61 protein-coding genes, 1 tRNA gene and 1 pseudogene (1 of these 63 only partly in view) are annotated in these 55449 nt (G+C 68.7%); 33 read left to right on the top strand and 30 right to left on the bottom strand.

Going from position 1 to position 55449, the window contains the following annotated elements:
* Window positions 1-262: 262 nt before the first annotated feature.
* The 5 genes from MKK69_RS01625 to MKK69_RS01645 form a co-directional block, all read right to left on the bottom strand.
* Window positions 263-619, bottom strand: a complete 357-nt coding sequence (locus tag MKK69_RS01625; RefSeq protein ID WP_243964941.1) for a hypothetical protein — start codon at window positions 617-619, stop codon at window positions 263-265.
* Window positions 612-773: a hypothetical protein gene (locus tag MKK69_RS01630; protein ID WP_243964942.1), complete on the bottom strand. Its 162-nt coding sequence runs from the start codon at window positions 771-773 to the stop codon at window positions 612-614. The genes MKK69_RS01625 and MKK69_RS01630 overlap by 8 nt, the downstream gene beginning before the upstream one ends.
* A gap of 102 nt (window positions 774-875) precedes the next feature.
* The gene (locus tag MKK69_RS01635) at window positions 876-1148 is read right to left on the bottom strand and encodes a hypothetical protein (protein ID WP_243964943.1); all 273 of its coding nucleotides are present in this window, start codon (window positions 1146-1148) and stop codon (window positions 876-878) included.
* 15 nt (window positions 1149-1163) lie between these two features.
* Window positions 1164-1466, bottom strand: coding sequence for a hypothetical protein (locus MKK69_RS01640; protein ID WP_243964944.1), 303 nt, complete (start codon window positions 1464-1466; stop codon window positions 1164-1166).
* Between the two features lie 152 nt (window positions 1467-1618).
* A complete protein-coding gene (locus tag MKK69_RS01645) occupies window positions 1619-1906 on the bottom strand; it encodes a hypothetical protein (RefSeq protein ID WP_243964945.1) in 288 nt (95 codons plus the stop codon).
* A gap of 796 nt (window positions 1907-2702) precedes the next feature.
* Between MKK69_RS01645 and MKK69_RS01650 the strand changes: the two genes are divergently transcribed.
* The 5 genes from MKK69_RS01650 to MKK69_RS01670 all read left to right on the top strand — a co-directional run bounded on the left by MKK69_RS01650 (window position 2703) and on the right by MKK69_RS01670 (window position 6359).
* Window positions 2703-3470, top strand: a complete 768-nt coding sequence (locus MKK69_RS01650) for a hypothetical protein (protein ID WP_243964946.1) — start codon at window positions 2703-2705, stop codon at window positions 3468-3470.
* 220 nt (window positions 3471-3690) lie between these two features.
* Complete coding sequence (locus MKK69_RS01655) at window positions 3691-4536, top strand: hypothetical protein (protein ID WP_243964948.1); 846 nt, start codon at window positions 3691-3693, stop codon at window positions 4534-4536.
* 63 nt (window positions 4537-4599) lie between these two features.
* Complete coding sequence (locus MKK69_RS01660; RefSeq protein WP_243964949.1) at window positions 4600-4809, top strand: hypothetical protein; 210 nt, start codon at window positions 4600-4602, stop codon at window positions 4807-4809.
* A 20-nt stretch (window positions 4810-4829) separates the two neighbouring features.
* Window positions 4830-5579: an endonuclease/exonuclease/phosphatase family protein gene (locus MKK69_RS01665; protein ID WP_243964951.1), complete on the top strand. Its 750-nt coding sequence runs from the start codon at window positions 4830-4832 to the stop codon at window positions 5577-5579.
* Between the two features lie 495 nt (window positions 5580-6074).
* The gene (locus tag MKK69_RS01670) at window positions 6075-6359 is read left to right on the top strand and encodes a hypothetical protein (protein ID WP_243964953.1); all 285 of its coding nucleotides are present in this window, start codon (window positions 6075-6077) and stop codon (window positions 6357-6359) included.
* Here the strand turns inward: MKK69_RS01670 and MKK69_RS01675 are convergent.
* Window positions 6353-6853, bottom strand: a complete 501-nt coding sequence (locus MKK69_RS01675) for a hypothetical protein (RefSeq protein WP_243964955.1) — start codon at window positions 6851-6853, stop codon at window positions 6353-6355. The genes MKK69_RS01670 and MKK69_RS01675 overlap by 7 nt on opposite strands.
* A gap of 272 nt (window positions 6854-7125) precedes the next feature.
* Here MKK69_RS01675 and MKK69_RS01680 point away from each other — a divergent pair, with 272 nt between their 5' ends.
* On the top strand, window positions 7126-7563 hold the full coding sequence (locus tag MKK69_RS01680) for a hypothetical protein (protein ID WP_243964957.1): 438 nt from the start codon (window positions 7126-7128) through the stop codon (window positions 7561-7563).
* Window positions 7564-7628: 65 nt separating this feature from the next.
* Here the strand turns inward: MKK69_RS01680 and MKK69_RS01685 are convergent, their stop codons facing one another.
* The 3 genes from MKK69_RS01685 to MKK69_RS01695 form a co-directional block, all read right to left on the bottom strand.
* The gene (locus MKK69_RS01685) at window positions 7629-7958 is read right to left on the bottom strand and encodes a hypothetical protein (RefSeq protein ID WP_243964958.1); all 330 of its coding nucleotides are present in this window, start codon (window positions 7956-7958) and stop codon (window positions 7629-7631) included.
* Between the two features lie 35 nt (window positions 7959-7993).
* The gene (locus MKK69_RS01690) at window positions 7994-8374 is read right to left on the bottom strand and encodes a hypothetical protein (protein WP_243964960.1); all 381 of its coding nucleotides are present in this window, start codon (window positions 8372-8374) and stop codon (window positions 7994-7996) included.
* A 282-nt stretch (window positions 8375-8656) separates the two neighbouring features.
* Window positions 8657-9277: a hypothetical protein gene (locus MKK69_RS01695; RefSeq protein WP_243964962.1), complete on the bottom strand. Its 621-nt coding sequence runs from the start codon at window positions 9275-9277 to the stop codon at window positions 8657-8659.
* Between the two features lie 152 nt (window positions 9278-9429).
* Here MKK69_RS01695 and MKK69_RS01700 point away from each other — a divergent pair.
* The 5 genes and pseudogenes from MKK69_RS01700 to MKK69_RS01720 form a co-directional block, all read left to right on the top strand.
* A pseudogene (locus MKK69_RS01700) lies at window positions 9430-9567 on the top strand (ATP-binding protein); the annotation flags it as partial.
* Window positions 9568-10174: 607 nt separating this feature from the next.
* The gene (rpsT, locus tag MKK69_RS01705; protein WP_243964963.1) at window positions 10175-10441 is read left to right on the top strand and encodes a 30S ribosomal protein S20; all 267 of its coding nucleotides are present in this window, start codon (window positions 10175-10177) and stop codon (window positions 10439-10441) included.
* A gap of 487 nt (window positions 10442-10928) precedes the next feature.
* A complete protein-coding gene (gene dnaA, locus MKK69_RS01710; RefSeq protein WP_243965054.1) occupies window positions 10929-12416 on the top strand; it encodes a chromosomal replication initiator protein DnaA in 1488 nt (495 codons plus the stop codon).
* A gap of 271 nt (window positions 12417-12687) precedes the next feature.
* Window positions 12688-13896, top strand: a complete 1209-nt coding sequence (locus MKK69_RS01715; protein WP_243964965.1) for an acetyl-CoA C-acetyltransferase — start codon at window positions 12688-12690, stop codon at window positions 13894-13896.
* A gap of 120 nt (window positions 13897-14016) precedes the next feature.
* On the top strand, window positions 14017-14523 hold the full coding sequence (locus tag MKK69_RS01720) for a hypothetical protein (RefSeq protein WP_243964966.1): 507 nt from the start codon (window positions 14017-14019) through the stop codon (window positions 14521-14523).
* Window positions 14524-14553: 30 nt separating this feature from the next.
* On the opposite strand, the gene MKK69_RS01725 is transcribed toward MKK69_RS01720, so the two are convergent.
* Complete coding sequence (locus MKK69_RS01725) at window positions 14554-15333, bottom strand: EAL domain-containing protein (RefSeq protein WP_243964968.1); 780 nt, start codon at window positions 15331-15333, stop codon at window positions 14554-14556.
* A 113-nt stretch (window positions 15334-15446) separates the two neighbouring features.
* On the opposite strand from MKK69_RS01725, the gene MKK69_RS01730 reads away from it, so the two are divergent.
* Window positions 15447-17648, top strand: coding sequence for a 3-hydroxyacyl-CoA dehydrogenase NAD-binding domain-containing protein (locus tag MKK69_RS01730; RefSeq protein WP_243965055.1), 2202 nt, complete (start codon window positions 15447-15449; stop codon window positions 17646-17648).
* Window positions 17649-17650: 2 nt separating this feature from the next.
* Here MKK69_RS01730 and MKK69_RS01735 read toward each other — a convergent pair whose 3' ends face one another.
* Window positions 17651-18595: a LysR substrate-binding domain-containing protein gene (locus MKK69_RS01735; RefSeq protein ID WP_243964969.1), complete on the bottom strand. Its 945-nt coding sequence runs from the start codon at window positions 18593-18595 to the stop codon at window positions 17651-17653.
* Window positions 18596-18744: 149 nt separating this feature from the next.
* Between MKK69_RS01735 and MKK69_RS01740 the strand changes: the two genes are divergently transcribed.
* Window positions 18745-19653, top strand: coding sequence for an amino acid ABC transporter substrate-binding protein (locus tag MKK69_RS01740; RefSeq protein WP_243964970.1), 909 nt, complete (start codon window positions 18745-18747; stop codon window positions 19651-19653).
* Window positions 19654-19669: 16 nt separating this feature from the next.
* Window positions 19670-20731, top strand: coding sequence for a threonine aldolase family protein (locus MKK69_RS01745; protein WP_243964971.1), 1062 nt, complete (start codon window positions 19670-19672; stop codon window positions 20729-20731).
* Between the two features lie 37 nt (window positions 20732-20768).
* Here MKK69_RS01745 and MKK69_RS01750 read toward each other — a convergent pair whose 3' ends face one another.
* The 3 genes from MKK69_RS01750 to MKK69_RS01760 form a co-directional block, all read right to left on the bottom strand.
* Window positions 20769-21629, bottom strand: a complete 861-nt coding sequence (locus tag MKK69_RS01750; protein ID WP_243964972.1) for a 3'-5' exonuclease — start codon at window positions 21627-21629, stop codon at window positions 20769-20771.
* A 72-nt stretch (window positions 21630-21701) separates the two neighbouring features.
* A complete protein-coding gene (ligA, locus tag MKK69_RS01755) occupies window positions 21702-24134 on the bottom strand; it encodes an NAD-dependent DNA ligase LigA (protein WP_243964973.1) in 2433 nt (810 codons plus the stop codon).
* 65 nt (window positions 24135-24199) lie between these two features.
* The gene (locus MKK69_RS01760) at window positions 24200-25495 is read right to left on the bottom strand and encodes an MFS transporter (RefSeq protein ID WP_243964974.1); all 1296 of its coding nucleotides are present in this window, start codon (window positions 25493-25495) and stop codon (window positions 24200-24202) included.
* Between the two features lie 127 nt (window positions 25496-25622).
* On the opposite strand from MKK69_RS01760, the gene MKK69_RS01765 reads away from it, so the two are divergent.
* The 9 genes from MKK69_RS01765 to MKK69_RS01805 all read left to right on the top strand — a co-directional run bounded on the left by MKK69_RS01765 (window position 25623) and on the right by MKK69_RS01805 (window position 30671).
* On the top strand, window positions 25623-26315 hold the full coding sequence (locus MKK69_RS01765; protein ID WP_243964975.1) for a 4'-phosphopantetheinyl transferase family protein: 693 nt from the start codon (window positions 25623-25625) through the stop codon (window positions 26313-26315).
* An 84-nt stretch (window positions 26316-26399) separates the two neighbouring features.
* A tRNA-Pro gene (locus MKK69_RS01770) sits at window positions 26400-26476 on the top strand.
* Between the two features lie 710 nt (window positions 26477-27186).
* Window positions 27187-27993, top strand: coding sequence for an FkbM family methyltransferase (locus tag MKK69_RS01775; protein WP_243964977.1), 807 nt, complete (start codon window positions 27187-27189; stop codon window positions 27991-27993).
* Window positions 27994-28122: 129 nt separating this feature from the next.
* The gene (locus MKK69_RS01780; RefSeq protein WP_243964978.1) at window positions 28123-28491 is read left to right on the top strand and encodes a hypothetical protein; all 369 of its coding nucleotides are present in this window, start codon (window positions 28123-28125) and stop codon (window positions 28489-28491) included.
* A gap of 424 nt (window positions 28492-28915) precedes the next feature.
* Window positions 28916-29125 carry a cold-shock protein gene (locus tag MKK69_RS01785; RefSeq protein ID WP_243964979.1) on the top strand — a complete coding sequence of 70 codons (210 nt, stop codon included), beginning with the start codon at window positions 28916-28918 and terminating at the stop codon, window positions 29123-29125.
* A 104-nt stretch (window positions 29126-29229) separates the two neighbouring features.
* Window positions 29230-29592 (top strand): DUF6481 family protein, encoded by a 363-nt coding sequence (locus MKK69_RS01790; RefSeq protein ID WP_243964980.1) that lies wholly within the window; start codon window positions 29230-29232, stop codon window positions 29590-29592.
* A 41-nt stretch (window positions 29593-29633) separates the two neighbouring features.
* Window positions 29634-29831, top strand: a complete 198-nt coding sequence (locus MKK69_RS01795) for a hypothetical protein (protein WP_243964981.1) — start codon at window positions 29634-29636, stop codon at window positions 29829-29831.
* A 312-nt stretch (window positions 29832-30143) separates the two neighbouring features.
* Window positions 30144-30389, top strand: a complete 246-nt coding sequence (locus MKK69_RS01800) for a hypothetical protein (RefSeq protein ID WP_243965058.1) — start codon at window positions 30144-30146, stop codon at window positions 30387-30389.
* A gap of 9 nt (window positions 30390-30398) precedes the next feature.
* Window positions 30399-30671, top strand: a complete 273-nt coding sequence (locus tag MKK69_RS01805) for a hypothetical protein (protein WP_243964982.1) — start codon at window positions 30399-30401, stop codon at window positions 30669-30671.
* A gap of 121 nt (window positions 30672-30792) precedes the next feature.
* On the opposite strand, the gene MKK69_RS30900 is transcribed toward MKK69_RS01805, so the two are convergent.
* The 3 genes from MKK69_RS30900 to MKK69_RS01815 all read right to left on the bottom strand — a co-directional run bounded on the left by MKK69_RS30900 (window position 30793) and on the right by MKK69_RS01815 (window position 31824).
* Window positions 30793-30924, bottom strand: a complete 132-nt coding sequence (locus tag MKK69_RS30900) for a hypothetical protein (RefSeq protein ID WP_279598123.1) — start codon at window positions 30922-30924, stop codon at window positions 30793-30795.
* Between the two features lie 46 nt (window positions 30925-30970).
* Complete coding sequence (locus MKK69_RS01810; protein ID WP_243964983.1) at window positions 30971-31249, bottom strand: hypothetical protein; 279 nt, start codon at window positions 31247-31249, stop codon at window positions 30971-30973.
* A gap of 161 nt (window positions 31250-31410) precedes the next feature.
* Window positions 31411-31824 (bottom strand): response regulator, encoded by a 414-nt coding sequence (locus MKK69_RS01815; RefSeq protein WP_313900816.1) that lies wholly within the window; start codon window positions 31822-31824, stop codon window positions 31411-31413.
* A 197-nt stretch (window positions 31825-32021) separates the two neighbouring features.
* On the opposite strand from MKK69_RS01815, the gene MKK69_RS01820 reads away from it, so the two are divergent.
* Complete coding sequence (locus tag MKK69_RS01820) at window positions 32022-32885, top strand: transglutaminase family protein (RefSeq protein ID WP_243964984.1); 864 nt, start codon at window positions 32022-32024, stop codon at window positions 32883-32885.
* A 147-nt stretch (window positions 32886-33032) separates the two neighbouring features.
* Complete coding sequence (locus tag MKK69_RS01825) at window positions 33033-34088, top strand: hypothetical protein (RefSeq protein WP_243964985.1); 1056 nt, start codon at window positions 33033-33035, stop codon at window positions 34086-34088.
* Between the two features lie 7 nt (window positions 34089-34095).
* Here the strand turns inward: MKK69_RS01825 and tgt are convergent, their stop codons facing one another.
* Window positions 34096-35232 (bottom strand): tRNA guanosine(34) transglycosylase Tgt, encoded by a 1137-nt coding sequence (tgt, locus tag MKK69_RS01830; RefSeq protein WP_243964986.1) that lies wholly within the window; start codon window positions 35230-35232, stop codon window positions 34096-34098.
* On the bottom strand, window positions 35229-36293 hold the full coding sequence (queA, locus tag MKK69_RS01835) for a tRNA preQ1(34) S-adenosylmethionine ribosyltransferase-isomerase QueA (RefSeq protein ID WP_243964987.1): 1065 nt from the start codon (window positions 36291-36293) through the stop codon (window positions 35229-35231). Before queA ends, tgt begins: the two co-directional genes overlap by 4 nt.
* Window positions 36294-36391: 98 nt before the next feature.
* Here queA and MKK69_RS01840 point away from each other — a divergent pair, with 98 nt between their 5' ends.
* The 3 genes from MKK69_RS01840 (at window position 36392) to MKK69_RS01850 (ending at window position 37978) form a co-directional block, all read left to right on the top strand.
* On the top strand, window positions 36392-36640 hold the full coding sequence (locus MKK69_RS01840) for a hypothetical protein (protein ID WP_243964988.1): 249 nt from the start codon (window positions 36392-36394) through the stop codon (window positions 36638-36640).
* 4 nt (window positions 36641-36644) lie between these two features.
* Window positions 36645-36866, top strand: a complete 222-nt coding sequence (locus tag MKK69_RS01845) for a hypothetical protein (RefSeq protein WP_243964989.1) — start codon at window positions 36645-36647, stop codon at window positions 36864-36866.
* Between the two features lie 224 nt (window positions 36867-37090).
* Window positions 37091-37978 carry a cation diffusion facilitator family transporter gene (locus tag MKK69_RS01850; protein ID WP_243964990.1) on the top strand — a complete coding sequence of 296 codons (888 nt, stop codon included), beginning with the start codon at window positions 37091-37093 and terminating at the stop codon, window positions 37976-37978.
* A gap of 10 nt (window positions 37979-37988) precedes the next feature.
* On the opposite strand, the gene MKK69_RS01855 is transcribed toward MKK69_RS01850, so the two are convergent.
* The 10 genes from MKK69_RS01855 to coxB form a co-directional block, all read right to left on the bottom strand.
* Window positions 37989-39245: an SfnB family sulfur acquisition oxidoreductase gene (locus MKK69_RS01855; RefSeq protein ID WP_243964991.1), complete on the bottom strand. Its 1257-nt coding sequence runs from the start codon at window positions 39243-39245 to the stop codon at window positions 37989-37991.
* A 40-nt stretch (window positions 39246-39285) separates the two neighbouring features.
* A complete protein-coding gene (gene sfnG / locus MKK69_RS01860) occupies window positions 39286-40401 on the bottom strand; it encodes a dimethylsulfone monooxygenase SfnG (RefSeq protein WP_243964992.1) in 1116 nt (371 codons plus the stop codon).
* A gap of 301 nt (window positions 40402-40702) precedes the next feature.
* The gene (locus tag MKK69_RS01865; protein WP_243964994.1) at window positions 40703-41464 is read right to left on the bottom strand and encodes an SURF1 family protein; all 762 of its coding nucleotides are present in this window, start codon (window positions 41462-41464) and stop codon (window positions 40703-40705) included.
* A complete protein-coding gene (locus MKK69_RS01870; protein WP_243964997.1) occupies window positions 41461-41835 on the bottom strand; it encodes a DUF983 domain-containing protein in 375 nt (124 codons plus the stop codon). The genes MKK69_RS01865 and MKK69_RS01870 overlap by 4 nt, the downstream gene beginning before the upstream one ends.
* 145 nt (window positions 41836-41980) lie before the next feature.
* Window positions 41981-42841 carry a cytochrome c oxidase subunit 3 gene (locus tag MKK69_RS01875; protein WP_243964998.1) on the bottom strand — a complete coding sequence of 287 codons (861 nt, stop codon included), beginning with the start codon at window positions 42839-42841 and terminating at the stop codon, window positions 41981-41983.
* Window positions 42842-42995: 154 nt separating this feature from the next.
* Window positions 42996-43607 carry a cytochrome c oxidase assembly protein gene (locus MKK69_RS01880; RefSeq protein ID WP_243964999.1) on the bottom strand — a complete coding sequence of 204 codons (612 nt, stop codon included), beginning with the start codon at window positions 43605-43607 and terminating at the stop codon, window positions 42996-42998.
* 10 nt (window positions 43608-43617) lie between these two features.
* Window positions 43618-43782, bottom strand: a complete 165-nt coding sequence (locus MKK69_RS01885) for a hypothetical protein (RefSeq protein ID WP_243965001.1) — start codon at window positions 43780-43782, stop codon at window positions 43618-43620.
* A 5-nt stretch (window positions 43783-43787) separates the two neighbouring features.
* Window positions 43788-44738, bottom strand: coding sequence for a heme o synthase (locus MKK69_RS01890; RefSeq protein WP_243965004.1), 951 nt, complete (start codon window positions 44736-44738; stop codon window positions 43788-43790).
* 201 nt (window positions 44739-44939) lie between these two features.
* Window positions 44940-46568, bottom strand: a complete 1629-nt coding sequence (ctaD, locus tag MKK69_RS01895; protein ID WP_243965008.1) for a cytochrome c oxidase subunit I — start codon at window positions 46566-46568, stop codon at window positions 44940-44942.
* A gap of 50 nt (window positions 46569-46618) precedes the next feature.
* On the bottom strand, window positions 46619-47458 hold the full coding sequence (coxB, locus tag MKK69_RS01900) for a cytochrome c oxidase subunit II (RefSeq protein WP_243965009.1): 840 nt from the start codon (window positions 47456-47458) through the stop codon (window positions 46619-46621).
* A 248-nt stretch (window positions 47459-47706) separates the two neighbouring features.
* Here coxB and fdhD point away from each other — a divergent pair, with 248 nt between their 5' ends.
* The gene (gene fdhD, locus MKK69_RS01905) at window positions 47707-48546 is read left to right on the top strand and encodes a formate dehydrogenase accessory sulfurtransferase FdhD (RefSeq protein ID WP_409564766.1); all 840 of its coding nucleotides are present in this window, start codon (window positions 47707-47709) and stop codon (window positions 48544-48546) included.
* A 4-nt stretch (window positions 48547-48550) separates the two neighbouring features.
* Here the strand turns inward: fdhD and MKK69_RS01910 are convergent, their stop codons facing one another.
* A complete protein-coding gene (locus MKK69_RS01910) occupies window positions 48551-49393 on the bottom strand; it encodes a hypothetical protein (RefSeq protein WP_243965064.1) in 843 nt (280 codons plus the stop codon).
* A gap of 556 nt (window positions 49394-49949) precedes the next feature.
* Between MKK69_RS01910 and gltB the strand changes: the two genes are divergently transcribed.
* The 4 genes from gltB to MKK69_RS01930 form a co-directional block, all read left to right on the top strand.
* On the top strand, window positions 49950-54665 hold the full coding sequence (gene gltB / locus MKK69_RS01915) for a glutamate synthase large subunit (protein WP_243965011.1): 4716 nt from the start codon (window positions 49950-49952) through the stop codon (window positions 54663-54665).
* Between the two features lie 12 nt (window positions 54666-54677).
* Window positions 54678-54914, top strand: a complete 237-nt coding sequence (locus MKK69_RS01920; RefSeq protein ID WP_243965013.1) for an AbrB/MazE/SpoVT family DNA-binding domain-containing protein — start codon at window positions 54678-54680, stop codon at window positions 54912-54914.
* Window positions 54915-55316: a type II toxin-antitoxin system VapC family toxin gene (locus MKK69_RS01925; RefSeq protein WP_243965015.1), complete on the top strand. Its 402-nt coding sequence runs from the start codon at window positions 54915-54917 to the stop codon at window positions 55314-55316.
* 68 nt (window positions 55317-55384) lie between these two features.
* Window positions 55385-55449 carry the beginning of a glutamate synthase subunit beta gene (locus tag MKK69_RS01930; protein WP_243965017.1) on the top strand. It continues 1369 nt past the right edge of the window, so 65 of the gene's 1434 nt are visible here — the first part of the coding sequence; it begins with the start codon at window positions 55385-55387; the stop codon falls past the right edge of the window.

A 55449-nucleotide genomic window follows, 5' to 3' on the forward strand; every position in this document is an offset into this window, starting at 1 on the left:
GATGGAAAGACGCGCCCTCGGTCACGGCCGCTACAACGCGCTCGCGCAGATCGACTGATAAAGGTGATGGCATTGCCGCCTCCTTAACCGGTCAACGCGGCAACCCCGGCTCCGTCGCAACGCCTCCGGGAACAGCTCTAAACACAAGAGCGTCGTCTGGGACGGCCAGCGTCTGGAGCTCATAGGCCCTGCCGTAAACGGCTGAGACGCCACCCCGCCTTCCGCCGGCAGATCCGCAGGCGGATGGCCGCCAGGTTGCCGATTAGCGCCGCAGAGCCTCAACACAGGCCTTCACCGGATTCACGACGAAGGCCACGTCCGCCGCCCACGTCCGCGCCCAACCACTCATAGGCGCGTCAGCAGCTTCGGGGCGAACTGCCATCAGCGCGACCACGTAGGCGTCCTCGTGCGGCTTGCACTCGTCCAGGGCGTTGCGTTCCCGGCCGGGTCGGCTGCCGCGCTCCGGCTGCCGATCGTACTCGTCGCGCACGCTGCTGTGCCACGTCCGCTCAAGGGCCAGCAGATCGGCCCGCTCGACCGCCAAGGCCGAGACCGGCCCGGCGCCGGTCAGGGACACAAGCAGGGCTAGGCCCCGGACGTGCGCTGCGCGGCTATTCATCCTCGTGCCCACCGGCGGGGTGCGCCGCTACCGCTATCGTGGTGCCGGTGGCCTGCCGAGGTTCGCGCTGGGCCATGCCGTCCGCCAGCATCATGAAGGCGCCCATGAGCACCAAGGCGAGGGCAACGCGGACCAGGATCTGGCGGGTCGGCATGGGCGGCATCCAGAGACAGCCAAGCGTAGCAGGGACCCATGGTCACGGCTGCCGCGGCCAAGGCACAGCGGGCACTGAATGCGAACGACCGCGGCTTGCCTTTCAGGAGCGGAACCGCCCCTTCTCGCACCAGAACCGGGTCCGTGTGCCCGGCTGGCCACCGAACAGATCCGTAGCTGCGGCACAGTTCTCCCGGTTGTAGGCCTCGCCGTCCGCAGCATCGAAGCTGGCGACGTGGATCCGCGCCCCGTCGTTGATGACGGAGTTCCGGTAAAGCGTGTAGGTGCTGGCGTCCGGTCCCTGGCAGGCAGCCAGCACGCTGCACAAGAAGACGATCGCCAGCGGTGCCTTGAAGCGCTTGGGATCAACGGCCACTGGCTTGGCTTGGCTCTATTCGCAGACGCGCACGCGATGGATGTGCTCGACGCCGTAGGGATCGATGAAGCCGCGCCGCTCAACGTGACAGACTTCTTCGACGTAAACCGGCGGCGGGGCGCGGTAGACCGGCTGGCCGGGGTAGTATCCGTTGTTGGCTGAGGCGATCGCAGTGCCGGCGACCACACCGCCGAGAACGCCGAGCGCCGCGGCACCGCCAACCCCGATGCCATCACGCGCCTGCGCAGCTGGCTGGGCACCACACAGGGCAAGGGCAGCCAAGCCGGCCGTTCCGGCAGTCTTCAGGTATCCACGCATCGCTTGATCTCCACGACGTGCAGACGGCCTCGCGCGCAGGTGCTACGCGGGGCCGCGTCCACCGGCGAGGGCCGGTGCGGCCGCTGTTCTGCGGCCAAGGTCAGAGTGGGCTTTCAGCCTTAACGGGACGTTGCTGCACCGGGTGCAGCACATCACTCCAGCGAGAGTGCCAGCCGGCCGCCGAGGCTCGTGTTGTCCTCGCTGTACGGCACGCTGTTAGATCCTACCCAGCGGTCGAGATGGGCCAGCATCCGCTGCTTGGCCTTCCGTCCAGCCTCGGTGTTATGCCGGATTGCGATCGCCGCCTCGATCAGTGCGGCTGCGGCAGCGCCTAAGCAAAGCTCCTCGGCGTTTTCGAGCCAGGGAGTGAGGTGCCCGTTTGCATAGTAGTCGTCGCATTCAACCGCAACGTGGTCAAAGCGTTCGCTCAATGCTAGCAAGCAGCTATCGGCATCATACGAAGCAGTGTCTTGTGGAGATATCATAAACCGGCTCCATGCTAGGCCACCGTTATGACTGCGTATTGCCGTTGAAACAATATGTAGCCGATGTACACGGAGCGTGTGCATTGATTTCTAGAAAGCTATCGGTGCGCAGGGATCAAGATCTCGGCCGTCCGTAAAGCGCTTGTTTTTCAATGGCGGCGTGCGCACAGAGCGTGCGTACACGATAAGTGTACATGCTGCTGATTTTGCTTAAATGCCACACGGTTAGATAGCCGAGAGCACAGCACGGACGAGACGACTTTGCTGGGGCTGGATCTGCCGCCAGCGGAGTGGCGCACGGTGGAATAGCAGCGGACCCAGCCCATGCCGCGGTGATCGGCTGTCGTGCCTTCTCAAGTCGTCTGCGCACGATGGCGCCGGTTGCCCCAATATGTCCTGTCGCGCCGAACATCCTATAGCCGCGTGCCCATCGTGAGCAGAAACTAGCCGAAGCAATCAAGAACAGGGGCACTCGAATACAGCGCTCGGTCTTGCGAGCGGACTCGGCCGACGTTACGCGTGGTGCTCTGCTGATGGAGCAGGAGGTGCAACCGCCGCGCGATAGACCTTGAAAAGCCAACGGGCCCCCGTCGCCAAACGGGAGCCCGTCGAGAACCTGGGCCTCAAGAGGACCGGTCCACCACCTCCTCAAGAGCCATGCGGCACCTCGGGTGTCAAGCCGGAGCGCCAACTCCGGCAACTGGATCGGCTTGCTCGGCCCCTGGAGCGCGGCCCGAAAGGGACCGTGAGGATGGTGTTCGACCATATGCGTGCCGCGATCAACGCGGCGGCGCCGGACAAACTCGCCGTTGTGGCGTCCGCGATGGCCCAGGCGTACGGCGCAGGAGGCTTAACGGATGAGCAGTACGAGCAGCTGGATGGGCTGCTGGGCGCCCGGCGCCGGGTAGGGCAGGCGGTACCGGTCCGCGGCCGCACGCTGGCCGCCGTGTGTGCCCAGGTGCTGCCGGCGCCTGCCATGGATGGTACGGCCCGGCGGCCGCACCACCGCACCGGATCGCGCCCCCGCACGCCTGAGAGCAAGATCCGGCGCCGGCACTGGGCCGCGGGCGGGTACATGCCCCTTAAGCTGGCCGCGGCGTTTACCCCCGGGGAGCAGGCTGTGATGGCCGTGGTGGGCAAGCACATCGCGGCCCGGGGCATCTGCACCCTGGCGGTGGGCGCGATCGCGGCCCTGGCCGGCGTCAGCGAGACCACCGTGCGGCGCGCGATGCGCCAGGCCGCCCTGGTGGGCCTGCTGACCATCGCGGCGCGCCGGATCACCGGCTTCCGCAACGACACCAACGTGCTGCGGATCGCCAGCGCGGAGTGGGCCGCCTGGCTGCGCCTGCGGCTGCCCCGCAGCGCCAGGGCGGATCTGGGCACAGGGTGCCAATCTGTGCTGGGCACGGGGATCGGTAGTAATTTTAAGCCAGCCGCTGCCCGATTTAAGCCGGGGCAGGGGCCCGCTGCACGTGCGAATCGCACCACCTGGCCTACGGCGCGCGATGCAGGCGCCTAGGCCGGCCGCTGCGCTCGCGTAGACGGCGAGTGGCCGGCCCAGGCTTGGGAATACGGTACCGAGATCTGCAGCCTGTGCGGCCAGCGGAACCGATAAGGGCTGCCGGGTGTAGCGGGTACCCCCAGCCGCGCGGTCCGGTGAGAATCGTGCGCGGGTCGTACATCGCCCGGGCCATGTCGTGGCATCATGCCGGCGGCCGGTATGACGAACGAGAGGAGCGATGCGCTACCCCAGCAAGGCCGAGATCATGGCGTCCGAGGCCCGCTGCATCTACTGCGCGGCCCCGCACACGACGGTGGAGCACATGCCGCCCATATCCATGTTTCGGGGGCGGAAACGACCGGATGGGCTGGTGTTCGCGGGGTGCTCGGCCTGCAACAACGGTACTAGTGCCGCGGATCTGGTGGCAGGCTTCGTCGCGCGTCTGAGCCCGCGCTACGACCAGGACGATTGGAAAATTGCGGAGGTGCGGGCGCGCAGCGGCATGCTTGAAGCCCAAGCACCCGGCTTCCTTCACGAATTCCTCGACCAAGCCCAGCGCAGCGTAGAATGGCGCCGCGGTCCTAATGGGATCCACCGGCAGATGGTCGTGTCACGACAGAGGGGGCCACTCCTGCGCGCCTACCTCGATGTGTTCGCCGCCAAGCTCGGGATGGCACTGTATCGCCACCACTGCGGCCACCCCTTGCCCCTGGAGGGGTTCGTGATGTGCGGCGCCTATCTCAACGCCGGGCTGGCGCCGGACACGGCCAAGGCGCTCCTATCGATCATGCCCGACCAGTCGGGGCTGAGACAGGGCCGGCGCAACCACGCGGATGACCAGTTCATCTACCGGTTCAACACGGACGAGCGAACCGTGGTCGCTGCGCTCGCCCAGTTCCACGATGGGCTCTACGTCAGTGCCTTGGCCTTCGGGACCGTCGATCCATACGGCCAGTTGCCACTGTTGCCGCACCACCGGCGTGTGCAGCCCGGCGATCTGCCGGGCATGATGCCCTTTCGGTCCAGGCCGTGGGATGTCCAGAACGCGCTGCTGATCAAACCGGTCGGATCCTCGCCACTCTGATGCGGTTGAGGCCGTAGCCCCGCACAGTTACACGCCTCGCTCTGATGGGGCACCGGGGCCTGGATGAGTGATGAAGTGGCCGCCCTACTCCTCGCCCTGGCCACCGAGAACGCAGAGCTGCGTCAGCAGCTGGCGGCCGCCCAGGACATGCTGATGGAGACAGCGATCGACGCTGGCCATCTGCATGCCCGCATCGAGGCTGTGCAAGGCGAGCGCGATGCCTGGCGTGCCGAGGCCGAGCGGCTAGGCGCACGGCCCCGCGCGGCTGGCTGATCGTCTGTGGAGAGGTAGCCGTGCGGATCGGTACCTGGAACGTCGAATACGCCGCTGGCGCCGACAAGAATTTGCTGCGGCGCGCCGTGCTGCAGGAGCACGACTGCGACGTGTGGGTGTTGACGGAGACGCATGACGAGCTTGTACCCTCGGCCGCCCATGAGCCGATCCACAGCGACCAGCGACGGACAGGGCGCCCCGGTGGCCGCTGGGCTTCAATCTGGACCCGCTACCCGGTCCAGCAGCGGCTTGAAGTGGTTGATCCACGGCGCACCGTAGCCGCGCTCGTCCAGGCGCCCACAGGGCCTCTCATCGTATTCGGCACCGTGATGCCCTGGGGCAGCGATCGGGGCGACGCGGAGCCGGGCACACCAGTGCGTGCATGGTCCGAGCTACACCGTGTGGTCCTCCAGCAGGGACAGGAATGGGCCGTGCTGCAGCGACAGCACCCCGCAGCCGATCTGTGTGTTGCCGGTGATCTGAACATGAACCTCGGCGGCAGGCACTACTCCGGTTCCGCCCTGGGCCGCCGCCTACTACGCGAGGCCATGGCCGTCTGCGCCCTGTTCTGCGCGACGGAGACCGAGTGTGTACCCGCCGGCAAGCTGGCAAACCCACCCATAGACCATGTGCTGCTGCCGGTGGCCTGGAAGCCGCGCGCCAAGGTGGTGGCAGCCTGGGAAGGCAAGACAGGATCGGATCCGCGGCTGAGCGACCATAGTGGGCTGGTGGTCGAGGTAGATCTTACGGCTGGGCCTTCGCCATCCTGATGCCGGACTTCCTGCGGTCGATCCGCAGGCCCTTTGCAGCTGGTATGAGACTGGTTCTAGGGGGCTGACAGAACGCCGCGTCCAACGGGTAGATGTTGCGGCGCACCTTATATTTTCTGCAGCGCACACTGGGCTTGGCCCTATGCTGTACGGAGTACCCCATGTCCACCATGAAAGACCGCCGCGCCGCTGCGCGCGTTTTGCTCGTGCCTGAGGCTGTCGTACCGGGCTACAGGGAAGCGATGGCCCGGCTGCCACGGGTGCAGATTACCAAGCGCCGCCCTATCGCAGACCGTGATCTGCCAGCGGTGAGCTCGTTTAATTGAGGCAAACGGCCTGTCCTTTGAGGGGCAGGTCTACACCACCTTCATTTCGCTATTCGTAGGCCCGCTTCCGCCGGCGGATCCTGAGCCCCGATGCCGCGGCCGGGTGCCAGACCAGCACGTCGCCTCCCATCTGCGGTGCAACGGCAACCCAGCAGATCGGGAGAGCGAGATGAAGGCGTACATGACACGAACCGCGCTAGCTGCGGTGATGATCCTGGGCACGTCCGGCGCGGTGATGGCGCGTGGCGGTGGCGGCGGTGACAGCGGGAGCGGGCTCAACCCCTACTCCGAACTGAGCGGCAACGGCCGAACCGGTGGGGTGAACAGCGGCAACTACTTGCCGCCGGAGTACAACACCTACCTGCAGGCCTACGGACCATACGGACCACAAGGCCGGCCCGTGAGAGAGCGCTACCGGCCGGCACCGCGTCCGTACTACGGCTATCCCTACTGAACGTGACCACCTGCGGCTGGCACCTTCGCCATCCGCAGGCCCGCCTTGCGCCGGCAGATCCGCAGGCCAAGCACTGCTAGCTTCGGCCCCAGAGCAGCCAGGGCCTCGCGCAATGCGACCTCATCCTGCCAGCCACCAGCTGCCACCAGCACCGCTGCAGCATGCCGGCCACCGGCCGCCAGCGGTGTCAGAGTGCGCACCATTCGCTCCGTGCTGCTAATGCCGCCCAAGGGTCCGCGCAGCAGCAGCGCGGCGGTATCTGTGGCGAACAGACGCCCCGCCGGCGGCTGCAGCCCAGGCTGCACCTGCTTGGCCAGCGCCTGGGCGGCCGAAGCGGCCCTGGCGGCCGCCTCGGCCTCGACCTGTCGCCGGGCGATCGTACGGCTCGACGGGGGGCGCCGTACAGGTTCAGCCGGCTGATCGCCTAAGCGGATCCGGCAGGTGACATCACGCGGGTTCGGCGTGCTCAACCGCTTTACGGTGGCGACATCCACGCCTTGGATCACGCACCGTACATTACGCTGTGGGGGCGGCGTCTTCGCTACAGCGGCTCGCACCAGTCGGGCAGACTTCACGTTTTCGTTCATGTCCAAGATGTAATGTATATGGTTCGACCTGATTTGCAGAGCGCTAAAATCCGAATTGCTTGTCCGAAGACTGTAAAACTGAACAGATGCTAACAGGCTTGTTCAGCAAGCGTGCCCCGAATGGCGCGCACCGTTCCCCTACGACCCGCCACACCGGCTGGCCGGACAGGAGACGGATCATGGCATCTCGCACCATCGCCGCGGCCGCAGCCGCCGGCTTCGCCCTGACGCTTACCGCAGCCTCGCCTGCCTTCGCCCACGGGCATGGACATAGCGGCCACCACGGTGGCGGGCATCACCATGGGGGTGGCCACCACGGTGAATGGCACCACGGGGGCCATCATGGCGGTTGGCACCCGTATGGCGGTGGACATCATGCCTGGGGTGGCTCGGGCTGGCACGGCGGTGGCTGGCACGGCGGCCGTACGATCGTGGTGGGTCGGCCCTATCCGGTATGGCGTGGGCCCCGAACCGTGGTGGTCGGGCGTCCGTATCCGGTCTACCGGGCGGCCGTACCAGTCGGTTATGGCCCTGGCTGCCACGTAACCCGCAGCATCGGCCTCACACCCTGGGGCTGGCACAAGATCGTCACCACGAAGACATGCCTGGTGCCGTAAGGTATCGGCCGGGTCCGCCTTGGGGGCGGCCCGGCCTACCGCCGGCCGCCGTGCTGCAGCTGCGGTCACTGCAGCACCACCGGTACCGCTAGCCCATCCTCGTCCAGCAACTGGTCCAACGCGGCCAAGGCCCCTGCAGCCAGCCCGGCTGCCCTTGCCATCACCTGGGCTCGTTCGCGCACGTCAGTGATCTGCAACAGATCACGTTCCTGCAGGCGCTCGTTCAGCTGCTGCAGCCCGGGGCGGGTGCCCGACAGCCGCTTGAGGTTTTGCTCGGTGGCGCCGAGCTTTTTCAGGTCAGCGCCCGATGCGCCCAGCTTCTTTAGCGCCTCGGCGTCGGCCTTGGCCTTGGCCGCCAGCCCATCGTCCTTGAGCTGCAGGGTAAGCGTGCTCATTAGGTTCGACATCGCAATGCCCCTGCTGGTCTACGTCAGGCCGCGGCGGCGCCAGGGCGGGACAGCAGCAGGCTGTCGCCGGCTCGAAACGGGACTTGGCGAGGCGCCCGGGCGAAGGCCGCGTACTGGGCACGCACGAACGGCTGCGGTGCCGGATTTTCGCCCACCACCGTGCCTGCCTCGTCCTGGATGGGGGTCGGCCCCGGCCGCGTCGCTGGGTTAAGGAACGCGCCGAGCGTGGCCAGAACGGTGTCGTCGGACGAGATGAGCAGCGCCAGTTCCTGGCCAGCCGCCGCCGGCGGCACAGCCGGCGTGCACGCCACCGCGGCGTCACCCACCACCAGAGTGGTGGAGGTCAGTTCAGTGTACGGCGCATCCACGGCCGAGCGGCCCAAGATCTTGATCTCGATGTTCATGGGATCCCCGGAGAAGTAGGCCGCCGCCCGAAGGGCAAGAACTGGCGGCGGCCGGCCGACCTGGCGCAACAGCCCAAGATCGGATTCAAGTAAAAGGTGCCGGCTTGTAAACTTCAACGTTGCACACTTTGCAGTGGCGGGGCACGCAGGTTACTTATGGCTGTCGGACTGCCGGCTTCACCCTCAATGTCTGCCCCGCTTTACTGACCAGGCCTCCACAGCCTGGCCAGTAATTCTTGATCTCGGGGTGGTGCCGGGCGCGCTGTCTCGCCCGGTAAACTGTTAGGCCTGTCCGGACAGCAGGCCTGCCAGCGTCGAGGGCCTGCGCTGCTCGTTCTCCGCATCGACCGTGCCGACCAACACCCACTCCACCCGCTCCGCAGGTGTGGGAGGGGAGACGACCACCGGCCGGTCGAGCACCTTCAAGACAGCATGCGGATCGGCTACTCCACGACGGTCGAGCGGCGCGAAGAACGGCCGTTCACCGGCTTGTATGCCCGGCAGGCTGACGGATATCGCGAGCCGATCAGGCGCGTTGCCCGGGTCGAAAGTCGAGTGCCGCCGCTCAATGAACGTGCGCCTGACCAAGTGCTCGACGCCACCCCGGCTGTGGCGCAGCAGCCCACGATCGTCCTTCGTCACCTCCACCAGGTGCTGCGCGATCGCATCCGGGCGCGCGTCCCCGGGGTAGCACCACCGGGTCACCTGCTGCTCGATCAACAACTGCGGGAGTGAGCCTGGACGGTTGCGGACGGATGCCTCCACGCCGGGGATAGGCTCGACACCAGCCGGCAGATCGGCGTTGGCCGCCTCCACCGCGATCTCGGTTTCAGCGAGTGCCCGGAGGACGTCCACGACGGCCTGGGCGGCCGCCGGGTACATTTCCAACAAGACCTCGCGCATCTCCATCGCCTGCCGTGTAGCGGCTTGGTACCGCTGCAGCTTAACGGCTTGGGCCTCCCTCTCGATGGCCACGGCGTGGCGTTCGGCCAGCTTGGTCGCGACCGCATTGGCCTGATCAACGCGGATCTTGGCCTTCCTGCAGGCAGCGTCCAGGCCAGGGCACCGGCCTCGGGCTCGCGATCGTCAGGAGTATCGCGCTCGGCTGGTCGGGCGACCTGCAGCTTCAATCGGAGCCGGAGCGCGGAACCACCGTGACCTTGCTGCTTCCGATCGCTGGACCTCATGGGTGATCGCGCGCATCGCTCTGTCGGCGCAGGTCGTCTCCAAACCCGAGCCGTCAGCGACTGTCGCAGCGGCCGGCCGGGCCGTGTCCGGCTGCATTGCGTCGTTCGGGGGCGCGAATGGTTCGCGGACCTGATTCGCTGCCGGGCTTTCGCGGGAGACCGGGATGCCGTCAGCCGAGTCGGCGGATCAGCCTGGGTGTTCGGTCGCGCCGTGTGGTGTTCCGGTCGATGCCGCCTGGACGCTTGCACCGCGGGGCAGGTTCTGCGCGGCAGCGCCGCGACGATTGCGGCGGCCCGTCAGGCCGTTCAAGCGCGTCGCGGGAGCATGAGCGCCACCGCGGCGCCGCGGGCTCGGCCCGACGACGGACGGGGCGCCGCCCGCTCGAATCGCCGCGCCGCGCCGCATCACCCGGTGGGTGACCGGCGACCCGGCTGCTCTGCCGCGGGAGGTGCGTTGACGCGACACCGCACCGTGTCTATAGAGCGCGCTTCGCCGAGAGGCCGCGCCTTCGCGCGCGCTGCGTCGCGGCCATCGCCAGACAACCTGACGCGACGACCGATTTCCGGCAGAGCCGGCCCGTCGGCATCGCCCGACGAAGAGAACGAGGATTCCATGGCCAACACCGCTTCGGCCAAGAAAATGACCCGCAAGATCGCCAAGCGCACGGCGATCAACCGCTCGCGTCGCTCGCGCATGCGCACCTTCGTCCGCAAGGTCGAGGAGGCGATCGCCTCCGGCAACCAGCAGGACGCGCTCACCGCCCTGCGCGCCGCCGAGCCGGAGATGATGCGCGCTGCCCAGCACGGCATCGTTCACAAGAACAACGTGTCGCGGAAGGTTTCGCGGCTGGCCGCCCGGGTGAAGGCGCTCGCCGCCTAAACCACCCCTAAAATCGAGACGTCCTGAAGCCCGGCTCCCTGAGCCGGGCTTTTTTCTTGCCCGCATCCCCGCCGACCGGACGCCCGGGGGCCCGAGCCGGCCGGAAGCGTTAACCCTATCCAAGAATCGGCGACATTGCAGAGTCAATGCACGGCGTGTAGTTTAACAAAAACTGACACCGTTCAAGCAAAACAGCGCAATTTCGGGACTCAGGCGAATCAATCCGATTCGCCAAGACTCTAGCGCGGCGGGTCAGCACCCGCCGAAACACTTCCGGATGGGAATCCGCGCCGTCCCCGCAAGTCCCACTGTTAAAGGAACCGTAGGTAATTGTTGATAGGCTCTCCCAATCGGCAAAAGTTCCTCGTTATGGGCTTGACTCCGTTCGGGAGACCCTGTCCCGCCCGTTCGTGCGGGACTCTGAGGGCGTAATTCGTGCGTACGCGCCGCCTGCGGGACTCCGGGGGCAGCGTTGGGAGAGCCAATGATGCGTGTCGACGGAACTGTGGCGAGCGACGACGAAGGCGGCCGCAACGGCGGCGGCACCATGGATTACGGATCCGCCTGGGCGCGCGTGAAGCGCCGCCTGCGCGCAGAGCTCGGCGAGGATGTCTTCGCGAGCTGGTTCGCCCGTCTTGAGCTGGAGGCGGTCGCCGGCGGCACGGCGCGTCTGACGGTGCCGACCCGCTTCCTCAAGAGCTGGATCGAGTCGCACTACCTCGACCGCGTGCTCAATACCTTCAAGGCCGAGGTCGAGGAGATCGCGCGGATCGAGGTCGGCGTGCGCGGCACCGGCGCTCCGGTCCGCACCGTCGCCACGGGGGCGCCGAAGGCAAATCCGGCCAGCGGGCCGCTCGCCCGTCTGCACGCGGCCGGTACGCCCGTCTCGGTGCCCGCGATCGCCCCGGAGCCGCGCCCCGCGGAGAGCGGCGATCTCAGCGGCACGCCCCTGGATGCGCGGCTGACCTTCTCGAGCTTCGTGATCGGCCGCTCCAACGCCCTGGCGCACGCCGCCGCCGAGCGGGTCGCCGCCCACCAGGGGGAGGGCGCGCTCTACAACCCGCTCTACCTCCATGCCGGCGTGGGCCTGGGCAAGACCCATCTCCTGCACGGCATCGGCCACGCCGCCCGCGAGGCCGGGCGCCGGGTCATCTACCTGACCGCCGACCGGTTCATGTACGGCTTCGTCAACGCCCTGAAGACGCAGTCGGCGCTGGCCTACAAGGAGCGCCTGCGTGGTATCGATCTCCTGATCCTCGACGACGTGCAGTTCATCCAGGGCAAGTCGATCCAGGCCGAGTTCGGCCACACGATCAACGCGCTGATCGATGCCGGCCGGCAGGTGGTGGTCGCCTCGGACCGCCCCCCGACCGAGCTCGAGGCCCTCGACGAGCGGGTCCGCTCGCGCCTGGGCGGCGGCCTCGTGGTCGAGATCACCGCCCTGGACGAGGCGCTGCGCGTCTCGATCCTGTCGGCGCGCCTCGCCGCCGTGCGGGCCTCGCATCCGGGCTTCGACGTCTCGCCGCAGGTGGCGACCTACGTGGCCCGGGCGATCACCGCCAACGGCCGTGACCTCGAAGGCGCCGTGAACCGCCTGCTCGCGCATGCGACCCTCACCGGCACCGCCGTGACGATGGAGACCGCCGAGAGCGCGATCCGCGATCTCGTGAAGAACCGCGAGCCGAAGCGCATCAAGATCGAGGACATCCAGAAACTGGTCGCCTCGCGCTACAACGTCTCCCGCTCGGACATCCTGTCGGAACGGCGCACCGCCGCCGTGGTCAAGCCGCGCCAGATCGCCATGTACCTCTCGAAGGTGCTGACCCTGCGCTCGCTCCCGGAGATCGGCCGCCGATTCGGCGGGCGCGATCACACCACGGTCCTCCACGCGGTGCGCAAGATCGAGAAGCAGATCGGCGAAGATTCGGTGCTCGGCGACGAAGTCGAGCTGCTGAAGCGGATGCTCCAGGACTAGTTGAAGGCTCGCCTCTGATCCGGAGCCGACCTGCGCATGACTGCGCGGGTCGGCTCCGGCAGGGGAACTGATCCGTGTGCGGCGCCGTCCTGATCCGGGTCCGCCGCAGACAAACGTCTCAGAACACCTGCGCTGTCACGCGCTCTCCGCCGTCTCCGTGCATTCGGGGCTGGCCGAGGGCGCGTGCGCCGTGGCAGACTGGCGTGAGCCGAGACGGCCCTGTAAGGCCGCGTCGCCGCGAGGCGAGAACGGGGACCCCGGGGGAGTGCTGATGACGGACGCCTTCATCTACGACCACGTTCGCACGCCGCGGGGGCGCGGCAAAGCGGACGGCTCCCTCCACGAGGTGACGGCGCTCCGCCTCGCCGAGACGGCCTTGCGCGCCCTCAAGGACCGCAACGGGCTCGACACCCACCTCGTCGACGACGTGATCCTGGGCTGCGTCGACCCCGTGGGCGAGGCGGGCGGCGACATCGCCCGGGCCGCGGCCCTGGTGGCCGATTACGGCGCCCATGTCCCCGGCGTGCAGATCAACCGGTTCTGCGCCTCCGGCCTCGACGCGGTGAACTTCGCCGCCGCGCAGGTCATGAGCGGCCAGCACGCGATGGCGGTGGGTGGCGGCGTCGAAGCGATGAGCCGCATCGGCATCGGAGCCTCGGGCGGCGCGTGGCCGGTCGACCCGGCGATCGCCATCAAGTCCTACTTCATGCCGCAGGGCATCTCGGCCGACCTGATCGCCACCAAGTACGGCTTCAGCCGGGACGATTGCGACGCCTACGCGGTCCGCTCGCAGGCGCGCGCGGCGCGATCCTGGGCCGAGGGGCTGTTCGACCGGTCCGTGGTCCCGGTCCGCGACGTGAACGGCATCACGCTGCTCGACCGCGACGAGCACATGCGGCCGGGCACCGACATGCAGTCGCTGGCCGCGCTGAAGGCGTCCTTCGTCCAGATGGGCCAGATGGGCGGATTCGATGCCGTGGCCATCGACGCGCATCCCGACGTGGAGGCGGTGGATCACGTCCACCACGCCGGCAACTCCTCCGGCATCGTCGACGGCGCGGCCGCCGTTCTGATCGGCTCGCGGGCGGCCGGCGAGGCGGCGGGCCTGCGCCCGCGCGGCCGGATCCGGGCCTTCGCCAATATCGGCTCCGATCCGGCCCTCATGCTCACCGGGCCGGTGGACGTGACCCGCAAGGTCCTGGCGCGGACCGGGATGAACCTGACCGATATCGACCTGTTCGAGGTCAACGAGGCCTTCGCGGCGGTGGTGCTGCGCTTCTGCCAGGCCTTCGACCTCGACCCGGAGGCGGTCAACGTCAACGGCGGCGCCATCGCCCTGGGCCACCCCCTCGGGGCGACGGGGGCGATGATCCTGGGCACCGCCCTCGACGAGCTGGAGCGGACCGGCAAGGAGCGCGCCCTGGTGACGCTGTGCATCGGCGCCGGCATGGGCACCGCCACGATCATCGAGCGGGTCTGACGGCACCCCGGCACGGGAGCGGCGTGGCGCCGCTCCCCAAAGGCCTGGAACGCTGATAGAGGCGCGGGCGACGATCGGCCCGGCCCCGGGCCGGACGATAAATCGATGGGAGACAAGCCCTTGAACCGCCTGATCGCGACGCTCTGCCTGGGCGCCACCCTGAGCCTGCCGCTCGCCGCCCGCGCCGACGAGACCGCCGACCGTGTCGCCGCGGCGACCGCCCTCGTGAACAAGACCCTGATCAAGAACCTCCAGACCGGCTTCAACGTCGCCCTGGAGAAGACCGTGGCGCCGATGCCGGAGGCGCGCGCCGAGTCCGTGCGCAAGGAACTTACCGACGAGTTCGACAAGCAGCGCGGCATCATGGTCGAGGGGCTGTCGAAGGAATACGCGCAGAAGTTCACGCTGGCCGAGCTGAAGCACCTCGACGAGATCTATGCCGACCCGACCTACCTCAAGTTCCAGACCATGAACGCCGATCCCAATTCCGCGGCGACGGCGATTTCCCAGAACTCGGTGACGAAGCTGCTCAACATGCTGGCGGTTGCCTCGGCGACCGACAACACGCCGAAGCCCGGTGCGCCCCCGCTGCCGCCCGCTGCGGCGCCCGCCCCGGCGCAGAAGTAGGCGATGGGCGCCGCGCGCGACCGGCTGGCCTCAGGCCGCGCGCGCGGCCGCCATGGGGGCGAATCCCACCACGGGCGGCAGCGCCTCCAGGAGCGGCTTGGCGAAGTGGTAGCCCTGCACGAGCGTGATCCCGAGATCGCGAAGGGCGTCGAGTTCACCCGCGGTCTCGACGCCCTCCGCGAGGACCGTCACGTCGAGCGCCCGGGCGATGGCGACCACCCCCGAGACGATGGCGTGGCGGCCGGCATCGGTATCGAGGCCGCGCAGCAGGTCCATGTCGATCTTGATCAGGTCGGGGCGGAAATTCGCCAGCAGGCTCAGGCCCGCGAAGCCGGCGCCGAAATCGTCCAGCGCGGTGAGGAAGCCCTGCTTCCGGTAGGCCGCCACGATACGCTTGACGTGCGCGGTATCGTGGAACCGCTCCTGCTCGGTGAACTCGAACATGATCCGCCGATGCGCGAAGTCGACGCGTCGCGCCGCCTCCAGGGACGCGCGGATACAGGCATTCGGCTCGTAGACGGCATTCGGCATGAAGTTGATCGACAGCCGCGTGCCGCTGTCGCGGGCGAAGAGGCGCCCGGCGAGTTCGATCGCCTTGACGCGGGCGGCCTGATCGAACTGGTAGCGCGTCTCCTCGGTGACGCGATCGAGGATCGTCCCGGCCGGCTCGCCGTTCGGGCCGCGCACCAGCGCCTCATAGGCCCAGACGGATCGGTCTGTGAGGTCGAGGATTGGCTGGAACGCCATCGTGAACTCGAAGTCGAGCTTGGTGCCGGCGCGGCAGGCGCGGCAGCCGATATCCTTCATCATGTCCGGCTTCCGTCGGTTCCCCCCGACGGGAAGACCTTGGACGATGGCGCTCTACACAACCTTAACGTGGGCGCGTCGGTTTCATGCCGACGCCATCCTGGGAGGACGGCACCGTGACGCTGACCGATTTTCGCTTCGAGACCGATCCCGACGGTATCGCTCTGGCGACCTGGGATATGCCTGGCCGTTCGATGAACGTGATCACCGAAGGCGTGATGGACCAGCTGGAGCGGATCATCGCGCAGGTCGCCTCCGATCCGGCCATCAAGGGCTGTGTGATCGCCACCGGCAAGGACAACTTCTCCGGCGGCGCGGATCTCACCATGCTCCAGGGCCTCGGCCGGGCCTACGAGCAGCTCAAGGCCGAGCAGGGCGAGGAAGTAGCGATGCGCCACTTCTTCGAGGCGTCCCGGCGCCTGTCGCTGCTGTTCCGGCGGCTTGAGACCTGCGGCAAGCCCTTCGCGGCGGCGATCCAGGGCCTGTGCCTGGGCGGCGCCTTCGAGCTGGCACTCGCCTGCCATTATCGGGTCGCCTCGGATGACGGGAAGACCCGGGTCGGCCTGCCGGAGATCAAGGTCGGCCTGTTCCCGGGCGGCGGCGGCACGCAGCGGGTCGCCCGGCTGATGCAGACCGGCGACGCGTTGCAGATGTTGTTCAAGGGCGAGCAGATCCGCGCGCCCATGGCCAAGGGCATGGGACTGATCCACGCGGTGGCGCCTCAGGGCGAGATCGTCGAGCGCGCCAAGGCCTGGATCCGCGAGGGCGGCTCCGCGGTGGCGCCGTGGGACGTGCCGAAGTTCAAGGCGCCCTCCGGCAAGGTCTACTCCCCCGCCGGCATGATGATCTGGCCGCCGGCCAACGCCATCTACCGGCGCGAGACCCACGACAATTACCCGGCCGCCAAGGCGATCCTGGCCTCCGTGTACGAGGGGCTGCAGCTGCCGATGGACCTCGCCCTGCGGGTGGAGAGCCGGTACTTCGCCCATATCCTGCGCTCGACCGAGGCGGCGGCGATGATCCGCACGCTGTTCATCTCGATGGGCGAGCTGAATAAGGGCGCCCGCCGGCCGAAGGACGTGCCGGCCACCCGTCTGAACCGGGTCGGCGTGATCGGCGCTGGGTTCATGGGTGCAGGCGTCGCCTATGTGACCGCCCAGGCGGGCATCGAGGTGGTGCTGGTCGACCAGTCGGTCGAAGCCGCCGAGAAGGGCAAGGCCTACGCCCACACGCTGATCACCGGCCAGATCAACAAGGGCCGTGCCAAGACCGCCGACCGGGACGCGCTGCTCGGACGGATCCAGGCCACCTCGGATTACGGGGCGCTCGCCGCATGCGACCTCGTCATCGAGGCCGTCTTCGAGGATCCGAAGGTGAAGGCCGAGGTGATCCGGAAGGTCGAGGCGGTAATCCGTCCCGACGCGATCTTCGCGTCCAACACCTCGACCCTGCCGATCACGGGCCTCGCCATGGGCGCGCAGCGGCCGGCTCAGTTCGTCGGCATCCACTTCTTCTCCCCGGTGGAGAAGATGATGCTGGTCGAGATCATCAAGGGCGAGGCCACCGGGGACGCCGCGCTGGCCACGGCCCTTGACTACGTGCGCCTGATCAAGAAGACCCCGATCGTGGTGAACGACGCCCGCGGCTTCTTCGCCAACCGCTGCGTCGGCGCCTACATCCTCGAAGGGCACAAGATGCTCGCCGAGGGCGTGCCGCCTGCGATGATCGAGAGTGCCGGCCGCCAGGCGGGCATGCCGGTCGGGCCGCTCTCGCTCAACGACGAGGTCGCCCTCGACCTCGTGCTCAAGATCGCCAAGGCCACTGAGGCCCAGGTCGGGCAGGGTGCCGTCGACCCGGCGCAGAAGGCGATCCTGTCCGCGATGGTCGAGACCCAGGGCCGCCTCGGCCGGAAGAACCGCAAGGGCTTCTACGACTATCCCGAGGGTGCGCCGAAGCGCCTCTGGCCCGGCCTAAAGGACCTCCAGCCGAACCGCCTCGACCCCGATGCGGTGGACTTCAACGAGCTGAAGCAGCGGCTGCTGGTGGTGCAGGCTCTGGAGGCCGCCCGCACGGTGGGGGAGGGCGTGATCACCGACCCGCGCGAGGCCGATGTCGGCTCGATCCTCGGATTCGGCTTCGCGCCGTTCACCGGGGGGGCCCTGTCCTACATCGACTTCATGGGCGCGGCGGCCTTCGTCGATCTGGCGCGCGGGCTCGAAGCCAAGCACGGCCCGCGGTTCCGGGTGCCCGACAACCTCGCCGCCATGGCTCAACGCGGCGGCACCTTCTACGCGGAGGCCGAGAAGCGCGCCGCCTGAGATCAGCCGGCCGGACGCCCGTGGGCGGCGTCCGGCAACCGTGACAGTTCCTCCAGAAGGACGGCGCGTGCACAGGCACCGAAGGCCCGCATCAGGCGCCCCCGCGCCCGGTCGGGCGGGAACAGCAGGGCGAATCGGACGGGCAGGGCCGGTGCGAAGGGCCGAATCGCGATCGGCGAGACCTTCGCCTCCTCGTGCGCGGCGAGCGGGTTCATCACGCTGACGCCGAGCCCGGCCGAGACCAGGGTGCAGATCGACGCGCCGAGCCCCGCCTCGGCGGTGATCGTCAGCGCGACCCCGGCCGCATCGAACACGGCCTCGGTCCGTTCGCGCAGGGCGCTTCCAAGCGAAGAGGCGACGAAGGGTACGCCGCGCAAATCCGCAGGTCCCAGCACGGCGCGCGCCGTCAGCGGGTGGTCCTCCGGCAGGACCGCGACGCAGGCGCGCGTCTCGACATGATCGAGCCGGGCGTCCCGGGCTTCGCCGTAGAGCATCGTCAACGCGGCGTCGCAGAAGCCGGTGGCAACCCAGTTGTTCACCGTGTCGTCGTCCCCGGAATGGATCGCCACGACCACGTCCGGGTGCGCGGCGCGGAAGCGCACGACCGCTCGGGCGAGGAGGCCCCCCGCCAGCCGGGGCATCGCCGCGACCCGCAGCCGCTCGGCGCCGAAGGCGCGGATGCGTGCAGCCGCCGCCTCCAGGCTGGTGAGACCCACGAAGGCCCGCTCGACCTCGGCGTGGAAGCGGGTGCCGTCGAGGGAGGGGACCACCCGGCTGCCGCTGCGGTCGAAGAGCGGAAGGCCGGTGATCGTCTCGAGCTGGGCGATCAGCCGGCTCACCTGCGGTTGCGAAGTGTGGAGGTGCCGGCTCGCCTCGGTCATGGAGCCGGTGGCCACCACCGCCCGGAAAGCCTCGATGTGCCGGAAGGTCATGCGCCGCTCGGCCATATCGGATCCGTATGCTGGGCGGGTGAATCGGCATTGGACGCGGTCCCGCCGCCGCTCCTAGGATCAATCGGCAAAGATTCGGCGCAACGGCCCAATGACGTGCGGGTCCGGAGCATTGACGGTTCCGGGATAACGAGGGGGTTCGGATCGTGTCGAGGGCGCTTTCGCTTCTGGTGGCTTCGCTGTGCTGGGCCGGGCTCGCCGCCCCCGCCGCCGCCGAGGGGCGCCTCGACAAGATTCGCGCCACCGGCCAGATCAGCCTCGGCTTCCCCGACGCGTCGCCGCCCTTCGGCTTCCTCGACCAGGATGCCAAGCCGGTCGGCTATTCGCTCGAGATATGCGAGCACGTCGCGGAGAAGCTCAAGGCGGTCCTGGGCCTCCCGAAGATCGACATCCGCCACGTGCCGGTGATGTCGGCGACCCGGATCCCGCTGATCAACAACGGCACGATCGACCTCGAATGCGGCACCGCCAGCAACCTGCCGGAGCGGCACAAGCTAGTCTCATTCGCACCAACGACCTTCGTGGCGCAGGTGGTGCTGGTCGCCAAGAAGGACGCGCCGGTCGACGTGAACGACATCGCCTCGTTCCGTGGCAAGGCCATCTCGGCGCAGGCCGGCGGCGAGACCCAGCGCGTCGCGACTCGGCTCAACGTCCAGGACAAGCTCCAAATCCAGGTGATGCCGGCCAAGGACACCGCGGAGGTGTTCCTGCTCGTGGAGACCGGCCGGGCCGCCGGCGCGATCAACGACGATGCCCTCGCGCACGCCACGGTCGCGGGCGCCAAGCGGCCGGGTGACTACAAGATCGGCACCAAGGGCTTCGAATTCGCGCCCTACGGCATTCTGGAGCCGAAGGACGACTCGGCCTTCAAGGCGGCCGTCGACAAGGCGGTGGTCGAACTGATCCAAGACGGCACCGTGGCGCGGCTCTACACCCGGTACTTCGAGCGCCCGATCCCGCCGCGGGGCATCAACCTCGAACTGCCGATGAGCGACGTGCTGCGGCGCGCCCTGGCCAGCCCGACCGATTCCGGCGACGAGAGCGTGTATCGATAGGGCCGGCGAGTTCGAGATGTCACACGATCTGACCCGCGAGGCCGCAGCGGCGGCTTCCGTCGACCTGCGTAGCGACACGGTCACCCGGCCCACCGAGGCGATGTATGCCCGGATGCGCACGGCGCCGCTGGGGGACGACGGGCTCGAAGGCGACCCCACCGCGCGGGACCTGGAAGAGACCGCCGCCGCGATCCTCGGCAAGGAGGCGGGCCTGTTCGTGCCGAGCTGCACCATGGCCAATCTGCTCGCGATCCTGGCGCAGGTCCGGCGCAGCGAGCAGATCCTGCTCGAGGCGCAGGCCCACATGGTCAACACCGAGCGGGGGGCGGCGACCTTCACGGGCACGTTCCTGCTCGGCCTGCCGGGGACCGACGGGGCCATGGACCTCGACCGGCTGGAAGACGCCCTCCATCCCGGCGCCAGCCCGCTCCGGACCGGCATGATCGCCCTGGAAACGTCCCACAACGCGGCCGGCGGGGCCGTGCTGCCGCTCCAGCATATGGCGGCGGTGTCCGCCCTCGCGGGGGCCCGCGGCATCCCGGTGCATCTCGACGGGGCGCGCCTGTTCAACGCCGCGGCGTCGCTCGACGTGACCCCGGCGGAGGTCGCCGCGCCGGTCGACACGGTCTCCCTCTGCCTCTCCAAGGGCCTCAGCGCGCCGGCGGGGGCGGTTTTGGCTGGCCCCGCCCCGGTGATCGCGGAGGCGCGGCGCCTGCGGAAAATGCTCGGCGGCACCCAGCGCCAGATCGGGATCGTCGCGGCGGCCGGCCTGGAGGCGGTGACGGTGATGGGAGCGCGGCTCGCAGAGGACCATGCGACGGCGCGCCGGCTCAGTGCCGGGCTGAACACGCTCGGGCCCCGCATCGTCGCGAGCATCCCGCAGACCAACATTGTCCAGGTCGATCTCACCGGGACCGGGCGCGCCAGCGCCCGCTGGATCGCCGATCTCGAAGCCGCCGGGATCCTGACGCGCCCCTTGGGGGAGCGGCGCCTGCGGCTGGTCACGCACCGGCATATCGGTGCCGGCGACGTGGACCGCGCGATCGCGGCGTTCGGAGCCTGTCTCGACGCGGCGTGACTGTCGCCGGATCCCGCGTGCCGGCGCTGGCGTCGCGCTACGCCACCCGCGCCCGCGCCCCGAGCATGCGGGCGAGCAGCGCCACATCGGTGGCGTTGTCGGACAGGAGGTCGGAGATGTCCCCGATCTCCAGCGCTTTCACGTGGCGGCAGCGCATCCCGAAGCGGCCGGCTCTGCAGGTGCAGCGCAGTTGCGGACCGCCCGCCCGCTCCTCCAGAACGACGTCGTACCGGTTGCCGGTCGATCCGCGCATGGCGAAGCTCAGGGCCGCGGGGGCGGCCGAAAAGGCGGCGAGGGCCCGGCCGCTGATCGCGCCCGGTATCCGATGGGGGTGGGGCGGTCCGCCGGCGACCCGGGCGATGGGCACGCCGATCGCCGCTGCGAGGCGGTGCACATCCGGCGTCTCGGTCTCGCGCATGGCGGCCAGGGCGATCGCCGCGCAGGCATAGGCATCCTCCCCGGCATCGTGATGCTCGAAGCGGATGCCGAGGCGCCGGGCGACCTTGCCGAGGCCGCAGCCCTCCGGGGCCGGGAACACCCGGCGCGCGACCTGCACCGTGCACAGATAGGCGAGATCCGGAACCGGCAGGCCGGCCCGGGCGAGGCCGGCGCGCAGGACGCCGATGTCGAAGCTGGCATTGTGCGCCAGGATCAGCCCGCCCGCGAGGTCGTCCAGGTACGGCGCCATCGCGCCGGCGAAATCGGGCGCGTCGACGACGTTCGACGGCAGGATCCCGTGGACCCGGATGTTGCCCGGCGCGAAGCGCATCTCCGGCGGGCGGATCAGGTGGCTCTCCCGCCGCACGATGCGGCCGTCGGCGATCCAGGCGAGTCCCACCGCGCAGGCGCTGTCGCGCCGCTCGTTGGCCGTCTCGAAGTCGAGGGCCAGGACCGTCATCGCGGATCGACCGTGCCGGGTGGGAGTTCTCGGGGTGTTCTCAGGCCGGTTTAGGCCGACCGGAATCCCGCTTCAACCCTGCGCCACCATCGCGAGCCAATCGTCCTCCGACACGACCCGGACGCCGTGCTTCTCCGCGTCCTTCAGCTTCGAGCCGGCCCCGGGACCGGCCACCACCAGATCGGTTTTGGCCGAGACCGAGCCGGAGACCTTCGCGCCGAGCCGCTCGGCCACCGCCTTGGCCTCGTTGCGGGTCATCTTCTCCAGGGTGCCGGTGAACACCACGGTCTTGCCGGCGAAGGCCGAGGCCACTTCCGGCCGCTCCATCGGCTCGACCCGGACCTGATCGAGCAGGGCCGAGACCGCGTCGGCATTGTGCGGCTCGGAGAGGAACAGGATCAGTGCCTCCGTCGCCACCGGGCCGATCTCGCCGTCATCGGCGAAGACCCGGTAGGCGTCGCCCGGGCGCTGTCCGCCGGCCCGATCGAGCGCGGCCCGCACGGCGTCCAGATCGCCGTAATGCGCGAGCAGGTTCTCGCGCTGGGGCGCGCTCAGGCGCGCGCGTTCCTTGGTTGGCGTCTCGCCATCCTCCGGAAAGCCCAGCTCGAGCAGGCGATCCCGGGTCGTGCCGCCGACCCGGGGCACCGCGGTCAGCTCGATCCAGTCCGGGCCGGGCTGCGCGGCGGCCGCCTCGGCGATGGCGGCGATCAGCGACGGCATGTCGCGGAAGCGTTTGGCCAGGGCCTTGGCGGTGGATTCGCCGATCTGCGGGATGCCCAGGGCGAACAGCAGGCGGTGCATCGGGATGCTGCGGCGCGCCTCGACGCTGGCGAGCAGGTTCCTGATCGCCTTGTCGTCGTCCTCGCCCTTCTTCTTGACGGCCTTCTTGGGCGGCTCCGCCGACCCCGATTCGGCCCGGCGCTCGGCCGAGAGCGCCCCGCGCCGGGCCACGATGGCGGCTTTCAGCGTATCGAAGTCGAGACGGAACAGGTCCGCGGGCTGGCGCACCAGCCCCGCCTCGAACAGGACCTCGACATAGGTCTCCCCAAACCCCTCGATGTCGAAACCGTTGCGCGACACGAAGTGCTTCAGCCGCTCCACCCCCTGCGCCGGGCAGATCAACCCGCCGGTGCAGCGGCGGATCGCGTCGGGCCGGCCGGTGCGCGGGTTGATGGCTCGGACGGCGCGGCTGCCGCAGGCCGGGCAGGTCTCCGGGAACGCGTAGGGCTGCGCGTCAGCCGGGCGCTTGGACAGGTCGACATCCATCACCTTGGGGATGACGTCGCCGGCCCGCACCACCGTCACGGTGTCGCCGACGCGGATGTCGCGGCCGTCGCGGATCGGCTCGCCGTCGGCGCCGACGCCCTTCACGTAGCCCTCGTTGTGCAGGGTCGCGTTGGAGACCACGACGCCGCCGACCGTCACGGGCCGCAGCTTCGCCAGCGGGTTCAGGGACCCGGTGCGGCCGACATTGATGACGATATCCTCGACCGATGTCGTCGCCTCCTGGGCGGCGAACTTGTGGGCCAAGGCCCAGCGCGGCGAGCGCGAAACGAAGCCGAGCCGCTTCTGCAGGGTGAGGTCGTCGACCTTGTAGACCACACCGTCGATATCGTAGCCGAGCGTGGCCCGGTCCGCCTCGATCCGGCGGTAATGGGCCAGCATCGCGGCGATGTCGGTGACGGTCTCGGTGAGCGGGTTCACCGGCAGCCCCCAGGCGGCGAAACGCTGCAGGGCGCCGGACTGGGTCTCGGCGATCGGTGCCGAGAGCTCACCCCAGGCATAGGCGAAGAACTTGAGCGGCCGGGACGCGGTGATCCCCGGATCGAGCTGACGCAGGCTGCCGGCGGCGGCGTTGCGCGGGTTGGCGAAGAGCGGCTTGCCCGCAGCCTCCTGGCGGGCGTTGATCGCGGCGAAATCGGCGTGGGACAGGTAGACCTCGCCGCGCACCTCACAGATCTCCGGCCAGCCCGCGCCGGCGAGCATGTCCGGGATGTCGAGTACGGTCCGGGCATTGGCGGTGACGTTCTCGCCGACCTCGCCGTCGCCGCGGGTGGCGGCGGTGTCGAGCCGGCCGCCGACGTAGCGCAGGGACAGGGACAGGCCGTCGATCTTGGGCTCGGCCGTGAAGGCGAGGGGCGCGACCTCGGCGAGGCCCAGGAACCGGCGCACCCGGGCCGTGAACTCGGCGACCTCCGCGTCGTCGAAGGCGTTGCCGAGCGACAGCATCGGCACCGCGTGCCGCACCTTGGCGAACTTTTCCGAGGGCTTGGCCCCCACCGCCGTGCCGGCCGCACCGGTTCCGGCGAGATCGGGGAAGCGGGCCTCGATCGCCTCCAGGCGGCGGCGCAGACGGTCGTAATCCGCATCCGAGATCTCCGGCGCATCCTCCTGGTGGTAGAGCCGGTCGGCCTCCAGGATCGCCTCGGAGAGCCGCGCGTGCTCGGCGCGGGCCTCCTCGGCGGTCAGGTCGAGGGCGGGCGGATCGGATTGCGCGGCGGCCATGGCGGCGTTCTAGCGCATTGGGCGCCCGGCGGGACCCGGCTGCAAGGCGGCATCCCCGGTTTCCCTCAATCACGGACGGCGAGCAGATCGCCGCGGCCCGCGACCCGGAAGGCGCCGAGAAAGACGATCGCCACGAAGAACGCCACCGCCGACAGCGGAAGGATCGGCGCGAGCCAGCCGGCGAGCGCGGTGCCGGCGACCGAACCCAGGTTCATCGCCGCCATGTAGACCTCGAACTGCGTGGCTGCCCCCGCGCGCCCGCGGCTGGCCTGAAGCAGGGCCGGCATCAGCGCGACGATCAGCAGGCCCGGCAGCATGTCGGTCAGTGCCAGGATCAGCGGTCCGGCCGACCCGGCGCGGCCTGCGCCGAGCAGGGCGGCGGCGGCCATGAAGGTGACGGCGCTGGCCAGCAGGAGCGCGCGCAGCGGCCGGACCGGGCCCGCCCTGTCGGACCAGATCCCCACCGCCAGCGCGCCGGCCGTGCCGCTCGCCAGCGCGAGCCCGGCCTGAATCCGTGAGAGGGCGGCCGGATCCCAGGCCTGGCGCTGGAGCAGATCCACCGAGAAGGGCAGTTCGAACAGGCCTAGCGCACCGTCGAGGCCGAAGCACAGGGCGAGGAGCCGGAGAGCCCTCGGCCGCCGGAGGCTGGCCGCGAGCCGGCGCAGGAAGCGGCGGAACGGGAGGCGTCGGGGCGCCGGTCCGCGCCGGGTCGGCGTGGCGAGGGCATCGGCCGGCGCCTCGCGGACCAGCAGCATCGGCAGGCTCGCCAGGATGGCGGCCGCGAGGAGCCAGCGCGCGCTCACGGCGAGCCCGTAGGCCGCGAGCATCCAGGCGAAGGCCGCGGCGCTGAGGCTCGTCCCGACCACGAACCCTGCCCGCGTGCACCCGCTGACCCGGCCGAGCTCGCCCTCGGGGACGTGGTCCATTATCATCCGGTCGCAGGCGGTGTCGAGGAGGGCGGCGCAGAGGCTGTGCGCGAAGAAGATCAGGCCCAGCCACCCGATCCGATCTTCGCCGCCCCACAACAGGAGCGCCAGGGTGGCGTGGCACCCCAGGATTGCCGCGACGGCGAAGATCCGGCGCCGGCCCATCCGGGAATCCCCGCCCCGGTCGACCACCGGACCCCACAGGAGCGGCTGGAGGGTCCAGGGCAGGCCGGCCAGGGCGAAATGGACGCCGATCTCCGCCGCCGAGACGCCCCGCGCCGTGAGATGGTTGGCCAGGGCGGTCAGCGAGAACCCGGCGATCAGCCCCTGATAGAGGTAGGTGGCGAAGAAGACACCGTAGCGGGTGCGGCGCCCTGAAAGGCTCGGCTTCTGCCGCAGGGTGCTCTCGGCACGGAGCGCGGTCTGCCCGCTCAACCGCGCCGGCCCTTGCCCACTGCGCGATGCGGCGCGATGCTCCTCATGCCGCCTTCACCGGATGCGCTCCCGTGCCCTCACGTTCCCTAGACCCTAGCCCGGGCCGACATCCGTCGCGAGGCGTCGCTTGAGCGCGGCGGACGTGTGGCTCGTTGACCTCGCCCTGTCGCCGAACCGGCTCGCGCGATGCGCGCACGTCCTCGATCGACCGGAGCAGGACCGCGCCGAACGATTCCTGCGGCCGGCGGACCGGGCGCGCTTCATCGCGAGCCACGCCGCGCTCCGGCTGATCCTGGCTCAAGCGCGGGGATGCGCGCCCTCCCAGATCCGCCTGATCGCCAGACCGGGCGGCAAGCCGGAGCTGATCAGTCCGGCCGGGGGCGGCGCCGATTTCAACCTGTCGCATTCCGGCTCCCGGGCGCTCGTCGGCCTCTGCGACGCGGCCGCGATCGGCGTCGATATCGAGGGGCTCCGGCCGATCCCGGACGCCCTGCGGATCGCGCGGGCGCATTTCGCGGCGGACGAAGCCGGCGCCCTCGCGGCCCTGCCGCCCGAGATGATCGGGCCGGCGTTCTTCGGGCTGTGGACGCGCAAGGAAGCCGTGGTGAAGGCCTTGGGCACGGGCCTGTCCGCCCCCCTCGACCGCTTCAGCGTCACCCTGCCGCCAACGCCGCCCCGCCTGCTGCGCGGGGGCGACCCCTGGACGCTGGCGTCGGTCGAGGCAGGCCCCCTCTATGCCGCCACCGTGGCGGTGCGCGCGGTCGGCGCGACGATCCGCCATCACACGCTGCCCGCAGACTGGCCGGACCGTCTCGGCTGAAAGCGGCGAGACCGCGCTTGCGGCGCGCCGAAGGCACGGCTATAAGCCCGCTCGCCGGCCTCGACAGAGATGCGGGACGGCCTTCGGAGTGTAGCGCAGTCTGGTAGCGCACCACGTTCGGGACGTGGGGGTCGCAGGTTCAAATCCTGCCACTCCGACCAATCTTTCCCGAGATTTACCATCCTCCTGGCCTATTGTCGGACCGGTGACGGGTTTACGCCGCGGTGTCGCATCGCGAGCAGCTTGATGCTTGTTGCCGTCTTCGAAACGCGTGCGGTGGTCGACCGCGCAGACCTAAGCACGTCAGATATGACGCGACCGATCTCTGCGAACGATGGCCGTCCTCTGCCAAAACGCCAGGGCTCGACCCGCTCATAACCGTGCGCGGCTGCCCGCGCGCTCAAAGCCCCCGAGATCGGCAGTCGGGCCCGGGCGCATGAATCAATCCAGACCATGATCCCTGCGGGTCCAACCGGTGAATGGATAGTCCCAGACGCTACCGGGACGCGCCGGGACCGTAGGCGGTAGCGCCCCGCAGCGGCCGATCGTTCACCCGCATGCTGCGCGTTCGATCCCGCAGGCTATCGTCCCCGGTCTGACAGTCAGGGCGTGCTGCTCCGAACAGGCGGCGGTTTGCCTTGTTCGTCGGGTGTTGGAGTCGAGCATCAGGGGCACGATCCGAAGCGGGGACGCACAGCGACAGCCTGCGGCCGTGAAGTCCGTATTGCGTGTGAAGCCCTCTCAAGGCTACGGAGGCCGTGCAGTACAGTGATCGGCATGGATATGTCCTGACGCAGATGATGGGCCAGCGCGACATAAATATGATCACTCACCGCCGCAATAGATTTCGTTTCTTGAGGGTCATAAGAGCATGAATATCGATAACAATAGGATTTTTGAATTAGAAAGAGTGGCAGAATTTCATGCCTTCTCTGTGCGGCAGCTTATTGCGCAGCGTGAGCGTTTGTTTAAGATCGCAAAACTTTCATCGAACTGCATAAACTTAGCCAATGCGGCGCAAATTGGCAAAGTCTTGGACCTGGTTGAGAAGTCAAGCGGGCAGTTTTACCAAGATATATTCGGGCTGCTTTACAATCGAGCGAAACAAAACGGCTTTTTTGTCGAGTTCGGAGCGTGTGACGGATTGTTCCTGAGCAATACGGCGTTGCTCGAGAAGGAGTTCGGTTGGGCCGGCATCGTCGCTGAACCCATGCCGACTTGGCATGCGCAACTGGCCCAAAATCGGAAATGCTTGATCGAGAAGCGGTGCGTCTGGCGCGAAACCAAAGCTCAGATACAGCTCTTAGAGTACAAAGACGACGAACATAAAACGGAGTCCCGCATTGCGGGTCACGACTCCAAGGACCGGGACGTCGCGCGGATACATACGGTCGAAACCGTCACATTGACGGATATGCTGACACAGAATGGCGCGCCGAACATCATCGATTTGATGTCTATCGACGTCGAAGGCGGCGAGCTAGATATTATTGCAGACTTTGCATTTGATCGATACAAGATCAATTTTCTGACCATCGAACAGCATGCCGGAAACGCGGAGCCGATTCGTGCGTTGATGGAAGCAAAAGGATATACGCAAGTCCTGGCCGACATTTCCGGGCATGACGGTTTTTATGTACCGCGCGAATCGGCCGAGCAACTCGGGTCATCACAATAGACAGGCCGATCGGCCACTCGATTTGGACGGGTGCCGAACCGGGAGCGGAGGTCGGGATGACGCCGCAGCGCACCCGCGTTGCCAATCCCGTCCTGACGCGTTGTCCCGCCGAAACTGTAGGAGGTGTCAATGCCCGTGATTCGGTGGCTGATCGGCAAGATCATCGGCTTCTTTCTCGCCCAGACCAGGGCGCGCCAAGCCGGCGTGATGGCGAAGCAGCGCGAAGCCGGTCGCTTCGAGGGCGATTATTCGACCAAGGCCAGGAATTTCGAAGATGACTACAACGCCGCCGCGCGGATGCTGAAATCTCGGATTGATAAACGCTTTCCCGACAGCTACTATGCGCGGCTGAGTTCCGGCAACAACAGCTCCTACGATTACGGTCAGGATCGTGCGTTGGCGATCGATACCATGTCGACCGCCATCGCCATGGCGTTGCGCGGCGGCGCCTCCGTCGAACAAGCCGCTGCGGCTGGTGCGGCCAGCGTCGGGATCTGATCGCCCGTATCGGACCGGGCCCCGGAGGCGGGACGGGGTGCTGATCTTTGAAGTCGTGGCGAGGCTGTCTGGCGGCCGGTGCCGGCTCAAGGACCGGTCGTAACGACCGACACGGTCGTTTTGCAGGACGCGGCGGCCGCCCGGCGCAAGGTTTTCAGAAACCTCTCATTCGGCACGCAGCTTCTGGAGCGCAACGATGATGGCTGCGTCGCGACTCGCCAAATGTCGCCCGTTCGCATTGTGCGGTTGTTATTGTCGCTGTGATGGCGTACAGGTAAGAAATCGACTGTTGGCCAGATATTCGGCCGCATCGCCTGAACAGGGCGAGCGCACTGCATCTCTCCCATTTTCGACGACCAGCGACCGAGCGCGTGCGATGCGTGCGCTCGACCTCTTTGTTTGCCTATAATGATATGGAACACCTATGAGCATCGGCACCGTCAAGTGGTTCAACGACACCAAGGGCTTCGGCTTCATTCAGCCGGATGACGGCGGCAAGGACGTGTTCGTTCACATCTCCGCCGTCGAGCGCGCCGGCATGCAGGGTCTGACCGAGGGGCAGAAGGTTTCCTACGAGATGGAGACCGACCGTCGCAGCGGGAAGCAGTCGGCCGGCAGCCTCCAGGCCGCTTGAGCCTCACTCGTCCTTCGGAACGAGTTGCGAAGCCGTTCCCCCCGGAACGGCTTCATCTATTTTCGGCCGCCGGATCAGAGTTCCGGTGTGCATGAGGAGACTTCGTGGGCCAATACAAGACAAGTCAGCTCGTTGATCGCATCGAGGCTGTCGCCAAGGCGCGACAGGCCACGCTCGAACGGTTCCGGGCACGTCCGGCCGCCGATGATCCGGCGGTCCTCGCGCAGCAGGCCGCCCGGCAAGCCGTGGTCGAGGCGCGCGATGTGCGGAACGCCGAGCGGGAAACCGCCCGTGCCGCCGACGAAGCCCGGCGTGAAGCCGAAATCCTGGCGGAGAGCGAGCGCGCCGCGGCCGAACTCATTCGCCAAGAGGCCGAGACGGCCGAGCGGCAGGCAGCCCAGGCCGCCGAACAGAAGGCTGCGCGCGATGCACGCTTTGCGGCTCGCAAGGCCAGAACCCGCCGATAGGCCGTTCCAACCCCTCGAAGCGCTTCCCTGGAGGACGGCACATGTCTCACAAGTTCAAGGTCGGCCAGCACGTCCGGCAGCTCGGTCTCAGCTACTCCGGCAACAAGAGCGTCGTCGACGGTCTCTTCGAAGTGGTCCGGCTCACGCCGGATGACCGCTCGGGCGAGCCGACCTACCGGATCCGGTCCGACCTCGGCGAACGGGCCGCGCGGGAAGGCGAACTCGTCCGCGCCTCCTGATGAGGGCTTGACCGGGACACAGACTGCCTCCGCCCGGTGACGACCTGCGAAGCGACGAAGCTGTGCGAGGACCATCCTCGCCAAGGACGGTCGCCGCGGCGGCCGGAAGAAACGACGCGCTGAGGCGACGCCGTTTGTCGGATTGGCACCACGCTGCACGCATGATCCCAACGATCGACGCAGGCAGGACCCGAGATCGTTCCTTAGCGGTTCGATCAGGAGGGCGGGGCTGCTATGCATTTGCAAGTCGGATCGTTCGAAGATCCAGCCACGTTTGATCGTGACCGTGCGTGCTGCGGCGAGGAGCCTGCTGTGTACAATCCTTTCCTGTCATCCCTGATGCTCGCGATCGAGTCGCAGCGCGTGATCGAATTGCGGCTGGTCCGTCTCGCCTGGGGCGGCCGCGAGGGGTTGGCCGAGGCGCAGTCGATGATCGCGGAAAAGGTCGACGCCGCGGCGGAGGCCATGGCCACCCTCATGTTCGGCGGATCGCCTGAGACCGTCATCGCGCGCTACCGCGAACATGTCGCCGCGAACACGAAGCGTCTGAGCATCTAGGACCCAACTATGTCGACGGCCGATTCACCCGCCCCCGATGTCGCGATCATCGAGCCCAACCAGACGGCCTACATCCTCAAGGTCTCGCGTCCGGACGATGCGGAACTGTCCGGGCGTCTGGTGATGTTCTACGCCGCGATCACGACATCCGAGGCCGATGCGCTCGCCGTCGTGCGCCGTGCCGTGAAAGCTGACGCGGATGTCGAGCCGACCGGCGTCCGTCTCTCGCAGCAGACGGCCAGCGCGCTCGCCCTGGAGGCAGGTCTCGCCAGAGCCCTCTGACGCGGTGTTCAGGGGCATCATGGCGGACCGCAGTTTCACCGCGCAGTCCCAACCGTGTCCGCAGGGTGTCTCCGGCATCCCCGCGGCCGGTCCCCCCGATGGGGTCGACCGGCCGCTCGATTCAGCCTCGTCCGGCCGTCTTCATGGCTCCTGCGACGGTGCCCTTGGTCGACGGGGCCGCCGCGTTGGTTTTCGGCACGGGGGCCTTCGGCTTCTTGGTCTCGCGGTTTCCGCGCTTCTTTTCGGTCGCCATGGTCTCGCTCCTGGAGGGAAAAGTCGCAGGCGGAACGGTGCCGCCCTCAGGGTCGGATCGTCGGCTCGTCTCCGAGCAGCCGAATCGAGTTCGCGATCGGATTATCAAGGGCGCCGTACACCGCGACGAGGCGATCGCTCGCCCACAGTTCGGCACGATGCCCCTCGACCAATCCGACCGCCTGACGCTCGGCGTCACCGTCGTTGCGGGCCGTGATGATGCAGGTCGTGAGCACGCTGCCGCTCGGGGCGAACCGATGCACCTGATAGATCCGGCGTGCATGCCGCGACCGGGGCTTGGCGGGGAACTTGATGAGGTCTGCCACGCGCGCCTGTCCATCACAGGCGGGGGCACGGGCCCTCAGCCACCGGAGCCTGGGTCAACCGTTCCGGTAGTCTCGATAGTCTGCACCGTCGAGGCACACAAAGATAGCCCTGAACCCGGCTTCCGGCCCACCAACACAGCCCGACACTCGTGGCACCGCGCCTACGACTTCCTGAGCTGGTCGGGATGCTTCTCGTCCGGCATCGTCTCGCGCACATGGCGCCGGACGATCTCGGGACTGAATGGTTTACCGATGAACGTCGCGCCCTTGGGCAGGTCCCCCGGTCCAGGCTTCAGCCGACCCGAAGCGACGACCACCGCGATGTGCGGCCACCGCTCCGCGGTGACCCGTGCTAGGTCGAAGCCGTCTGCCTCCCCCGGCATCTGGACATCGGTGAACAGCAACTGCACTGCACCGTGGTGCCGATCCAGCACCTTCAGCGCCTGGGCGACATTCATCGCCTCCAGCACCTGGAAGCCCGCATCCTCCAGGATGCTGGTCGCCTCCATCAGGATCAGGGCGTCGTCATCGACGACGAGGGCGTGGGGCGCAGCGCCCGGATTAAAATGGTTCACTGACTTCAACGCGTGCGAGGGGCAATGCGGTTGCGCCCAAGACAAAATAGATTTGTCGCACCCGCCAGGTTTGACGTGCATCTTCAACATGCGACGACTGCTCTATAGAGATGTCAGCCTATGGTCGGCGCCGTGCTAAGCTGACCGCAGGCGGTCGGGACACCCAGCCTCGGCAGCGCCAGATTCGGGATGGTCCGTTGGTCGAGATCAGCATCAGGCACCGGACCACATACCGCTATCGCCAGCCGGTTACCCTCGGGCCGCACCGGCTGATGATGCGGCCCCGGGAGAGCCACGAGCTGCGCGTGCTGTCGAGTACCGTCACCCTGTCGCCGGATGCCGCCGTCACCTGGGCTCAGGATGTCGCCGGCAATGCCGTCGCGACGGCGACGTTCAGCTCCGAGGCGGACAGCCTCGCGGTGGAGTGCCTGTCCCGGGTGGTGCTGTCCGCCGCCGCCTACCCGGTCTTCGCCATCGCCGCCTCGGCGATCACGTTCCCCTTCCGCTACACCGACGACGAGTGGACGGATCTCGGGGCGCTGACGATCCTGCAATATCCGGACGGCGCTCCGAGCCTGCGGGACTGGGCGCAGGGCTTCGTGGCCTCCTACCCGACCGACACGCTATCGCTGCTCAAGGACCTGAACGCCGGCGTCGGGAATGCCATCGCCTATCAGGTTCGCGAGGATGAGGGCACGCAGTCCCCGAGCCAGACCCTGTCCCTCCGGATGGGCTCCTGCCGGGATCTCGCGACGCTCCTCGTCGAGGCGGTGCGCAGCCTCGGCTTCGGGGCCCGGGTCGTCTCGGGCTACCTCCACGACCCGTCGCGGATTCTGCTGGGCTCGGCGGATTCCGGGGCCACGCATGCCTGGGCGGAGATCTTCCTGCCGGGCGCGGGTTGGATCACCTTTGATCCGACGAACCGGAGCGTCGGCGGTGCCAATCTGATCCCGGTGGCCGTGGCCCGCGACATCCGGCTGGCCATGCCCCTGGTGGGAAGCTACCTCGGACCGGCGGACGCATTCCTGGACATGTCCGTGGCGGTCAGCGTCGGCGGGTAGCGACCGGCGGATCGTCCGAAGGCCGCTCACGGCCTGTCGGGGCGATACCGCCGGCGCGCGACGTCGAACGCATGGGCCTCGGAACGCATGGGCCTCGGAACGCATGGACCTCGGCGGCGACGTGCCGGACGGGTAAGAATGCCATCCATGGCATCGCGATCGCCGGAACACCGTCAGGACGAAGCGGGCTACGCCGCGGCTTGGTCGCGCTTTGCCCGCAGCGTCATCGCCATCGCGGCGTTCCTCGGCGTGTCGGTGATCGCGTCCGTGGCGATGCTCGATCCCTACGGATTGCGCGCGGCGCCGGGCCACCCACCCGGCCCGATCATGGATGCCAATCAGCGTCTGGCCTACCCGCAGATCGCCCGCGGCGGCGCCTTCGACGCGGCGGTCTTCGGCACCTCGACAGCCCGGCTGCTCGATCCGGACGCCCTCGACAGGGCCTTCGGCGCGCGGTTCGCCAACCTAGCCATGAACGCCGCCACCCCGGACGAGCAGCTCCACCTGGCCGCGCTGTTCCTGGCGCGGCGGCCGGTGCGCGCGATCCTGTTCGGGCTCGACGCGACCTGGTGCGCGGCCGATCCCCCCGCCCGCACCGCGAACGCGTTTCCGGACTGGCTCTACGCGGAGGGGGCGCCGTGGGGCGTGTTGCGGCAGGTCAACCTGCGGTCCGTCACGGCGGCGGCCCAGGTCGGGCTCGCGCGTTTCGGGCTGGCCCGCCCCCGAATCCGGTCGGACGGCTACGCGGTCTTCACCCCGCCGGAGGATCGCTACGATGCCGAGCGTGCCCGGGCCCATATCCGAGCCGGCGCCGCCGATCCGGCCGCACCCGCCGATCCGCCGGACGCGCCCATGCCAGCGCTCGATCGCCTCGACCGGTTCCTGGGCGGCGTGCCCGCGCAGGCGCTGAAGCTCCTGGTCTTCATGCCGGTCCACGCGGTCGCGCAGGGGGCCCCATTGACGGCGGCGGGCCGGCGCGAGGCCGCCTGCAAGGCCCGGGTCGCTACGATCGGAACCGCGCATGGCGCGACGGTGGTGGATTTCCGGATCGCCTCACCACTCACGACCCGGGACGCGAACTACTGGGACGCGCTGCATTACCGCCTGCCGGTGGCGGCCCGGATCGTTACGGATCTGAAGGCCGCGGCCGCGACCGGTGCGGAGGACCCGGCGGGGGTCTATCGGGTGCTGGCCCACCCGTGAGGCGGTATCACGCGGCGGCCCGCTCGGCCCGTGCCCAGCCCTCGCGGGTACCGCTGCAGTAATCCGCGAAGGTTCCCGCCCGGATCGCCGCCCGGGCGCCTGCCATCAGGTCCTGGTAGTAGGCGAGGTTGTTCCAGGTCAGCAGCATCATCCCCAGGATCTCGTTCGACCGGACCAGATGATGCAGATAGGCCCGGGAATAGTCCCGCGTCGCCGGGCAGGCCGAGGCCTCGTCGAGGGGCGCCGTATCTTCGGCATGGCGGGCGTTACGCAGGTTGACCCGGCCGTGGCGCGTATAGGCGAGGCCGTGGCGGCCGGCGCGGGTCGGCATCACGCAATCGAACATGTCGATGCCGCGGGCGACCGCGCCGAGGATGTCGTCGGGCGTGCCGACGCCCATCAGGTAGCGGGGCTTGGCCTGCGGCAGGTGCGGCTCGACAACCTCGATCATGGAAAACATCACCGCCTGCGGCTCGCCCACCGCGAGGCCGCCGACCGCGTAGCCCTTCAGGTCGAGGTCGGTGAGTGCCCGGGCGCTCTCAACCCGCAGGGCCGGGACGTCACCGCCCTGCACGATGCCGAACAGGGCCCGGCCGGGCTGCTCGCCGAAGGCGACGCGGCACCGCTCGGCCCAGCGCAGGGACAGGTGCATGGCCTTCTCGATCGCCCCGTGCTCGGCCGGCAGGCGCACGCATTCGTCGAGCTGCATCTGGATGTCGGAGCCGAGCAGTCCCTGGATCTCGATGGAGCGTTCCGGGCTCATGTGGTGGGCGGTGCCGTCGATATGCGAGCGGAAGGTCACGCCCTGCTCGTCGATCTTCCGCAAAGCGGACAGCGACATCACCTGGAAGCCGCCGGAATCGGTCAGGATCGGCCGGTCCCAATTCATGAAGCGGTGCAGGCCTCCGAGGCGGGCCATGCGCTCCGGGCCGGGGCGCAGCATCAGGTGATAGGTGTTGCCGAGCACGACGTCGGCGCCGAGGTCGCTGACCTGCCCGGGATACATCGCCTTGACGGTTGCGGCCGTGCCCACCGGCATGAAGGCTGGGGTCCGGATCTGTCCACGCGGCGTCGTGATCGCGCCGGTGCGAGCCGCGCCGTCCTGCGCCAGCAGGGTGAAGCCGAAGGGGGCAGGGTCGGTCATGGCAGATCCGCGCGCGGGCCGGTGAAGAGCAGGCTGGCGTCGCCGTAGGAGTAGAAGCGGTAGCCCGATCGGATCGCGTGCGCGTAGGCCGCGCGCATCGTCTCCAGGCCCGAGAAGGCCGAGACCAGCATGAACAGCGTCGAGCGTGGCAGGTGGAAGTTCGTCACCAGGGCATCCACCGCCCGGAACCGGTAGCCCGGGGTGATGAAGATGTCGGTGGCGCCGGAATAGGCCGAGAGCCGTCCGTCCGGTGCCGCGGCGCTCTCCAGCAGGCGCAGGGCCGTGGTCCCTACCGCGACGATCCGGCCGCCGGCCGCCCGGACGGCGTTGAGCGCCTCGGCGGTGGCCGCGTCCAGATAGCCGACCTCCGCGTGCATGCGGTGGTCCGCCGTATCCTCGGCCTTGACCGGCAGGAAGGTGCCCGCGCCGACATGCAGGGTGACGTGGTTGCGCTGCAGCCCGGCCGCGTCGAGATCCGCGAGCAGCGCCTCGGAGAAATGCAGCCCGGCCGTGGGGGCCGCGACCGCGCCTGGGCTCCGGGCGTAGACCGTCTGATAGTCGGTCACGTCCCGCGCATCGGTGGCGCGCTTGCCGGCGATGTAGGGCGGCAGCGGCAGGGCGCCCTCGGCCGCGATGGCGGCGTCGAGGGCGGCGCCCGCCCGGTCGAAGTCGAGCACCACCTCACCGGCCTCGCCCTTTCCGGCAACCGTTGCGGTCAGGTCGCCGAAGCGCAGCGTGTCGCCGGCGGCGAGCCGGTTGGCCGGGCGGGCGAAGGCGCGCCAGCGCGCCGGCCCTTCGCGCAGATGCAGCATCGCCTCGGTGCGCTGCCCGGGGGCGCCCGGCCGGGTGCGCAATCCGTGAAGCCGCGCCGGGATCACCCGGGTGTCGTTGAAGACCAGGGCGTCGCCGGCCCGCAGGGTGCCGGGGAGGTCGCGGACGGTCCGGTCGTCCGGCGGCGCACCCGGCCGCACCACCAGAAGTCGCCCGGCATCGCGCGGCTCGGCCGGGCGCAGGGCGATGCTGGTCTCCGGCAGGTCGAAATCGAACAGGTCCACGCGCATCGCGGGCTGCCTGCACTGAACCGCACGCGGTTTCAACCGCGGAACCGCAGCCGAGCGGGCCCGTTTCCGCGTCATCTGAGATGCGAGACGCCCCGCCGATGCCCTGGTACGCCGTGCGACCCCGCGACGACGCCGATCCACGCTGGCCCCTGCCGGGGAAGCCGGAGATCGTCCTGAAAGCTGCGGGTCCGGACGAGGCCCGGGCGAAGTTCGAGGAGGCCTATCCGAGCCAGCCCTTCGGCAGCCCGTCCATGCCGGTGCCGGATACCGGCGCCGGCAGCTTCCGCGGGGATCCGGAGGCGCTGGTCGTGTCCGAGACAAGCGAGCCGCCCGCACCGCGGGATTAGGGTCATGGCAGCCCCCGACCGCCCCCGGCGGGTGACCCTCGATGGGCAACTTCTCGGCTACTGGGAGCGCGAGGCCCTGCGCCTCGAAGCCCTGGCGGCCGCCGCGCGCTTCGCCTGGCAGCGCCGCCGGTTCCTGCGCAAGGCGGAGGCGGCCCGTGCCAAGGCGGCGCCCAGCCGCCAGCGCGAGGCCGAGCGCAGTCCGGAATCGGGGACGAACCCGTCTTAGGCATCGTCCCGAACAGTGTGGCCCTCGCCATCCTGGGCGACACGCGGAAGCCCTTTCGAGGGGTGGCGGTACTGCAACGTGTAGAGAGCCCGCGCCCGATAACCGAGGGTTCCAAGTCGGTTCTTAGCCCAGGCTAAGATCCTTTCGACAGCGTTGAACCTTTGCCGTGGCCTGGGGCCAGCTTCATGCCGTATGGGCGCGCCGACCCCTGATCGGCACTGCCCATGGACCGCACCCAGAAAGCCGCACTCCTCAGCGCCGGCATCGGCCTCGCCGTCACGGCCCTGAAATTCTACGCCGCGTGGCTCACCGGCAGCCTGGCGCTGTACTCGGACGCGCTGGAGAGCATCATCAACGTCGTGGCGGCGATCGGCGCCTTCGTGGCCCTGCGGGTCGCGGCTCGCCCCGCGGACGAGGACCACCCCTACGGACACCACAAGGCCGAGTTCTTCTCAGCGGTCATCGAAGGCGCCTTGATTGCCGTGGCCGCGCTCATGATCTTGCGCGAATCCTTCTATGGGCTGCTCGCCCCCCAGCCCCTGGACGCGCCGGCCGTGGGTGTGGCGATCAATTTCGGGGCCGGGATCATCAACGCGGCCTGGGCCGTGGCCCTGATGCGCTGGGGCCGGCGGTGGCGTTCGCCCGCCCTGATCGCCGACGCGCGCCATGTCTTCTCCGACGTCGTGACGTCCTGCGGCGTCCTGATCGGCGTCGGCGCCGTGGCAATCACGGGATATCCGGTTCTCGACCCCCTCGTGGCCGGCCTGGTCGCGCTCAACATCCTGTGGTCCGGGTTCCGCATGGTGCGCGAATCGGTGGATGGCCTCATGGATCGGGCGGCCCCGCACGAGATGGTGACCCAGATCCGGGCGCTGATCTCCCAGCATGGGGAAGGGGCCCTGGAGGCACACGACGTGCGCACGCGCGCCGCCGGCCAGGCCACCTTCATCGATTTCCACCTCGTGGTCCCCGGCGCCATGACCGTCGAGGAATCCCACGCGATCTGCGACCGACTCGAGACCGCCCTGGGCACGACCATTCCCGGGGCGGTGGTGACGATCCATGTCGAGCCCGGCGAGGAGGCCAAGGGCCACGGATTGCCGGTGCTCTGAACGCCCCCCGTCAGCTCCAGGCGTGCAGCGGCGGGGCGACGCCGTTCAGGGCGTGATTGCCGACGATGGCGTATTTCCACCGGACCGGGTCGTGCAACGTATGCGTCCGGGCGTTGCGCCAGTGCCGGTCCAGGTTCTCGGCCGCCAAGGTCGAGCGCGTGCCCGAGAGCTCGAACAGCTTGTTGGAGGCCGCCAGGGCGACTTCGGTAGTCAGCACCTTCGCCTCGGCCACGGCGAGCTGGGCCGCCGCGACGGTCTCCGCGTCCGGCCGCGCCACCGCCACGTCGAGGAGCAGACCGGCCCGGTCCAGCAGCGCCTCGGCGGCATGCTGGCGGATGGTCAGGTCGCCAACCGCGTGGATCGTGTAGGGATCGTCGGCGGCGCGCTCCAAACCGCTGTCGACCCAGGGCCGCGCCTTGTCGCGGACGAAGCGGATCGTGTCGTCCAGAGCCTCCCGGCCGATCCCCGCATCCACGGCCGCCTGGATGATCTGGAATACCGCACCGTCGGCGGCCGGTGCCGCGTAGCCCTTCCAGGCGGGCACCAGATGCGTCTTGGGCACGCGCACGTCCTCGATCAGCACGGTGCCGCTCGCTGTGCCGCGCTGGCCGAAGCTCGACCAATTGTCGATCACGGTCAGGCCCGGCGCATCCCGCGCGGCGATGGCGTACCAGGCGCGGCCTTCCTCATCGAGGGCGACGATTGGAACGCGGTGGGCGAGGAGCGCGCCGGTCGCGTAGAATTTCTGGCCGCGGACCACGACGTGGTCGCCGTGATCGGTGAAGCGGGTGTCGAAATCGGCCGCCCGCTTGGTTCCCCGCTCCGAGAACGCGTTGCCGAATCGCGTTCCGCGCAGGATCTCGCTGAACAGCAGCCGCTGCTGCGCGTCGTCCGAGACGGTCCGGATCGCCGCCACGATGCCGAGATGGTTCTGCGCGATCTGCGCGATGGCGGGATCGGCCGCCGCAATGATCGCGATCACCTGCGCCAGCGTCCGGTAGGACAGTTCGGGGCCGCCATGGGCGCGCGGCACGTTGATCGACCACAGCCCGCTTTGCGAGAAGGCGTCGAGTTCGGCCAGCGGCCGCACGGCGCCGCGGTCGCGCTCCGAGGCGCCCCGACGGAATTCTTCCGCCAGGCCCCGCGCGACGGCGAGCGCCTCGGTCTCGCCACGGATCACATGGGCCGGGGCGGGCGGCCGCACCGGGCCGGGCGCGCCGCGGGCGCCGTGCGGTTCGAGGGTTCGTGCGTCGACGGCGATAGTCATGGCTCACTCCGGGCGGGCAGGGGAACGCGTCGCGGATCGGTCATGCCGCCTCCGCGCGCCGGGCCCGGGCGGCCTCCAGGGCGCGGACCCGCGGGATCACGTGCGCACCGAAATACGCCACCTCCTCCTGGAAATGCAGGAAGCCCAGGAGGGCGAGGTCGGCCCCGGCATCCTTGAGATCCAGGATCCGCTCGGCGATCTGGTCGGGCGTGCCGATCAGGTTGCTCCGGAAGCCGTCATTGTACTGAACGAGATCCTCGAAGCTGGATTTCGCCCAATTGCCCTCGCCCTCGGGTGAGGCCTTGCCGGCGTTCTTGACCTCGTGGCCGAAGGCCTTCACGGCGTCCGGGTCGGCGTGATCGATGATCTCCCGGAGGACGGCGCGGGCTTCCTCTTCGGTGTCCCGGGCGATGACGAAGGCGTTGACGCCGATCCGCGGGCTGTTGCCGCTCTGCGCCGCCTTGGCTCGGATATCCTCGACCTGGATGCGGATATTGTCCGGCGTGTTGCCGTTGGTGAAGTACCAGTCGGAGACGCGGGCCGCCATGTCGCGCGCCGCCCGCGAGGAACCGCCCTGGAAGATCTCCGGACGCGGCTGTGGCGGCTTCGGCTTCAACGTATAGTCGCTATAGCGATAGAAATCGCCTCGGAAGGTGAAGTTGTCCTGCGTCCAGATCCCGCGCAGGCTGCGGATGAACTCCTCCGAGCGGCGGTAACGCTCGTCGTGATCGAGCCAGGGCTCGCCGATGGCGCGGAACTCACCCGAGAACCAGCCCGACACGATGTTGACCGCGACGCGACCCTCGGTGAGCTGGGCGATCGTGGCGATCTGCTTGGCCGCGAGCGTCGGGTTCCAGGGGCCGGGCAGGATCGCGGCGATGACCTTGAGCGTCGTGGTCGCCGCCAGCAGCGCATGGCTGAACGCCACCGATTCGTGCTGATACTCGGCGCCGTATCCGGCGGTGAAGCGGATCTGCGTCAGGGCGTAGTCGAAACCGGCCTTCTCGGCGATCTGCGCCAGCGTTCGGTTATACGCGGCTTCCCAACTCGTCCGCTGCGGGATCTTGCTGATCACCAGGCCCCCCGAGACGTTTGGCACCCAATAGGCGAAGCGGATCGGCTCGCGCTCTGCGTCTGCACTCTGATAGCTGGTCATCCGGCGCTCCCTGGCCTGCGCGGCACGACGTGCGGCGTCACCTTTGGTCGATCGCCGTGAACTGAATACACAATTCAAAAAATCGGCCGACCGCTCAAGACAACCGAAAATATTTCAGCCCCGGCTGCGCGGGTCAAAGGAACAGGTTGCTGTTTTGAGTGCGCCGGCGGCGACGTTCTTCTTCGCAGAACGGCGATCAGACCAGATTTGTCTCGGAGCCGACAACCGGCAGCCGATGGGGGGACGGCGACGCGAATCTCGGGAACGGTGCGGCGCCGTTCCCCTGCCCGAGACGAGACCGCTAAGCGGCCCGCGGCGTATCGGTCTCGTGCAGGCGCCGCCACGCGAAGACCGAGAAGACCCCGATCAGGCACGCGGCGAGACCGAACCACGTGAACGCGTATTGCAGGTGGTTGTTGGGCAGGTCGACCCGCAACTGCCCGCCGCGCGGCCAGGAGGTCTGATTCGGCACCGCGTCGGCCTCGATCAGGTAAGGTGCAACCTCCGGGACGCCGCGGGCGGCGGCGATGCCGGCAACATCGCGGTTGAACCACTCGCCGCGGGCGGGGTCTGCCTCCGGGACGAACAGCCCGCGGGGCTCGCTGGCGCGCAGAATGCCGGTGACCGTCGTCGGGCCCTCGATCAGGTCGTCCCGCCGGTCGGATTGCGCCTTCAACTCGGTCGGCACGAAGCCGCGATTGATCAGCACCATGCCGCCGTCCGCCCGCTCGAAGGGCGTCAGCACGTAATACCCCTGGAGGGCCCGGCCCGGCGTCTCGCCTGCGGCGAGGCCGTGGACCAGGGTCTCCCGGTCGTTGAGGAAGTGGCCGGAGACCTGCACGTGGCGGAACTCGTCGCGGGCGGGATCCCAGGCGGCCGGTACGGGGGGCGCCACCGGTTCGGCCCGCGTCTGCCGCACGATCCGGGCGATGAGATCCTCCTTCCAGGCCCGGCGTTCGATCTGCCAGGTGCCGAGACTCAGGAGGATCGCCAGGGCGATCAGGGATGCGAGACCGGGCGCGATCAGGTCGCGCCACGGGCCCCGGGACGCCGCCGCGCTCACAGCTCGAAGCGCCCCTGCTCGGCCTTGTTGCTGAACTGCAGGGCGATCAGCATGCCCTTGAGCGGCCGGACCAGGATCAGGCTGAGACCGACCGACAGCGTCGTGGCGACCAGGGCGTGGACCCAGATCGGTGGTTCGTAGGTGATCTCCAGCCACAGGGCGAGGCCGACCACGATGAGGCCGACGATCGACATCACGAAGAAGGCCGGACCGTCGGCCGAATCGAACTTCGCGTAGTCGAGCCCGCAGGCCTCGCAGGACGGGCGCAGGGTCAGGAACCCCTTGAACAGGTGTCCCTCGCCGCAGCGCGGGCAACGGCCCCGCAGGCCCGTGGGGATCGGCGGCGGCGGCGAATAGGTGCGTTGGTCCACGGGCACACTCCAGACCGATCCGAGGGGCCGCGACCGCGCCGCGTCCGGGTCGTCGCCCTCGATATGGGGATTCGCGGAACCGGGACACGAAAAAGGGCGGCCGGAGCCGCCCTTCGCAGGTCCGCCATGCAACGGGAGGGGCCTCTCAGTGGGCGGCGCCGTGGAAGACGCCCGAGCCCCACACGTAGATGGCGGCGAACAGGAACAGCCAGACCACGTCGACGAAGTGCCAGTACCAGGCGGCGAACTCGAAGCCGAGGTGCTGGCGCGGGGTGAACTGCCCCGCATAGGCCCGGAACAGGCACACCGCCAGGAAGATCGTGCCGATGATCACGTGGGCACCGTGGAAGCCCGTCGCCATGAAGAAGGTCGACGAGTAGATGCTGCCCGCGAAGGCGAACTCGGCATGGCTGTACTCGTAGGCCTGGCAGGCGGTGAACAGCGCGCCGAGGATGATGGTCAGCCACAGGCCGTATTTCAGCCCCTTGCGGTCACCCTCCAGCATCGCGTGGTGCGCCCAGGTCACGGTGGTGCCCGAGGTCAGCAGGATCAGGGTGTTGAGGAGCGGCAGGTGCCAGGGGTCGAACGCCTCGATGCCCTTGGGCGGCCAGACGCCGCCCGTGAATTCCACCCGCGACGCTTGGATCGGGTCGGCGGTGTAGAGCGCGGCCTCGAAATAGGCCCAGAACCACGCCACGAAGAACATCACCTCCGAGGCGATGAACATCATCATGCCATAGCGGTGATGGAGCTGGACGACGCGGGTGTGGTCGCCCGAATTGGCCTCGTGCGCCACGTCCTTCCACCAGGAGAACATGGTGTAGAGGACGCCGAGCGCCCCGGCGCCGAAGATGTAGGGGCCCGGGGTCAGGGTGCCGATCTGGAGGCTCTTCATCCAGAATACGGCGCCGAAGGCCATCAGGAAGCCCGAGAACGCCCCGATCAGCGGCCAGGGACTCGGGCTCAGGATGTGAAAGTCGTGATTCTTGGCGTGCGCCTCGGCCATCGTCCCGTCGCTCCTCACCCGCGCGCCCTGTGCCGTTCCCGGCTTCCGGCCGCACGCTGCTGGCTGTTTGCTCTTGGCCGGGCGCGGCACGGACCTCGCCCAAGCTTGTCCGCACGTTTAGTCGGTGCAGGCCCGTGTTGTCACGCGCCCGCGATCAGAAATCCCGCTTCGCCCCCGTCGGCGCCGAATTGGCCACCGCCGCCGTGACCGGCTGGCCGTTCTTGGCCGCGAAGTAGGTGTAGGAGAGCGTCATCTCCGACAGATGCGCGGTGTTCGAATCGTCGCGCACCGCCGGATCCACATAGAACACCACCGGCACGTCGAGGGTTTCGCCGGGCTGGAGCGTCTGCTCGTTGAAGCAGAAACAGGCGATCTTCACGAAGTAGCCGCCCATCAGACCGGGCTGGACGTTGAAGGTCGCGACCCCGGTCGTCGGCTTGAGGCCGGTGTTCTGCACCCGGAAGAACACCGTCTTGGTCTCGCCGAGCTTGGCCTCGACGCGATTCGCCTCCGGGGCGAACTTCCAGGGCAGGCCCGGCGCGACGTTGGTGTCGAAATGGACCACCATGCTGTCGTCGGCCCGGGCCGCGGAGGCGGCCAGCGCCGGACCCTGGCGGGGCGTGCCGTCGTAGCCGGTCGCCTTGCAGAAGGCGTCGTAGAGCGGCACCGACGCGAAGGCGAGGCCGACCATGCCGACCGCCAGACCGGCGCAGGCGATGGCGGTGCGCCGCGCGCCTTTTCCGACCTCCGAACGGGGTCCAGTCACAGCGGTCTCCTCAGAGCGGGCGACTCAGGATCTGCGGTCCGAGCTTCACGATCGTCAGGACGAAGAACAGCAGAACCCAGGCGCCGAGGGCCAGCGCGATCGCCACCGAGCGCTTCCGGCGGCGCGCCTCCTCCTCGGGGGTGAGGGGGCGGTACTGGATCTCGGGATCCGGCATGGCGCTCAGCCCAGGACCGGGTAGAACAGGTGGAAGCTCTGCTCCGCCAGAAGTGCCGAGAACAGCGCGAACAGGTACAGGATCGAGAAGCCGAACATGCCCAGGGCGGCACGCTTCTCGGCCTCGCCTGCGGTGTTGCGCAGGACGCGGATGCTGAAGGCGATCATGCCGAGGCCGCCCACGACCCCGATCACCCCGTAGATCAAACCGCCGAAGCCCAGTGCCACCGGGGCCAGCCCCAGGGGTGCCAGCACCAGCGAGTACCATACGATCTGCCGGCGGGTTGAGGCCGGGCCGGCGACGTTCGGCATCATCGGGATGCCGGCGCGGGCGTATTCCTCGGCCTTGATCAGGGCCAGCGCCCAGAAATGCGGCGGGGTCCAGATGAAGATGATGGCGAACAGGACCAGGGATTCGATCCCCACCGAGCCGGTGACCACCGCCTGCCCGATCACCGGGGGGAGGGCGCCCGCCGCGCCGCCGATGACGATGTTCTGGGCGGTCGCCCGCTTCAGCCACATCGAGTAGACCACCGCGTAGAACACGATGGTGAAGGCCAGGAGCCCGGCGGCCAGGACGTTCGCCGCGAGGCCGAGCACCAGGACCGAGGCCACCGAGAGGAACAGCCCGAAGCCCAGGGCCTCCTCGGAGGAGATCCGGCCCGCCGGGATCGGCCGCGTGGCGGTGCGGCTCATCACGGCGTCGATATCGGCGTCCCACCACATGTTCAGGCACCCGGAGGCGCCCGCACCCACCGCGATGGCGAGGAGCGAGATCGCGCCGATCGCCGGCTGCACGTGGCCCTGCGAGACGACCATGCCGACCAGCGCGGTGAAGATGACGAGGATCATCACCCGCGGCTTGAGCAGGGCGAAATAGTCCGGCACGTCCCCGCCGGCGGCCGAGAGGGCCGGGGCCGGACCGTCCCGTCCGATGGTGTTCGTCAGGCTCGTCATCGCGTCTGCTGCTGTTGTGTCGGTGCCCGGCCGCGCGCGTCACGGCCGGGTCGAAATTGGAGATCGACGTGTTTCAAGGTTGGGCGCGAGCGGGGCCCTCGGCCCCTGCGATTCGCCCTCAGCGCTCGCCCTTGCCGGGAGGTCGGCGACCGGCCTCCGGGGAAGGGCGAGGGCCGCGGATGCGGCCCTCGCGGATATCGATCAATGCGCGCCCGGCTCGTCGACGATGCGGGGCAGCGTCTCGAACTGGTGGAACGGGGGCGGGGAGGGCAGCGTCCATTCCAGGGTGGTTGCGCCTTCGCCCCAGGGATTGTCCGCAGCCCGCTCCTTGGAGCGGAAGGCGAGGACCACGCCGATCACGAACACGAACATGCCCAGGCCGAAGATGTGGCCGCCGTAGGTCGAGACCTTGTGCCAGCCCGCGAAGGCGTCCGGGTAGTCGGCGTAACGCCGCGGCATGCCGGCGAGGCCGAGGAAGTGCATCGGGAAGAACAGGACGTTCGCGCCGATGAAGGCCAGCCAGAAGTGCAGCTTGCCGGCCCATTCCGGGATGATGCGGCCGGTCATCTTCGGGAACCAGTAATAGACGCCGGCGAAGATAATGAACACCGCGCCGAGCGACAGCACGTAGTGGAAATGCGCCACCACATAGTAGGTGTCGTGCAGGTACTTATCGACCGCCGAGTTCGCGAGCACGACGCCGGTCACGCCGCCGACCGTGAACAGGAAGATGAAGCCCACCGCCCAGTGCATGGCCGCGGTGAAGCGGATCGATCCGCCCCACATGGTGGCGATCCACGAGAAGATCTTCACGCCGGTGGGCACCGCGATCACCATCGTGGCGAACACGAAGTAGGACTGCGTCTGCAGCGAGAGGCCGACCGTGTACATGTGGTGGGCCCACACGACGAAGCCGACGACGCCGATCGCCACCATGGCGTAGGCCATCGCGAGGTAGCCGAAGACCGGCTTGCGCGAGAAGGTGGCGATGATGTGCGAGACGATGCCGAAGGCCGGCAGGATCATGATGTAGACTTCGGGGTGACCGAAGAACCAGAACAGGTGCTGGTACAGGATCGGGTCGCCGCCGCCGGCCGGGTCGAAGAAGGTCGTGCCGAAGTTGCGGTCCGTGAGTAGCATCGTGATGGCGCCGGCGAGCACCGGCAGCGACAGCAGCAGCAGGAACGCGGTCACCAACTCGGCCCAGGCGAAGAGCGGCATCTTGTGCAGCGTCATCCCCGGGGCGCGCATGTTCAGGATCGTGGTGATGAAGTTGATCGCCCCCAGGATCGAGCCGGCACCCGAGAGGTGCAGGGCGAAGATCGCGAAGTCCACGGCCGGGCCGGGATGGCCGGCGGTCGAGAGCGGCGGGTAGACGGTCCAGCCGGTGCCGGCGCCGGAGGCGCCCGGGGCGCCCTCGACGAACAGCGAGCAGAGCAGCGAGCAGAAGCCGGCCACCGTCAGCCAGAAGGAGATGTTGTTCATCCGCGGGAACGCCATGTCGGGCGCGCCGATCATGAGCGGGACGAACCAGTTGCCGAAGCCGCCGATCAGGGCCGGCATCACCATGAAGAACACCATGATGAGGCCGTGGCCAGTGACGAACACGTTGTAGGTCGCGGGGTTCGAGAAATACTGCAGCCCGGGCTGCTCCATCTCCATCCGGATGCCGAAGGAGAGGAACGCGCCGATCATGCCGGCGCAGAAGGCGAACAGCAGATAGAGGGTGCCGATGTCCTTGTGGTTCGTCGACAGGAACCACCGGGCAAAGAACGACGGCTTGTGGTCGTGGACCTCGTGGGCCTCGGCATGGGCTGCGGCTGTAGCCATGGTTTCGGGTGCCTTGTGGATCTGATGGGTTCGGATCGGTCAGCCGGGGCTCAGCGCGCCTCGGCGAGGCTCGTGCCGGTGTCGTTGCGGGCGTACTTGGTCTTGGCCTCCTTCAGCCAGTCGGCATAGGCCTGCTCGCTGACCACGCGGACCACGATCGGCATGTAGGCGTGCCGCTGGCCGCACAGCTCGGAGCACTGACCGTGGAAGGTGCCTTCCTTGTCGGCCTTGAACCACATCTGGTTGAGGCGGCCGGGGACCGCGTCGATCTTGAAGCCGAAGGACGGCATCGCCCAGGAATGCAGCACGTCCGCTGCCGTGACCTGGATCTTCACGATCTTGCCGATCGGCACCACCATCTCGTTGTCGGCCTGCAGAAGGCGCGGCTGCTTGTCCTCGTCGATGTTGGCATCGAAGGTGAAGCCGCCGCCGGCCTCGGTCTGCGGATACTCGTAGGACCAGTACCAGGCATGGCCGATGACCTTGACCATCATGTCGGCCTTCGGGTCCGAGAGCTGCGTGCGCAGCAGGCGGAACGAGGGAATCGCCACGGCGACCAAAATCAGCACCGGGACGATCGTCCAGGCGATCTCGATGGCGGTGTTGTGGGTGGTGCGCGAGGGCGTCGGGTTGCGCTTCTCGCCGAAGCGGAAGATGCACCACAGGATCAGCCCGAGCACGAAGACGGAGATCGCCAGCGACAGCCAGTGCAGGCCGATCTCGAAGCTGAGGATATCCCGGGCGTTCTCGGTGACCGGGATCTGCCGGCTCATCTCCCACGGCACCGGCTGGCCGAAACCGCCGGCCTGCGCGCCGGTTGACGGGAAGAGCAGGGCGCCGAGAGCGGCGAGGCTCCAGAGTGACCGGTTGATCGTCCGCACCGTCCGCATCTGCCTCTCGTGGCTCCCCTGGCTGTCTGGCTCCCGCCGGACCGTCCGTCCCGATCCCGGGCGGGATTGTTCCGGCGTGACGGAGTACCGGTTGTGTCACCCGGCATTATCCGACCGGGGCTTCAGACCACAAGGGCCGTCGAGGTGCAACCGCACAAGCGTCGCATCGCACGCTTTCCGGCCGGTCCGTGCCATTGCCTCCCCGGTGCGGTGACGGATAGCTGTGCGCGACGCCACCGGAGGGCCGCATGTCGAGCGACACCGATCATCGCCCCCCCGGCCTGCCGCCCTGCGCGGTGGACGTGCCCATGCGTGTGGTCGCCTATACGGGCGCCGAGCAACGGTCCGGAACCCGGGCCCTGGCGGTCGAGGCCCCCGTCAATCTGGTCTACGGCAGCGTGCCCCACGCCGTAATGATGGCGACGCCGGCCGATCTCGCGGATTTCGCCTACGGGTTCAGCCTGACCGAGGGGATCATCGAGGATGCCGCGGAAATCCGCGGGACGCGGGTCGAGGCCGGACCGGAGGGGCTGCGGCTGCATGTCGATCTGGCCCCGGGCCGGCTCCGCGAGCACCTCGCCCGCAAGCGTGCGATCAGCGGCCGCACCGGCTGCGGCGTGTGCGGCATCGAGGATCTGGCCGACTTGCCGCGGGCCGCGATGCGGGCGGCGGCGGACCTGCGGGTCCCGTTGCCGGCGATCGCCCGCGCCCTCGCGGGACTCGACGCGGCGCAGACGCTCGGTGCGGAGACGCGGGCGGTCCACGCCGCGGCCTGGGCTGAGCTCGACGGCACCCTCGTCGCCGTGCGCGAGGATGTCGGCCGCCACAATGCCCTCGACAAGCTGATCGGCGCCCTGATGCGCGCGGAGATGCCGGTGGACCGGGGATTCCTGGTGATCACCAGCCGCTGCTCGTTCGAGATGGTCGAGAAGGCCGCCCGTCTCGGGGCGGCCGTGATCGTGGCGATCTCGGCGCCGACCTCCCTGGCATTGGAACGCGCCCAGGCGCACGGGATCACCCTCTGCGCCATCGCCCGCGCCGACACGGTCACGGTTTTCACCGGCGCGGAGCGGCTCGCCGACGCGTAGCGCGCTATTGCGCCGCGGCCGGTTCCTTCTCCGACGGACCCGGGACGATGGTGGCGCCGCCGATCACCCGGACGGGCTTCCGGTCGGTGGGCGGGTCCTTCCAGTCCTTGGCGGCGGGCTTGGCCGCCTCGGCGACGGCGCCCTCGGCCGGCGTGACCGGATTGGCCGCGGGGGCGGCGGGACTCGCCGACGGCACCTTCTCGATCGCCGCCGACTTGGTCTCGGGCGTCACGCTTTGAGCGGCGTCGGCGGGGGCGATCTTCGGGGCCGGCGCCTCGGGCGAGGCGCGATGAATCGCGCGCAACTCGGGCGCCCGCGGCGGTACGGCGCGTGCGACTTTCCGCGGCGGCAGGCTCCGACCGGCACTGTCGGGGTTGAGGCCGTCGGGGCCGCCCTCCGGCCGGAGGGCTTCGCCGGACGGCCGGTGCGGGAGCCGCAGGCCCGGGACCTCCCTGGGCGCGCGCGGAATCGGCCGGCGCACGTCCTCCTCCTCGGTCCAGCCGAAGCCGGGGGTGGGGCGTTCCAGGCGCGCATAGGTGTCGGGGGCGCCGAGCCGCTGTCGGCCCACGATCCCCCCGCTGGCAGGGTCGACGAACAGCCGCATCGGCGCGCCCGCCGGGCTGACCGCCTCGACCACATAGACGCGGCCGTCGTAGCGCGGCCGGCTCAGTCCGGTGAACCCTTGGTCGGCGAGGCGCCACGCCACGACCCGCGGGGGCATCACTTCTTCCTCGAAGAACTGGGCGCTGGCGTCGTGGCCGAGGCCCAGAAGGGCGCACCCGGACAGGAGCGCGGCGCAGAGCGCCCGGGTCGTGGTCGTCCGCAGGCGTGCCGCCGTCCTGATCATCGTCACTCTTGTGCGTTCCCGTTCTGGAGACCCGGCAGAGTGTCCGGTCCCGGCATGGTCCGGGCCGGTGAACCCGGACCTCGACCATGCCGGCGAGGTCGTTGCCCCGCATGCCGCTTGTGCTCGGCCCGGTGGGTAGAGCGTGCGATTCGGGCGAGATTGCGGAGGCCGGGTCCGGCGCCCGGACCGCACCCCGGAACCCACCGTCGACGGTCTCTTGCTGAAAGCATTTCAATCTGGCAATTTCGCGACTTAGGACAGCACAACTGTCCCATCGGCCGTGCACCCCAGCCGTCTCCGACTCGCGCGCAGGCGAGACATCCGGCAGACGGATACGGGCGCGCCAGTGCACCGCTCCCCGAGCGGTCAGGGTCCTCGATGAATGCAAGCTGCTGGACGTGTCCCCGTGGACCGGCCGGATGGCCTGCGACATGAGGTCGGAGCGACTGGTGCCGACGGCCTGCGGGCACGAAACATGCTCGCAGCGTCAAGGCGGGGTCCGTCTAGGGGCGACGCGTCCAGGGACGGACGAGGCGAGGGAAGGACGAATCGAAGCATGTCGCAACGCAGAGCTGCCGAAGTGCCCGCCGCTTGCCCGGTCGAGGCCACCGCCCCGCGCGGCGGTGCGATGCCGCTCATCGTGCGCGACCCGGCGCTGCCGGCCTCGCAGGGCGCCTACGACCCGGCCAACGAGCACGACGCCTGCGGCGTCGGCTTCATCGCCGACATGCACGACCGCCGCACCCACGCGATCGTCGCGCAGGGTCTGAAGATCCTCGAGAACCTCGACCACCGCGGCGCGGTCGGCGCCGACCCCAAGATGGGCGACGGCTGCGGCATCCTCACGCAGATCCCGCACGGCTTCTTCGCCGAGGAATGCTCGCGTCTCGGCTTCGAGCTGCCGCCGGCGGGCGCCTACGCCATCGGCCAGTTCTTCATGCCCAAGGCGGAGGAGCCCCGGGCGATCATTCAGGAGATCATCGAATCGGTCCTCGCCTCCGAGGGGCTTCCGCTGCTCGGCTGGCGCGATGTGCCGGTCGATCCGGAGGATCTCGGCGTGGCCGTGAAGGCGACCGAGCCGCATCACCGGCAGGTCTTCATCGGCCGCCCCGCGTCGGTGACCGATCAGGACGTGTTCGAACGCCGGGTCTACGTCGCCCGCAAGGTGATCTCCAACCGAGTCTACAGCCTCGACGACCCGCGGGTGAAGGAGTTCTATCCGGTCTCGGTCTCGACCCGGACCATCGTCTACAAGGGCATGGTGCTGGTCACGCAGCTCGGCGGCTACTTCCTCGACCTGAAGGACGAGCGCTTCGTCTCGGCGATCGCGCTGGTGCACCAGCGCTTCGCCACCAACACCTTCCCGACCTGGCGCCTGTCGCACCCGTACCGGATGGTGGCCCATAACGGCGAGATCAACACGCTGCGCGGCAACGTCAACTGGATGGCGGCCCGGCAGGCGAGCGTCGATTCCGACCTGTTCGGCAACGACATCTCGAAGCTCTGGCCGATCTCCTACGAGGGCCAGTCCGACACCGCCTGCTTCGACAACGCTTTGGAGTTCCTGGTGCAGGGCGGCTACCCGCTCGCCCACGCGATGATGATGCTGATCCCGGAGGCCTGGGCCGGCAACCCGCTGATGAGCGAGGAGCGGCGCGCCTTCTACGAGTACCACGCCGCCCTGATGGAGCCCTGGGACGGACCGGCCGCCGTGGCCTTCACGGATGGCCGCCAAATCGGCGCGACCCTCGACCGCAACGGCCTGCGCCCGGCCCGCTACATCGTCACCGACGACGGCCTCGTGGTGCTCGCCTCCGAGATGGGCACCCTGCCGATCCCGGACGAGAAGATCGTCCAGTCCTGGCGCCTCCAGCCGGGCCGGATGCTCCTGATCGATCTCCAGAAGGGCCGGATCGTCTCCGACGAGGAGATCAAGGGTGAACTCGCCGCCGCGCATCCCTATGCCGACTGGGTCAAGAACACCCAGATCGTGCTGGAGGATCTGCGTCCGGTGCAGCCGCGCGAGTCGCGCGGCGACGTCGGCCTGCTCGATCGCCAGCAGGCCTTCGGCTACACGCAGGAAGACCTCAAGCTGCTGATGCAGCCCATGGCGGTCACCGGCCAGGAGGCGGTCGGCTCGATGGGCACGGATACGCCGCTCTCGGCGCTCTCTGAGAAGTCGAAGCTGCTCTACACCTATTTCAAGCAGAATTTCGCGCAGGTGACCAACCCGCCGATCGACCCGATCCGCGAGGAGGCCGTGATGAGCCTCGTCTCATTCATCGGTCCGCGGCCGAACCTGCTCGACATGGAGGGCGCGTCCCGGCGCAAGCGCCTGGAGGTCCGCCAGCCGATCCTCACCAACGCCGACCTCGAGAAGATCCGCTCGATCGGCCATTTCGAGGACCGGTTCGACACGAAGACCCTCGACACCACCTACCCGGCCGAGATGGGCGCTCAGGCCATGGACGGCGCCCTCGACCGGCTCTGCGACCGGGCCGAGGCGGCGGTGCGGGGCGGCTACAACATCATCGTGCTCACCGACCGGGCGGTCGGGCCGGACCGGATCCCGATCCCGGCCCTACTGGCCACCGCCTCCGTGCACAATTACTTGATCCGCAAGGGCCTTCGGACCTCTGTCGGACTCGTGGTCGAGTCCGGCGAGCCGCGCGAGGTGCATCACTTCGCCTGCCTGGCGGGCTACGGCGCCGAGGCGATCAATCCCTATCTCGCCTTCGAGACGCTGCTGGCGATGAAGGACGAATTCCCGCCGGACCTCACCGACGACGAGATCATTTACCGCTACGTCAAGGCGATCGATAAGGGGCTGCTGAAGGTGATGTCCAAGATGGGCATCTCCACCTACCAGTCCTATTGCGGGGCGCAGATCTTCGATGCGGTCGGCCTGAACTCGAAGTTTGTGAGCCGCGACTTCTTCGGGACCGCGACCACCATCGAGGGCGTCGGCATGGCCGAGGTCGCCGAGGAGACGGTGCGCCGGCACCGCGATGCCTTCGGCGACGCCCCGGTCTACCGCAACGCCCTCGATGTCGGCGGCGAGTACGCCTATCGGCTGCGTGGCGAGACCCACACCTGGACGCCCGACACCGTGGCGACGCTCCAGCACGCGGTGCGCCTCAACGTGCCCGCGCGCTATCGCGAGTTCGCGGGTTTGGTGAACCGCCAGGAGAACCAGCTCAAGACCCTGCGCGGCCTGTTCCGCATCAAGGGGGCGGAGGAGATCGGCCGCGCGCCGGTGCCGCTCGACTCGGTCGAGCCGGCCTCCGAGATCGTGAAGCGCTTCGCCACCGGGGCGATGTCCTACGGCTCCATCTCCAAGGAGGCCCACGAGACGCTGGCCATCGCGCTGAACTCCTTCGGCGGCCGGTCGAATTCGGGCGAGGGCGGCGAGGAGGTCGAGCGGTTCAAGCCCCTGCCGGACGGGCGCTCGCGCCGGTCCGCGATCAAGCAGGTCGCCTCGGGCCGCTTCGGCGTCACGACGGAATATCTCGTGAATTCCGACATGATGCAGATCAAGGTCGCGCAGGGCGCCAAGCCCGGCGAGGGCGGCCAGCTGCCCGGCCACAAGGTCGACGCCAAGATCGCCAAGGTCCGCTACGCCACCCCGGGGGTCGGCCTGATCTCGCCGCCGCCGCACCACGACATCTACTCGATCGAGGATCTGGCCCAGCTGATCTTCGACCTGAAGAACGTGAACCCGGCGGCGGACGTCTCGGTGAAGCTCGTCTCCGAGGTCGGCGTCGGCACGGTGGCGGCGGGCGTCGCCAAGGCCCGGGCCGATCACATCACCATCTCGGGCTATGACGGCGGGACCGGCGCGGCGCCGCTGACCTCGCTCAAACACGCGGGCGGTCCCTGGGAGACCGGTCTGGCCGAGACCCAGCAGACCCTGGTGCTCAACGGCCTGCGCGGGCGCGTCGCCCTCCAGGCCGATGGCGGCATCCGGACCGGGCGCGACGTGGTCATCGCGGCCCTGCTCGGCGCCGACCAGATGGGCTTCTCCACGGCTCCGCTGATCGCGGCCGGCTGCATCATGATGCGCAAGTGCCACCTGAACACCTGTCCGGTGGGCGTCGCCACGCAGGATCCGGTGCTGCGCAAGCGCTTCAAGGGCACGCCCGAGCACGTGGTGAACTACTTCTTCTTCGTGGCCGAGGAGGTGCGGGAGATTCTGGCGTCGCTGGGCTTCACCAAGCTGGAGGAGGCGGTCGGCCGCTCGGACGTGCTCGACAAGGTCGCGGCGATCTCCCACTGGAAGGCGCGGGGGCTCGACTTCACCAAGCTGTTCCACCGGCCGAAGGTGGCCGAGGGCACGCCGATCCGGCACGTCGAGCGTCAGCACCACCCGATCGAGACGGTCCTGGACCGGCGCTTGATCGAGCGGGCCCGGCACGCCATCGAGACCGGGGAGCCGGTGGTCGTCACCGATACGATCCGCAATTCGGATCGGGCCGCCGGGGCGATGCTGTCCGGTATGGTGGCGAAGGCCCACGGCCATGAGGGCCTGCCCGACGACACCATCGTGGTGAAGCTCTCCGGCACCGCCGGCCAGAGCTTCGGCGCCTGGGTGGCGGCCGGCGTGACCATCGAGCTGACGGGCCACGGCAACGACTATGTCGGCAAGGGCCTGTCGGGCGGCAAGCTGATCATCCGGCCGAGTGACGCGCTCCGCTCTCCGGCGGACCGGACCATCATGGTCGGCAACACCGTGCTGTATGGGGCGATCGCCGGCGAGTGCTACATCCGCGGCTCCGCGGGCGAGCGCTTCGCCGTGCGCAACTCGGGCGCGATCACCGTGGTCGAAGGCATGGGCGACCATGGCTGCGAGTACATGACCGGCGGCGTCGTCGTGTCGATCGGCGAGACCGGGCGCAACTTCGCGGCCGGCATGTCGGGCGGCATCGCCTACGTGCTCGACGAGGACGGTTCGTTCTCGGCCCGCTGCAACCTGTCGATGGTCGATCTGGAACCTGTCGAGGAGGAGGACGACCTGATGCGCCGCTTCCACCAGGACGGCGACCTTGAGACCAAGGGGCGCGTCGACATCCTGGCGAACATGTCGGGCCACGACGAGGAGCGGTTGAGCCAGCTCATCACCAACCACCTCAAGTACACGGGCAGCCCGCGGGCCAAGCAGATCCTCGACGACTGGGCGCATTTCCGCACGCGGTTCGTCAAGGTGATGCCGGTCGAGTACCGGCGGGCCCTGCGCGAGATGGAGATGGCACGGATGCCGGTGGCGGCGGAATAGGCGGAGGCGACAATGGGCGAACCAGTCGTGCGCGTCCGTCTGGTCCGGACCCCGGGCGGGCAGCGTCTCGATATCCCGCCCGGCTTCATGCTGGGCGGTGAGGAAGTGCTCCTGCGTCAGGACGGGGCCAAGCTCGTCATCGAGCCAGTTGTCCGCCCCTCGCTCATCCAGATCCTCGACGGCCTCGAATGCCTGGACGAGGATTGGCCGGATATCGCGGATGCGCAGCCCGAAGACGTACGACTGTGAATGCGCTACCTGCTCGACACCAATATCCTCTCGGCGCTCGTCCGGTCGCCACGCGGAGCTGTGGCGGAGCAGCTTCGACGAATTGGAGAAGCCGGGATCTACACAAGCGTCGTCGTGGCTGCGGAGCTCCGGTATGGCGCTGCTCGAAGGCGATCGGAACGGCTAACACGGCAAATCGAGGCGGTGCTCGGAGCGTTCCCGATCGAATCCTGGCGTGAGCCGTACGACGCACTCTACGCTGACTTACGTTTCGAGCTTGAGCGGGCCGGGACACCGATCGGGGCCAACGACCTGCTCATCGCCACGCAGGCGCTCGCCGACGAGAGCGTACTGGTCACGGACAACACACGGGAATTCGCGCGGATCGACGGTTTGATGATCGAGAACTGGGTTCGCCCGTGATCGAACAACACATCGACGAGGAGCGCAACGACTCGGCAGACGACATAGCGGCGCGATTGGACTGACCGATGGGCAAGATCACAGGCTTCCTCGAATTCGACCGGCAGGAGCAGAAGTATCAGCTCGCCGCCGA

This window comes from Methylobacterium sp. J-026 (genome assembly GCF_022829585.1).
Lineage (GTDB): Bacteria > Pseudomonadota > Alphaproteobacteria > Rhizobiales > Beijerinckiaceae > Methylobacterium.

Coding starts and splice junctions, on each gene's coding strand:
- MKK69_RS01625 (WP_243964941.1), bottom strand. CDS start 619: ATGAATAGCCGCGCAGCGCACGTCCGGGGCCTAGCCCTGCTTGTGTCC.
- MKK69_RS01630 (WP_243964942.1), bottom strand. CDS start 773: ATGCCGACCCGCCAGATCCTGGTCCGCGTTGCCCTCGCCTTGGTGCTC.
- MKK69_RS01640 (WP_243964944.1), bottom strand. CDS start 1,466: ATGCGTGGATACCTGAAGACTGCCGGAACGGCCGGCTTGGCTGCCCTT.
- MKK69_RS01650 (WP_243964946.1), top strand. CDS start 2,703: ATGGTGTTCGACCATATGCGTGCCGCGATCAACGCGGCGGCGCCGGAC.
- MKK69_RS01655 (WP_243964948.1), top strand. CDS start 3,691: ATGCGCTACCCCAGCAAGGCCGAGATCATGGCGTCCGAGGCCCGCTGC.
- MKK69_RS01660 (WP_243964949.1), top strand. CDS start 4,600: ATGAGTGATGAAGTGGCCGCCCTACTCCTCGCCCTGGCCACCGAGAAC.
- MKK69_RS01670 (WP_243964953.1), top strand. CDS start 6,075: ATGAAGGCGTACATGACACGAACCGCGCTAGCTGCGGTGATGATCCTG.
- MKK69_RS01680 (WP_243964957.1), top strand. CDS start 7,126: ATGGCATCTCGCACCATCGCCGCGGCCGCAGCCGCCGGCTTCGCCCTG.
- MKK69_RS01685 (WP_243964958.1), bottom strand. CDS start 7,958: ATGAGCACGCTTACCCTGCAGCTCAAGGACGATGGGCTGGCGGCCAAG.
- MKK69_RS01690 (WP_243964960.1), bottom strand. CDS start 8,374: ATGAACATCGAGATCAAGATCTTGGGCCGCTCGGCCGTGGATGCGCCG.
- MKK69_RS01695 (WP_243964962.1), bottom strand. CDS start 9,277: ATGCGCGAGGTCTTGTTGGAAATGTACCCGGCGGCCGCCCAGGCCGTC.
- rpsT (WP_243964963.1), top strand. CDS start 10,175: ATGGCCAACACCGCTTCGGCCAAGAAAATGACCCGCAAGATCGCCAAG.
- dnaA (WP_243965054.1), top strand. CDS start 10,929: ATGCGTGTCGACGGAACTGTGGCGAGCGACGACGAAGGCGGCCGCAAC.
- MKK69_RS01715 (WP_243964965.1), top strand. CDS start 12,688: ATGACGGACGCCTTCATCTACGACCACGTTCGCACGCCGCGGGGGCGC.
- MKK69_RS01725 (WP_243964968.1), bottom strand. CDS start 15,333: ATGATGAAGGATATCGGCTGCCGCGCCTGCCGCGCCGGCACCAAGCTC.
- MKK69_RS01735 (WP_243964969.1), bottom strand. CDS start 18,595: ATGGCCGAGCGGCGCATGACCTTCCGGCACATCGAGGCTTTCCGGGCG.
- MKK69_RS01745 (WP_243964971.1), top strand. CDS start 19,670: ATGTCACACGATCTGACCCGCGAGGCCGCAGCGGCGGCTTCCGTCGAC.
- MKK69_RS01750 (WP_243964972.1), bottom strand. CDS start 21,629: ATGACGGTCCTGGCCCTCGACTTCGAGACGGCCAACGAGCGGCGCGAC.
- ligA (WP_243964973.1), bottom strand. CDS start 24,134: ATGGCCGCCGCGCAATCCGATCCGCCCGCCCTCGACCTGACCGCCGAG.
- MKK69_RS01775 (WP_243964977.1), top strand. CDS start 27,187: ATGAATATCGATAACAATAGGATTTTTGAATTAGAAAGAGTGGCAGAA.
- MKK69_RS01780 (WP_243964978.1), top strand. CDS start 28,123: ATGCCCGTGATTCGGTGGCTGATCGGCAAGATCATCGGCTTCTTTCTC.
- MKK69_RS01785 (WP_243964979.1), top strand. CDS start 28,916: ATGAGCATCGGCACCGTCAAGTGGTTCAACGACACCAAGGGCTTCGGC.
- MKK69_RS01795 (WP_243964981.1), top strand. CDS start 29,634: ATGTCTCACAAGTTCAAGGTCGGCCAGCACGTCCGGCAGCTCGGTCTC.
- MKK69_RS01805 (WP_243964982.1), top strand. CDS start 30,399: ATGTCGACGGCCGATTCACCCGCCCCCGATGTCGCGATCATCGAGCCC.
- MKK69_RS30900 (WP_279598123.1), bottom strand. CDS start 30,924: ATGGCGACCGAAAAGAAGCGCGGAAACCGCGAGACCAAGAAGCCGAAG.
- MKK69_RS01825 (WP_243964985.1), top strand. CDS start 33,033: ATGGCATCGCGATCGCCGGAACACCGTCAGGACGAAGCGGGCTACGCC.
- tgt (WP_243964986.1), bottom strand. CDS start 35,232: ATGACCGACCCTGCCCCCTTCGGCTTCACCCTGCTGGCGCAGGACGGC.
- queA (WP_243964987.1), bottom strand. CDS start 36,293: ATGCGCGTGGACCTGTTCGATTTCGACCTGCCGGAGACCAGCATCGCC.
- MKK69_RS01840 (WP_243964988.1), top strand. CDS start 36,392: ATGCCCTGGTACGCCGTGCGACCCCGCGACGACGCCGATCCACGCTGG.
- MKK69_RS01845 (WP_243964989.1), top strand. CDS start 36,645: ATGGCAGCCCCCGACCGCCCCCGGCGGGTGACCCTCGATGGGCAACTT.
- MKK69_RS01850 (WP_243964990.1), top strand. CDS start 37,091: ATGGACCGCACCCAGAAAGCCGCACTCCTCAGCGCCGGCATCGGCCTC.
- MKK69_RS01855 (WP_243964991.1), bottom strand. CDS start 39,245: ATGACTATCGCCGTCGACGCACGAACCCTCGAACCGCACGGCGCCCGC.
- sfnG (WP_243964992.1), bottom strand. CDS start 40,401: ATGACCAGCTATCAGAGTGCAGACGCAGAGCGCGAGCCGATCCGCTTC.
- MKK69_RS01875 (WP_243964998.1), bottom strand. CDS start 42,841: ATGGCCGAGGCGCACGCCAAGAATCACGACTTTCACATCCTGAGCCCG.
- MKK69_RS01885 (WP_243965001.1), bottom strand. CDS start 43,782: ATGCCGGATCCCGAGATCCAGTACCGCCCCCTCACCCCCGAGGAGGAG.
- MKK69_RS01890 (WP_243965004.1), bottom strand. CDS start 44,738: ATGACGAGCCTGACGAACACCATCGGACGGGACGGTCCGGCCCCGGCC.
- ctaD (WP_243965008.1), bottom strand. CDS start 46,568: ATGGCTACAGCCGCAGCCCATGCCGAGGCCCACGAGGTCCACGACCAC.
- coxB (WP_243965009.1), bottom strand. CDS start 47,458: ATGCGGACGGTGCGGACGATCAACCGGTCACTCTGGAGCCTCGCCGCT.
- fdhD (WP_409564766.1), top strand. CDS start 47,707: ATGTCGAGCGACACCGATCATCGCCCCCCCGGCCTGCCGCCCTGCGCG.
- MKK69_RS01910 (WP_243965064.1), bottom strand. CDS start 49,393: ATGATCAGGACGGCGGCACGCCTGCGGACGACCACGACCCGGGCGCTC.
- gltB (WP_243965011.1), top strand. CDS start 49,950: ATGTCGCAACGCAGAGCTGCCGAAGTGCCCGCCGCTTGCCCGGTCGAG.
- MKK69_RS01920 (WP_243965013.1), top strand. CDS start 54,678: ATGGGCGAACCAGTCGTGCGCGTCCGTCTGGTCCGGACCCCGGGCGGG.
- MKK69_RS01925 (WP_243965015.1), top strand. CDS start 54,915: ATGCGCTACCTGCTCGACACCAATATCCTCTCGGCGCTCGTCCGGTCG.